Origin of the sequence: Agrococcus jejuensis, assembly GCF_900099705.1 — a bacterium.
Taxonomy (GTDB): Bacteria; Actinomycetota; Actinomycetes; order Actinomycetales; family Microbacteriaceae; genus Agrococcus; species Agrococcus jejuensis.
Window position 1 is genome coordinate 1,686,953 of the sequence record NZ_LT629695.1, and the last position, 54,938, is coordinate 1,741,890.

The window sequence follows — 54,938 nt, forward strand, 5'->3', positions numbered from 1 at the left end:
CGGCCTGCTCGTGGGCTTCTCGAACCAGTAGGTTCGGGTCGCGCACCGGCGGTGTCCGTGTGCACGTCCGACGCATGGTAATGTTGTCGATCGTGCGCGCGGGGCTATAGCTCAGGCGGTTAGAGCGCTTCGCTGATAACGAAGAGGTCCATGGTTCGAGTCCATGTAGCCCCACCACGCGCCACACTGGGGCCTTAGCTCAGTTGGTAGAGCGCCTGCTTTGCAAGCAGGATGTCGGGAGTTCGATTCTCCCAGGCTCCACCCCCGAACCCCGTCCGATGAGGACGGGGTTCTTCGCGTCTGTGGGTGCTCGCCCGTTCCTGATTGCGCGGATGCGGCGCGAGCGGCCAGGATCGGAACGTCGGCGTCGCCTCTGCCTCCGGCACGAGGGGATCGCATGGCCGAGCACGACGCGCACGACCCGTACCTGCCGCCCATCGCGCATCCGCTGCGGGCCATCGGCACGCACACGTTCGACTTCGACCGGCAGGTCGCCGTCATGGCGATCGTCAACCGCACGCCCGACTCGTTCTACGACCAGGGCCGCACGTTCGGGCTCGACGCCGCGGTGAGGGCGTCGATCGACGCCGTCGCCGCAGGCGCCGACTGGGTCGACATCGGCGGGGTGCCGTTCGCGCCCGGGGAGGCGCTGCCCGTCGCCGACGAGATCGACCGGATCGTGCCCGTCGTGCGCGAGCTGCGCGCCGCATCCGACGTCGTCATCTCGGTCGACACGTTCCACGCGGCCGTCGCAGCAGCGGCGATCGAGGCCGGCGCCGACGTCGTGAACGACACGACCGCGCTGCACGACCCCGACATGGCGCGAGTCGTCGCCGACTCCGACGCGACGCTCGTCATCACGCACTCGCTCGCCGCATCCGGCGACGGACCCCGCACGCAGTTCGCGCAGCCCACCTACCTCGACGTCGAGGTCGACGTCGCGGTGCTGCTGCGCGATCGCGTCTCGGTCGCACGCGAGCGGGGCGTGCGCGAGGACCGCATCGTGCTCGACCCCGGCTTCGACCTCAACAAGAACACCGCCGACTCGCTGCGCCTCGCCCGCCGCCTGCCGGTCGTCTGCGACCTCGGCTTCCCCGTGCTCGCGGCCATGTCGAACAAGGACTTCATCGGCGAGGTGCTCGAGGCGCCGAAGCCCGAGCGCGTCGACGGCTCGCTCGCCGCCGCCGTCTTCGCCATCACGCGCGGCGCCCGCATCGTGCGCGTGCACGAGACCGCCCGCACCCGCGACGCCGTGCGCATGGCCGAGGCGCTCATGGGATGGCGGCAGCCGGCCGACCCCGTCCACAACATGTCGGCGTTCAACGTCTGAGTCCGCGCGAAGTGCTTCTGAGAAGGGAGGCACGTGCGCATTGCACATGCCTCGCCGCTCAGCGACACCTCGCGCGGAGGTCGCGAAGCCGAGAGGGTGGAGGCATGACGGGCATCGACCGCATCCTCCCGACCGTCGCGAGCGACCTCGACGACGACGCGCTCGCCGACGACCTCGCCGACGTGCCCGACCGATGGACGCGGATCACGATGATCGCCTCGCTCGACGGGGCGACGGCGCACGACGGTCGATCGGGCGGGCTCGGCGACGACTCGGACGTGCGCGTGCTCGCCGCCGCGCGTCGCGTGGCAGACGTCGTGCTCGTCGGCGCGGGCACGGCGCGGTCGGAGGGCTACGAGCAGCTCGAGCTCGACGCGGCGTCGGTCGCGTGGCGGCTCGAGCGGGAGCTGCCCGCGCATCCTGTGCTCGCTCTCGTCTCGGGCAGCCTCGATCTCGACCCGGCGCATCCGATGCTGCGGGATGCGCCGCGGCGACCGCTGGTGCTGACGACGGATGCGGCGGCGCTCGGTGCCGATGCTGCGCTGACCGCCGTCGCCGACGTCGTCGGCGCAGGGGAGGAGCACGTCGAGCCGCACCGCGCGCGCATCGTGCTGCACGACCGCGATCTGCTGCGCATCCAGTGCGAGGGCGGGCCGTCGTGGGCGACGGCGATGCTCGCCGCCGACCTCGTCGACGAGACGTGCCTCACGCTCGCGTCGCGCATCGAGGGCGGGCCGAGCCACCGCATCGGGGCGTCGGATGCGACGATCGCGCACCCGATGCGGCTGCACGCGTTGCTGCGCGCGGGCGACACGCTCATGGTGCGGTCGGTGCGGGAGCGGTAGGGGTCTGCGTCTTCCGGGGGCACCTTTCGAGGCTCACTTCGTTCGCACCGCAAGGAGCGGTCCTGGGGACGCGAACGTCCTCCTTCCAGCTGGTCGAGGAGGCCCCGAGCGTCAGCGAGGTGCCGTCACGAGACCACGTGACGTGTCCGCTCGGCGCGACCATGCACGTGACTGGGCGGGAGCGGCGGTCGCGTGGTCTCGTGACGCGTGCTCGCCCTTCGGGCTCGCGCGCTCCTCGACCAGCTGGGGAGGGTCGGGGCTTGCCGTGCGGGACCGGGCAGGCCATCCGGGACCAAAACCGGCCTCGAACGCGTTGTCCACCGTGTGACGCGAGCGACGAGCCCGCGTAGCATCGCCCACGACCGCGAAGGAGACCGACATGACCGACACCGGCACCGTCACCCAGATCCCCGGCACCGAGACCGCCGTGCTCGCAGGCGGCTGCTTCTGGGGCATGCAGGACCTCATCCGCAAGCGCCCCGGCGTGCTGCAGACCCGCGTCGGGTACACCGGCGGCGACAACGCGAACGCGACGTACCGCAACCACCCCGGCCACGCCGAGGCGATCGAGATCGTCTTCGACCCGACGAAGACCTCGTTCCGCGAGCAGCTCGAGCTGTTCTTCCAGATCCACGACCCCACCACGATCAACCGGCAGGGCAACGACATCGGCACGAGCTACCGCTCGGCGATCTTCCCCACGAGCCCCGAGCAGGAGCGCGAGGCCCGCGACACCATCGCCGACGTCGACGCCTCCGGCCACTGGCCCGGCAAGGTCGTCACGACGCTCGAGCCGCTCGGCGCCTTCTGGGAGGCCGAGCCCGAGCATCAGGACTACCTCGAGCGCATCCCCAACGGCTACACGTGCCACTTCGCACGACCCGACTGGGTGCTGCCGCGCCGCGGGGCGGATGCGACGGCGTAGTCGACGTTGACATGGCGAAGGGCCGCACCCGAGGGGGTGCGGCCCTTCGCCTCTCTCGTGGGCACCTTTCGAGGCTCGCTGCGCTCGCACCTCAAGGAGCGGGCATTGGGAGGAGCGGACCAGGGGAGGAGCGGGCGTTGGGGAGCGATCCCTGAAGACGGAGAGACCTACTCGGCCGGCGCGTCCTCGCCCGGCACCTTCGGGCGCGGCGCCAGCACCGGCGCGTGCCCCGTGACGCCCTCGCGGGCCTGGGCGGCGGCGAGGATGCGCGGCTTCGCGGCGAACCATCCCACGATGAGCAACGGGATGAGCACGACGAGCGACAGCAGCACCCAGCGGCCCGTGTCCGAGAAGCCCATCGTCACGAGCACGAACAGCAGGAACGCGAGCGTCAGGTAGCCCGTGTACGGCGCACCCCACAGGCGGAAGTGCGGCCGCTGCACCTTGCCAGCCTTCGCCCAACGCACGAACTGGATGTGGCAGAGCATGATCGTGGCCCAGCCGCCGATGATGCCGAGCGCCGACACCTCGAGCACGATCTCGAACGCCTCCGACGGGAACAGCGCGTTGAGGCCGACGCCGAGCAGCGTGATGACGGCGGTGAGCATGATGCCGCCGTAGGGCACGCCGTGCGACGACATGCGCCCCGTGAACGCGGGCGCGGATCCGTTGACCGCCATCGAGCGCAGGATGCGGCCGGTGGAGTACAGGCCGGCGTTGAGGCTCGACAGCGCGGCGGTGAGCACGACGAAGTTCATGATCGCGGCGCTCGTCTGCCCGAGCTGCGGGTCGCCGATGTGCGAGAAGAACGTCACGAAGGGGCTCACGCCCGCCTCGTACGACGTGAACGGCAGCAGCAGCGACAGCAGCAGCACCGAGCCGACGTAGAAGATCGCGATGCGGAAGATCACCGTGTTCACCGCGCGCGGCATGACCTTGTGCGGCTCCTTCGTCTCGCCGGCCGCGGTGCCGACGAGCTCGATCGCGGCGTACGCGAACACGACGCCCGCGATGGCGAGCACGGGGGCGACGACGCCGCTGGGGAACATGCCGCCGTTGTCGCCGATGACCGAGAAGCCCGTGACGCCCACGTCGGTGCGGCCGCCGAAGACGATGAAGCCGATGCCGATGATGAGGAACAGCACGAGCGCCGCGACCTTGATGAGCGCGAACCAGAACTCCATCTCGCCGAACACCTTCACCGAGACGAGGTTGAGGGCGAGCACGACGACGAGGGCGATGAGCGCGGGGATCCACTGCGGCGCATCCTCGAGCCACTGCACGCCGAACAGGGTGCCGAAGGTCTTGATGTAGAGCGCGGCGGCCGTGACGTCGACGATCGACGTGAACGCCCAGTTGAGGAAGTACATCCACCCGGCGCCGTACGCCATGCGCTCGCCGTAGAACTCGCGCGCGTACGACACGAACGAGCCCGACGACGGCCGGTGCAGCACGAGCTCGCCGAGGGCGCGGAGGATGAGGAAGGCGAAGACGCCGCACACGAGGTAGACGAGCATGAGGCTCGGACCCGACGAGGCGAGCCGCCCGCCCGCGCCCATGAAGAGGCCCGTGCCGATCGCGCCGCCGATGGCGATCATCTGGATCTGCCGCGGCTTGAGGGTCTTGTGATACCCCGCCTGCTCCGCGTCGTACTCCTGCGCCGCCGACATCTCGTCGCCGACGCGCTCGAGGTAGGTCTCGGCATCCTGCGGCGTGGGCCGCTCATCTCGCTGGGTCATGGTTCCTCCAACCCTGTGCACACGGGAGCGGACCCGACCCAGGTCGGGCGGTCCACCATGTGGATCACGGACGGTGCACCGCGTCGTGCCGGGGGATGAGCGTACGCCGGTCAGCGCATCCATAGGTAGTTCCGAGGATCCGTCACGGATTCGTGCGCCGCGGCGACGGGATGCGGAGCGTGATCAGTCGTCGTCGCGCGCATCCGTCGCGCGCGCGATGAGCACGGGCTCCTCGTCGAGGCACAGGTCGATGACCGAGCGCAGCAGGCCACCGGTCGTCGTCGCCTGCAGCAGGCGGAACTGGTCGTAGGCGCCCAGCGGAGCCATGGCGGCGAGCTGCCAGCACGACTCGAGGGGGTCGTCGGAGACCTCGCCGTTCGGATCCCACCGCGACTCCCCGAGCGTCGACGCGAGCGTCGCGACGCGCCGCACCACGCGCTCCGCCTCCCTGCGCATCGGCTCGAGCGCGTCGTCCCACTCGAGCGCGGGGATCGGCGTCACGTCGGCGATCGGATGCGGATCGTCGTCGAGCCAGCGCTCGACCGTCACGCGCTCGCCGCCCAGCGCGAGCACGTGCAGGTCGTCGCCGCCCACCTCGATCCGCACGATGCGGGCGAGCGTGCCGAACGAGGAGCGCTGGTCGCCACCGCCCGCCTCGTGCCCGCGCTCGATGAGCACGACGCCGAACACGGCCTCCTCGGCGTCGAGCAGGCGGCCCATCATCGTGAGGTAGCGCGGCTCGAAGATCCGCAGTGCGAGTGGCGTGTGCGGGAACAGCGGGCTGCCGAGCGGGAACATGCCGACGGCGTCCATGCAACCAGTCAATCAGCGCCTCGAGCCCGCGGCTAGGCTGTGCGGATGCGCATCCGAGCCGCGGCGTACTGCGTCATCACGAGAGGCGCAGGGGCCGACGAGGAGCTGCTGCTGTCGCACTGGCGCGACGGCAGCCGCCACGGATGGACCCTGCCCGGCGGCGGCATCGACCCCGGCGAGCATCCCGAGCACGCGGCCGTGCGCGAGGTCTTCGAGGAGACCGGCTACCACGCGCGACTCACGGGCCTGCTCGGCGTCGACTCCATCGTCATCCCCGCGAAGGAGCGCCTGCGCGGCGAGGGCGAGCCGCTGCATGGCCTGCGCGTCGTCTACTCGGCCGAGATCACGGGCGGCGAGCTCACGATCGAGGTCGACGGCTCGTCGGACGACGCCGGCTGGCACCGCCTCGCCGACGTGCCCGACCTGCGCCGCGTGAGCCTCGTCGACGTCGCCCTCGGCATGCGCGACGGATGGGCGCCGACGACCGCATGATCGAGCGTCGCCGCGGCATCGTCGACCGCATCCTCGGGGTCGTGCGCGCCGACCCCGAGCTGCCGCACACCGAGATGCTCATGGTCGTCGACCGCGAGATGGCGCTGCGCGTGCTCGACCTCGCCGTGCGGGTCGCGGAGGCGATGCTCACGACGGGCGCATCGGCGAACGACGTGACGCTCGCGTGCACCCGCATCGCCGCCGCGTACGGCGTGCGCCCGCTGCACGTCGACGTGACGTACAACTCGATCACGATCTCGTGGCAGCGCACCGTCGACCGCGAGCCCACCACGCTGCTGCGCGTCGTGCGCGCGCCCGCGCCCGACCACGCGAAGCTGCAGCGTCTGCAGGCGCTGCTCGTCGACATCGAGGCGGGCATGTCGCTCGCCGACGCGACCGCGGCGTTCGACCGCATCCGCCGCACCGCCTTCACCTACCGACCCGCGGTCGTGGTCGCGGCGCAGGGATTCGTGACGGTCGGCGTGTGCATCTTCATGGGCGCGAGCCCGCTGCTGTCGGCCATCGCGTTCGTCGCCGCCGTGCTCGCCGCCGTCACGCAGCGCACGATGTGGCGCATGCGCATCCCGTACTTCTTCGCGCAGGTCGTGGGCGCCCTCGTCATCACGGCGGCCGCGGCGGGCACGGCGGCGCTCGGCGACATGGGCGTCGACCCGTTCGTCGACATGCGCCCGTCGCTCATCGTCGCCGCCGCGATCGTGCTCATGCTCTCGGGCATGTCGGTCGTGGCCGCGGCGCAGGATGCGATCGACGGGTTCACGCTCACAGCCCAGGGACGCGTGATGGAGATCGTGCTCATGACGGTCGGCGCCGCCGCCGGCGTGCTCGGCGGCCTGCACCTCGCGCAGCTCGCGGGCATCGCGATCCCCGTCGCCACCGCGTTCCCGCTCGGCTCCGTGCCCGAGCAGCTCGGCGGCTCCGTCGTCATCGCCGTCGCCGTCGCCGCGCTCTTCGGATCGACGGCGCGCACGATCGCGCTCAGCGCCGCGCTCGGCGCGCTCGCCTGGTTCGGATGGTCGATCGGCTTCTCGAGCGGGCTCGGCGGACCCGTGTCGAGCGCGATCGGCGCGCTCGTGACGTCGTTCGCCGGCATCCTCGTCGCCCACCGCCTGCACGTGCCGTCGATCGCCGTCACGACCGCAGCGATCGTGCCGCTCGTGCCCGGCTACGCCGTCTTCTCGGGCCTGCTCGCGCTCGTCGACGCCGAGTCGACCGCCGGCCTCGTCGCCGGCGTCGTGCAGCTCGCCGGCGCGGCCGCCGTCGGCCTCGCGCTCGCCGCCGGCGCATCCCTCGGCCTGCTGCTCGGCGCCCCCGTGCGCGACACGGTCGAGTCGGTCGTGCGCGCCCGGGCACGTCCCCGCTGAGGAGTCGAGGGACCCCTCGACTTCGCCCCCGCACGGCGATGGTTGCTACCGTGGGAAGGTTGGCCGCGCGCGGCCAGCATCCGGAGCACGACACGCAACCGACTTGGATACGCAACCGAACATGACAGCAGACACGCACTCCGACGCGCCCGGCGCGTCGACGACCGCGGCGCACGGCGCCGCATCCGACGGCTCGGCCGTCGCGAAGGCCGAGGCCGCAGTGCCCGAGCCCATCACGCAGCACCCGGCCCTCGAGCCGGTCCCCGGCAAGAACCCCAACGCGCGGAGGTCGCCGCTCGACCTCGTGGTCTTCTGGATCGCCGCAGCAGTCGCCATCGGCTTCGTGCTGTGGGGCACCCTCGCGACCGGATCCCTCACGTCGGCAGCGCAGGCCGGCTTCGACTGGGTCATCCACGGCACCGGCTGGCTCTTCGCCCTCGCGGGCACGGCCTTCGTGGTGTTCGTCATCTGCATCGCCGCGGGCCGCTACGGCAACATCACGCTCGGCGACGACGACACGAAGCCCGAGTTCTCGACGATGTCGTGGATCGCCATGATGTTCTCGGCCGGCATGGGCATCGGCCTCGTCTTCTACGGCGTCACCGAGCCCGTCAGCCACCTCGTCACGCCCCCGCCGGGTACCGAGGGCGGCGACCAGGCAGAGGCCGTGCGCACCGCCATGGCCACGACGATGTTCCACTGGACCCTGCACCCGTGGGCCATCTACGCCGTCGTCGGCCTCGCGCTCGCCTACGGCGTCTTCCGCAAGCGCCGCTCGCTGCTCATCTCGTCGGCGTTCACGTCGCTGCTGGGCAAGAAGCGCGTCGAGGGCCCCATCGGCAAGGCGATCGACATCTTCGCGATCTTCGCGACCCTGTTCGGCTCGGCCACGTCGCTCGGCCTCGGCGCCCTGCAGATCTCGACGGGCCTCGAGCTCGTCGCCGGCGTCGGCCCGCTCGGAAACGCCGCGTTGGTCGGCATCATCGCCGTGCTCACGCTCCTGTTCGTGCTCTCGGCCGTCTCGGGCGTCGCCCGCGGCATCAAGTGGCTGTCGAACATCAACATGGTGCTCGCCGGCGTGCTCGCGCTGTTCGTGTTCGTCGTCGGCCCGACGGTGTTCATCCTCAACCTGCTGCCCACGACCATCGCGGGCTACGCCGAGCAGCTCGCCATGATGGCGGGTCGCACGGAGGCCGCTGGCGGCGCCGCGTTCGCCGACTGGCTCGGCGGCTGGACGATCTTCTACTGGGCGTGGTGGGTCAGCTGGACCCCCTTCGTCGGCATGTTCATCGCGCGCATCTCGCGCGGTCGGACCATCCGTCAGTTCGTCGTCGGCGTGCTCGTCGCGCCGTCGCTCGTGTCGATGGTGTGGTTCGCGATCTTCGGCGGCCTCGGCATCCAGCAGACGCTCGACGGCATCGACGTGCTCGGCGCCGGCGGCCAGGAGGCGACGCTGTTCTCAGCGCTCGGCGAGCTGCCGTTCGGGCAGATCACGTCGATCCTCGTCATGGTGCTCGTCGCGATCTTCTTCGTGTCGGGTGCCGACGCCGCATCGATCGTCATGGGCACGCTCTCGCACCGCGGGTCGCTGACCCCGTCGAAGTGGACCGTGATCTTCTGGGGCGTCGCCACCGGCGCCGTCGCGGCGGTCATGCTGTCGCTCGGCGGCGAGGATGCGCTCAGCGGGCTGCAGCAGATCACGATCATCGCGGCGCTGCCGTTCATCGTGATCATGATCGGCCTGTGCGTCGCGCTCACGCGCGACCTCAGCCAGGACCCGGTCGTCGTGCGGCGCCAGTACGCGATCGCTGCCGTCGAGCACGCGGTCGTCGCGGGCGTCACCTCGCACGGCGACGACTTCCAGCTGGCGGTCGAGCAGACCGAGCCCGGCGAGGGCGTCGGCGAGCTCGTCGACACCCCCGAGCCCGACCTCGACCCGGCCGACGACACGTCGCTCGAGATCGAGGAGCGGCGGGCACTGGATGCGCAGCAGCGCCTCGAGCGCGAGGAGGCGGCACGCGCCGCCGAGTCGTCGGAGGAGCAGGAGTCGGAGTCGGTCACCCGCTGACCGGCTCCGGCCCGCGCCGGATCCAGAGACACGAAGGCCCCCACCTCGCGGTGGGGGCCTTCGTCGCGCTGAGGGCGCGTCAGCTGGGGTCGACCTCGTCGGAGTCGGGGATCCACAGGTCGTCGTCGGCGCGCAGCGTCTGCCATGCGGCGTACGCGGCACCCGCGATCGCCACGGTGCCGACGCCGATGAGCACCCACTGCAGGGCGGAGGGGCCGCTCTTCTTCGCCGGGGCGACCTCGGGCAGGCGCAGGCGCTGCACGTTCGAGATCGCGTCCTTGACGCGCTGGTCCTTGGCGATCTGCGCGTACGCGGCGAACGAGCCGAGGCCCGTCGCGACGGCCGGCAGCACCTTGTCGTTCCAGCCGTGCGTCACGCCCGAGACCGCGTCGCGGCCCTTCGAGACGCCACGCTGGGCGTAGCGGCGAGCCTCGGGCACGAGCGTCTCGTTGCCGTAGGCCTTCGCCTGGTCGGCGGCCTGGTGCGCGAGGAGGCCGGCGCGCTCGCCGACGTCGCGCTGCACCGACCACAGCTTCTCTGCCTGCTTGCGCAGCTTCTTGATCTCCTTCTCGCGCTTGCGAGTGAGCGTCAGCGACATGATTGCCTCCCGGGTCGTGTCTGCTCAGCATCCTGGCATGGACTCCTGACGGGCGCATGGGGGGATCCCATGGGTTTCGCTGACGTCGAACGGGTGCTAGTCGCGAGCCGTCGCATGGGAGGATCGGGGACATGGCGCTCCACACCGCAGTCGCGACGATCACCACCTCGCTCGGCGACATCAAGGTCAACCTGCTCGGCAACCACGCACCGAAGACGGTCGCGAACTTCGAGGGGCTCGCGACGGGCTCCAAGGAGTGGAAGCACCCCGGCACGGGCGCGACCTCGACGTCGCCGCTCTACGACGGCACGATCTTCCACCGCATCATCCCCGACTTCATGATCCAGGGCGGCGACCCGCTCGGTCAGGGCATCGGCGGCCCCGGCTACCAGTTCGACGACGAGATCCACCCCGAGCTCACGTTCGACGCCCCCTACGTGCTCGCGATGGCGAACGCCGGCATCCAGATGGGTCGCGGCACGAACGGCTCGCAGTTCTTCATCACGACGGTGCCCACGCCGTGGCTGCGCGGCAAGCACTCGATCTTCGGCCTCGTCGAGGATGCCGACAGCCGCGCCGTCGTCGACGCCATCCAGGCGGTCGCGACCGACGGCCGCGACAAGCCGCTCGAGGACGTCGTCATCACGGGCGTCACGGTCACGCCCGTCTGACGGTGATCCACCAGCCTCGCCTCGACGCCGGGAGCCTCGCATGAGCGCTCCCGGCGTCGAGGCGTGCTACCGGCACCCGAGCCGCGAGAGCTGGACGCTGTGCCAGCGCTGCGGCCGCACCATCTGCGGGCAGTGCCAGATCCAGGCGCCCGTGGGCGTGCAGTGCCCCGAGTGCGTGCGCGAGGCGAAGGTGACGTCGATGGCGTCGCACCGCGAGCAGCGCCGCCTCTCGTACGGCGGACCGGTCAAGCGCGGCGTGCGCCGCTGGCTCGCCATGCCGTCGCCCGTCACGACGGCGATCATGGCCCTCACGACCGTCACGGGCCTCGCGCAGGTGCTCTTCGGCCAGGCCGTCACGTACGCGCTCGGCTTCTACGCGCCGCTCGCGCTCTCGGAGCCGTGGCGCTTCGTGACCGCGGTGCTCGTGCACGGCGGCATCCTGCACTTCGTCTTCAACATGCTCGTGCTCTTCATGATGGGCCCGAACATCGAGCGGCGCATCGGCGCGCTGCCCTACCTCGCGTCGTACCTCGTGATGGCGGCCGGCGGCAGCGTCGCGGTATCGCTCCTGTCGCCCGGCACCCTCGTCATCGGCGCGAGCGGCGCGATCTTCGGACTCTTCGGCATCTACATCGGCCTGCAGCGCATGCTCGGCGGCCGCTTCGACCCGCAGATCCTCATCATCGTCGGCATCAACCTGCTCATCGGCTTCGTGCTGTCGGGCGTCTCGTGGCAGGCCCACGTCGGCGGCCTGCTCGCCGGCCTCGCCCTCGGGTTCTGGATGGGCGCGAACCTGCGCGGCGCCGAGACGAAGCGAGCGATCTGGATGCCCATCGGCGTCGTCGGCGGCGCCGTCGTGGTGCTGTGCGTCGCGGTGGGGTTCCTGGTCTGATCCCTCGCTGAGGCGCGACGCGGCCCAGCAGCTGGTCGAGGAGCGCGCGAGCGCAGCGAGCACGCGTCACGAGACCACGCGACCGGCGCTCCCGCCCGACCAAGCGCATGGTCGCGTCGAGCGCGCACGTCACGTGGTCTCGTGACGGCTCCTCGCTGCGCTCGGGGCCTCCTCGACCAGCTGATGGGTGGGCATCCTCGATGCGGGAGAGGACCCATCCGAGACGCCTCGCGCGACGAACACCCTCGACGGGATCGACGCGAACGAGAGTTCTCCACAGAGTTCTCCACACCTGTGCACAACTGACAGGCGTGTGATTCGACTCGTTCGAACGTTCGCTATGCGTGCGCGACCGCGTGAGGGACGCGGACGACGAAGGCCCGCACCGAGACGGTGCGGGCCTTCGATCCGAAGCGGGGAGCCTGGACGGCTAGCGCCACTTCGTGGTCATGATGAAGCCGACGAACATGATGCCGAAGCCGATGGCGATGTTCCACGCGCCGATCGACCCGATGGGCAGCGTCGAGCCCGAGATGTAGAAGACGACGACCCACAGCAGGCCGACGACGATGAAGCCGAGCATCACCGGCACGTACCACGACGGATTGCGCGACTCCTCGTGGTCGCGGGACTCGCGCGACTTGGCGATGCTGTTCCTGGCCATAGACCGCGAGTCTACCTCAGCCTCCCCCGTAGACTGCTCGGGTGCCGTCGACTCCTCGCCCTCGTCGTCGCACGACCGTCGGCGGCGTGCTCGGAGAGCTGCTCGTCACCGTCGGCGTGCTCGTGCTGGGCTTCGTCGGCTGGCAGGTGTGGCTGAGCGACGACATCATGGGCGGCCAGCAGCAGCAGGCGGCGCAGACGTACGCGCAGTCGCTCACGACCACCCCTGGCGCCGAGCCCGCGGCCGAGCTGCGCACCGACGCCCCGCCCGTCGCTGCGGCGCCCGGCGACCGCGAGTCGTTCGCCGTCGTCTACATCCCGCGCTTCGGGCCGGACTTCGTGCGCACCGTCGGCCAGGGCACCAGCAGGTTCGTGCTCGACTCGCTCGACCTCGGCCTCGCGCACTACGACACGTCGGCGATGCCCGGCGACGTCGGCAACTTCGCGATCGCGGGTCACCGCAACGGCCAGGGCGGCCCGTTCACGCGCCTCGACGAGCTCGTGGTCGGCGACCGCATCTACGTGCAGATGCAGGACGTCTGGTACGTCTACGAGTACCGCGACAGCGAGTACGTGCTGCCGACGGCCGTCGACGTCGTCGCCCCCGTGCCGAACCAGCCGGGCGTCGCCCCCACCGACCGCATCATGACGATGACGACGTGCCACCCCGAGTGGTCGGCCGCGTCGCGACTCATCACCTACTCCGTGTTCGTCGGCTGGTCCGAGACCATGCCCGCCGAGCTCGCAGCCATCCAGGAAGGTGCCTGATGTACGGCGCGCTGTGGCGGATCATCCCGGGCCCGTGGCCCGTGAAGGCCCTCGTGATGCTGGCGCTCGTCGCCGGCATCGCCTACGCGCTCATCTGGCACGTGTACCCGTGGGTCATGCAGACGTTCTTCCCGACGCCGGATGCGACCGTCGAATGACCCGCATCCTCGTCGTCGACAACTTCGACAGCTTCGTCTACACGCTCGCCGGCTACCTCTCGGAGCTCGGCGCCGACGTGCACGTCGTGCGCAACGACGTCGTCGACCCGGCGACGATCGTCGACTGGGATGCCGTGCTGCTGTCGCCCGGCCCCGGCACCCCCGCCGATGCGGGCGCATCCATCGACTTCGTGCACGCGGCCATCGAGCACGGCGTGCCGCTGCTGGGCGTCTGCCTCGGCCACCAGGCGATCGCCGAGGCGCTCGGCGGCGTCGTGACGCACGCGGAGCAGCTCATGCACGGCAAGACGTCGCAGGTCGTGCACGACGACGCCTCCGTGTTCGTGGGCGTGCCCTCGCCGTTCACGGCGACGCGCTACCACTCGCTCGCCGTCGTCGACGGCACGGTGCCCGACGACCTCGTCGTCACGGCCCGCACCGAGCAGGCCGACGGCCGCGGCGTCATCATGGCGCTCGAGCACCGCGAGCAGCCGGTGTGGGGCGTGCAGTTCCACCCGGAGTCGGTGCTCACCGAGGGCGGCTACCGCATGCTGGGGAACTGGCTCGAGCGCGCGGGCCTCGCCGGCGCTGCCGAGCGTGCTGCGTCGAAGGCGCCGCTCGTCACGTTCGGCGACTGACCGCCCGATCACGCGTCGTGATCGGCGACGTCGGCACGGTCGAAGTCGCCGATCGGTGGCGGAGGATGGATGCGGTCGCGTGCGCTGCGGCATGCGGGCGCGCGGTGCGGCGGGGATCAGCCGTTGCCGTCGCCGCCGTCGCCACCCTCGGGCGGCGTGCTCTCGCTCGGCGGCGTCGAGGGCGGCGGCTGGCCGTTGCAGTACGTGAGCGTGATCGTGCCGCCCTGCGGCTGCGAGCCGGGCGTCAGGCTCTGCTGCACGACGGTGCCGCCCATGCAGCTCGTCACGAACATCTGCCGCACCTGGTAGCCGACCTCGGGCGCCTGCATCGCCGCGATCGCCTGCGCGATCGGCTGGCCCACGACGTCGGGGATCTCGACCTGACCGCTCGACACGATGAGCTGGATCGAGTCGCCCTGCGACACGTTCGTGCCGGCAGCGGGCTCGGTGCCGAGCACCGTCCCTTCGGGCAGCGTCGCATTGTCGCGCGTCACGATCGACTCGGCGACGACGAGGCCGTCGCCCTCGAGCGTCTGCGTGGCCTGGATGACCGTGTTGCCCTGCACGTTCACGAGCGCGAACGGCGGAGGACCGCTCGAGATGAACAGCGTCACGGGCGAGTTCGGGGAGACGGTCGTGCCCTCGGGCGGATCGGTGCGCAGCGCGTCGCCGGCGTTCGACTCCTCGTCGACGACCGTGCGCACGCTCGCCGTGAGCCCCGCCTCCTCGATCGCGGCCGAGGCCTCCTCCTGCGTCATGCCCGCGACCGACGGCACGGTCGCCGACAGGCCGGCGATCGGCAGGTTCGGGCCCTGGCTCGCAGCCCAGAAGACGATGGCGATCACGAGCACGCCGATGAGGGCGATGCCGCCCCACAGCCATGCGACCGGCGGGCGCGACTGCGGCGCGGGCCGGTAGTCGTCGACGTCGAGCACCTGGAACATCGTCGTGGCGGCGCCGCCCTGCACGCCCGTCGTGAAGATGGCGGCCTCGTCGTCGTCGACGTCGACGACCTCGCCCGTGAGCGCGGCCTCGAGCGCGTCGCGGAACTCCTCGGCCGACTGGAACCGCTCCTCCTTGCGCTTCGTGAGCGCCTTGAGCACGACGGAGTCCATCGCCGGCGAGATGCCCTCGCGCAGCGTCGACGGCGCGACGGGCTGCTCGGACACGTGCTGGTACGCGACGGCCACGGCGGTGTCGCCGCGGAACGGCGGACGGCCCGTGAGCATCTCGAAGAGCATGACGCCCGTGGAGTACAGGTCGGTGCGTGCATCGACGACCTCGCCGCGCGCCTGCTCGGGCGAGAAGTACTGCGCGGTGCCGAGGATCATGCCCGTCTGGGCCACCGACGTCGACGTCTCGCTCACGGCTCGGGCGATGCCGAAGTCCATGACCTTGATCTGGCCGCCGGGCGTCACCATGACGTTGCCGGGCTTCATGTCGCGGTGCACGACGCCCGCGCGGTGCGAGTAGTCGAGGGCCGTCAGGATGCCCTTCGTGATGCGCACCGCCTCGGACTCCGTCAGCGGCGCCTCGGCGATGATGTCCTTCACCATGCGGCCGTCGACGTACTCCATGACGATGTACGGCACGGAGTGCGAGCGCCCGTGGGCGTCCTTCGTGACCTGCTCGCCGGCGTCGAAGACGCGCACGACCGTCGGATGCGACATGCGCGCGGCCGACTGCGCCTCCTGTCGGAAGCGCACGCGGAAGTCCTCGTCGTCGCCGAGCTCGGGCTTCAGCAGCTTGATGGCGACGAGGCGGTCGAGGCGCCGGTCGCGGCCCCGGTGCACCTCGGCCATGCCGCCGCGGCCGATGAGCTCGCCGATCTCGTAGCGGTCTCCGAGGACGTCGAGGGAGGCGATGACGTCGGTCATGCGCACCCCCTTCCGGACCGCACGAGTCTAGCGGTCGGAAGGGGGTGCGAACCTGTGTCGACGGTGACGTGCGTCAGGGCGTCGGCACCGGGATCGACGGAGTGGGGTCGGTCGGCGGCTCGGTCGACGGCGGCGTGGTCTCCTCGGGCGCCGTCACGGTGAACGTGACCGGCTGCGACGCCGGGCTCGTGAGCGTCTCGCGACCGTCGGACGAGCAGACGACGACGTACGACACCGACGTCTGGCCCTCGGCGAGCGGGTCGACCGTCGCCTGCGCGTTCTGCGTCGCGAGCTGCAGCGGCGCGCCGTTCGGTCCCGTGATCGTCGCGGTGTAGCTCGCAGAGTAGCCGGCGGGGCACGATGCGACCGTCCAGGTCACCGTCGCGGATCCGCCGGGCTCGAGGTCGCCCTCCGCGCCCTGCAGCGTCGGCGTCGCCGGCGCACCGAGCGTCGGCAGCGGTGCGTAGATCGTGCCGGTGATCGTCGTGCCCTCCACGACCTCGCCCGTCGGGTTCACCTGGTAGACCGTGCCGGCGTCGTCCTCGGTCGGGGCCGCCTCGCCCACCTGCACGTCGGCGACCAGGCCCTGGCCCTCGATCGCGTCACGGAACTCCTCCTCGGTCATGCCGACGTAGTCGGCCTCCGAGATCGCGATGGGCTCGGCCGTCTCCGACGGCGTGGCCGACGGAGGCGTCGACTCCTCGGGCTCGTCGCCCCCCATGCCGAGCATCGCCCACACGAGCGCCACGAGACCCGCGACGAGCAGGATCGCACCGATCACGATGACGGGGATGAGCCACGGGCGGCGCTTCCGCTCCGCATCCTGGCGCGTGTCGTCGTCGACGGCCACGGGGAACGCCGCCGTCGCCGGCGCGGACTGCGTGCCGATGACGCGCGTCGTCGCCTGCGTGGGCGCATCGATCGTCGCGAACGAGTCGGTGGATGCGATGCCCGGCACGATCGCCGCGGCGCCCGCGATGTCGCCGCGGCGCAGCATCGTGGCCGCACGCGACAGGTGCGCGGCCGACGTCGGACGGTCGGCCGGCTTCTTCGCGATGCACGACAGCACGAGGTTGCGCACGGGCTCCGGCACGGTGCCGGGCAGCTCGGGCGGCGCGTCGTTGATGTGCGCCATCGCGATCGCCACCTGCGACTCGCCCGTGAACGGACGACGACCCGCGAGGGCCTCGTACGCGACGATGCCGAGCGAGTAGATGTCGGTCGCGGGCGCAGCGGGCTGGCCGCTCGCCTGCTCGGGCGACAGGTACTGCACCGTGCCCATCACCTGACCCGTGGCCGTGAGCGGCACCTGGTCGGCGATGCGAGCGATGCCGAAGTCGGTGATCTTCACGCGCCCCTCGGGCGTGATGAGCAGGTTGCCCGGCTTGATGTCGCGGTGCACGAGGCCGGCCTGGTGGGCGGCGTGCAGCGCCGCCGACGTCTGCGCGACGATGTCGAGCACCTTGTCGGCGGGCAGCGTGCGATCGCGGTCGAGGATGGCGCTCAGCGGCTCGCCGGGGACGAGCTCCATCACGAGGAAGGCGCTGCCCTCCTCCTCGCCGTAGTCGAACACGTTCGCGATGCCCTCGTGGTTCACGAGCGCCGCGTGCCGTGCCTCCGCGCGGAATCGCTCGAGGAACCCGGGGTCCCCCATGTACTCGTCCTTGAGGATCTTCAACGCCACCGTGCGGCCGATGACGAGGTCGCTGGCCTGCCAGACCTCGCCCATGCCGCCGATGGCGATCCTCGACGTGAGCTGGTATCGCCCACCGAAGGTGAGTCCGCTCGTTGGTCTCATGAGTTCAGCACCGCCTCGATGATCGCTCTGCCGATGGGTGCGGCCACCTCGTTCGAGGTGTCTGCCGCGATGTTCTGCTCAGGGACGACGACGACGGCGACGGCGACCTGCTGGCCGTCCGCCCCCTCCGCGAAGCCCGTGAACCAGAGGTTGAAGGGTCGATCGCCCGACTCGTCGTTCTCGGCCGTGCCGGTCTTGCCACCGACCGTCACGCCCGGGATCGCCGCGTTCGAGGCGAGTCCCTGCTCGACGCCCTGCACCATCAGATCCTGCATGGTCTGGGCCGTGGACTCGCTGACCGCTTGCCCCATCGACTGGGGGGCGGGCTCGGCGATGACGTCGAGCGACTCGGTGTCGATGACCTCGTCGACGAGCTGCGGCTGCATGAGCTCCCCGTCGTTCGCGATCGCCGCGGTCGTCATCGCCACCTGCAGCGGCGTCACGCGCACGTCGTACTGGCCGAACGACGACAGCTGCAGCTCGGACGGCTCCATGTCCTCCGGGTACGTCGACGCCGTGACCGACTGCGGGATCTGCAGCGCCTGGCCGTATCCGAAGGCGGCCGCCTGCTCGGCGATCGCATCCTCGCCCAGCTGCTCGCCGAGCTCGGCGAACGGGATGTTGCACGAGTAGATGAGCGCGTTCGTGAGCGACACCTGGTCGCCCTCGCCGCCGCGGCACTCCTGGCGGGTCGAGTTGTAGATGGGCGTCGAGGTGCCCGTGAGGTTCAGCTCGGCAGGGTTGCCGAACGTCGAGTCGGGCGTGTAGTCGCCGGACTCGATCGCCGCCGCCGTCACGACGAGCTTGAAGACGGAGCCGGGGAAGTAGAGATCGCCGCCGATCGCGCGGTTCTGCAACGGCTGCGTCGGGTCGGCGATCATCTGCTGGTACGCAGCGATGACCGATTGCGTGTCGTGGCTCGCGAAGACGTTCGGGTCGTACGTGGGGGTCGTGGTGAGCGCGAGGATGTCGCCCGTCGCCGGGTCGATCGCGACCGCGGCGCCCGTCGCGCCGCTCACGCCCGCGAGCGCATCCGTCGCGGCCTGCTGCGCCACGGGGTCGATCGTGAGCTCCACCGACGAGCCCGACGGGTCCTGGCCCGTGATGAGCTGCTCGACCTGCTGGAAGAACTGGCTCGACGCCTGTCCCGTCAGCTCGTCGTTCATCGCGCCCTCGATGCCGCTGTTGCCCTGGTCGAGCGAGTAGTAGCCCGTGACAGGAGCGTAGAGCGCCCCCTGCGGATACTGCCGCTGCCACTCGTACTGGTCGCCCGACTCGACGCTCTGCGCGACCGGCACGCCATCGACGAGGATCGCGCCGCGCTCGGCGGCGAAGGACGCGAGGATCGTGCGCGAGTTGCGCGGGTCGTCGCGCAGCGCATCCGCCTGCGCCCACTGGATGATCGACGAGGAGCCGAACAGCGCCACGAACATGCACACGAGCAGCAGGCTCACTCTCGAGAGCTCGCGGTTCACGAGGTCACCACCCTTCGTTGCAGTCGTACGGTGTCGGACAGTCGCAGCAGCAGCGCCACGATGATCCAGTTCGCGACGAGCGACGAGCCGCCCGCCGCCATGAACGGCGTCGTGAGTCCCGTGAGCGGGATGACGCGGGTCACGCCGCCGACGACGATGAAGACCTGCAGCGCGATCACGAACGCGAGGCCCACGGCCAGCAGCTTCGTGAAGTCGTCGGAGCCGAGGTAGCCGATGCGGATGCCGCGCGAGACGAGCACCAGGAACAGGGCGAGGACGGCGAACATGCCGACCATGCCGAGCTCCTCGCCGATCGACGCCATGATGAAGTCCGACTCGGCGTGCGGCACGAGGTCGGGGCGGCCGAGGCCGAGGCCCGTGCCGATGAGCCCGCCGGCCGCCATGCCGAAGATGCCGGTCACGAGCTGGTACGAGCTGCCGGAGGGGCGCGCGAAGACGTCCTGGTCGAACGCGCGCAGCCAGCCCTCGACGCGCGACTCGACGCGGCCGATGCCGAGGCCCTCGAGCGACGCGGGGTCGAGGCGCAGCAGCACGAACGCCACGACGATGCCGACGCCTGCGGCGAGGATGCTCGACACGAGCCAGCCCAGCCCGCCATCGGCGCGCCAGCGCTGCACCGCCATGGCGGCGAACGCGCCGAGGATGCCGAGCACCGACAGCACGATCACGCCGATGCCGACGCGCTGCATCCACTCGGCCTCGCCGCGCGTGAGCAGCCACAGCAGGCCGCCGGCGAGCACGACGAGCAGGAGGCCGATGACGATCCACGAGCGTCGCCCCGTCGCGACGTAGAGCATGACGGTGAAGAGGCCGAAGTAGAGCAGGCCCGTGCCGAGGTCGCCCTGCACGACGAGCACCATCATGCACATCGCCCAGACGACGGCGATGGGGCCGAGGTCGCGCAGGCGCGGCAGCTGCAGGCCCAGCACCTTGCGGCCCGCGATCGAGAGCGAGTCGCGCGCCGTCACGAGGTAGCCGGCGAAGAACACCGCCAGCGCGATCTTCGCGATCTCGCCGGGCTGGAACGAGAAGCCGCCCACCGAGATCCACACCTGCGCGCCATTGATGGTGGCGCCGATGCCGGGGAGCATCGGCAGCAGCAGCAGCACGAACGCGATCGCCATGGCCGTGAAGCGGTAGCGCAGCAGCACGCGGTGGTTGCGGATGACGAGCAGCACGACGATCGCCGCCGTCATCGCGATGGCCGCCCACACGATCTGGCGGATGCCCGCGGCCTCCCAGCCGAGGTCGCCGCGCGCGATGTCGATGCGGTAGATCATCGCGATGCCGATGCCGTTGAGCGCCGTCGCGATGGGCAGCAGGAACGGGTCGGCGTCGCGCGCCACGAACCGCAGCACGACGTGCAGCACGAGCGTCATCGCCGCGAGCCCGCCGAACAGGTACAGCAGCGTGAGGTCGACGGCCTCGAGCGCGCCGATCTGCACGAGCACCATCGCGGCGCCCGCGATCGCCCACGCGATGACGAGCAGGAACAGCTCGAGCGCCCGCATCTTCTGCGGGTTGCGGATGCGCACGCGGATCGCCTCGGTGGCGTCGCGGATCTGGATCATGCCGGTCTGGAGCGCGTTCGTCATGGCGACGACACCTCCAGTCGATCCACGATCTGGTTCGCGGCGTCGAGGCTGTCGGCGTTGATCGTCTGCTCGATGCGCTGCTGCTCGAACTCCGTCAGCTCCGACAGCTCGATGTCGGTGACCTGCACCTCCGACGACAGCACGATGGGCCCGACGTCGCTCTGCACGCCCTGGTAGATCGTGACGTAGCCCGCGTCGTTCGCGCCGACGAAGTAGTGCGTCTGCGTCCACGCGTAGAAGCCGAGCGCGCCCGCGACGACGGCGATGACCGCGAGGGCGACGCCCACCGTCCACGTGATGCGGCGGCGCAGCTTCCACCTGCGGTGCTCGGCGAGCAGCTCGGCGAGGTACTCCTCGCTCTCGGGCTCGAAGTGCTCGTACGCCGGCTGCTGCCTCGCCTGCACGGGATGCAGCAGCAGCTGCGTGAGGCTCATCGGCGTGGCCTCGGGCTCGGCGGCGTCGTAGTCGATCTCGCTCGCGGCGCTGCCGACCGTCTGCGGCTCGACGCTCGAGTCGGGCGACTCGTCGACGTCGACGATCACGACGGTCACGTTGTCGGGGGCGCCGTGGCTCAGCGCCTCCTGCACGAGGCGGTCGGCCGTGGCACCCGCATCCCGCCGCTGCCCCAGCAGCTGCGCGAGGCGCGACTCGCCCACGACGCCCGAGAGGCCGTCGGAGCACACGAGCCAGCGGTCGCCGGGCAGGGCGTCCTCGATGAGGCCGTCGACCTCGGGGTGCGTCTCGATGTTGCCGAGCACGCGCATGACGACGTTGCGCCGCGGATGCGTCTCGGCCTCCTCGCGCGTGATGCGGCCCGCCTCGACGAGCTTCTGCACGAACGTGTGGTCGGTCGTGATCTGCGTGAGCGCACCGACGCGGTAGCGGTAGATGCGCGAGTCGCCGATGTGCGCGATCGCCATGCGGTCGCCGACGCGCACGATGCCCGACACCGTCGTGCCCATGCCGACGAGCTCGGGGTGCTCGCGCATGGTCGACTGCAGCTTCTCGCCGGCCGACTGGATCATGCCCTTGAGGTCGTCGAGCGCCTCCTCGGGGCTCGCGTGCTCGTGGTCGGCGTCGCGGAGCCTGCGGATCGTCAGCGCCGACGCGACGTCGCCGCCCGCGTGGCCGCCCATGCCGTCGGCGACGACGAACAGGTGCGCGCCCGCGTAGCCGGAGTCCTGGTTGTCGCTCCGGACCCTGCCGACGTGGCTGCGTGCTGCCGCGAGGGCCACGTCACCGCCTCAGCTCGAACGTGGTGGTGCCGATGCGCAGCTCCACGCCCGAGGCTGCGACCGCGGATCCCTGCACGCGACGCCCGGCGACGAACGTGCCGTTCGTCGAGCCGAGGTCCTCGATGCGCCACTCGTCGCCGCGCAGCACGAGGCGGGCGTGGTTCGACGACGTGTAGTCGTCCTTGACCTGCAGGCCCGAGCCGCTCGAGCGGCCGATCGTGAGGCCCGTGGCGGGGAGGTCCATCTCGAGCCCGGCGCGAGGGCCGCCCGTGACGACGAGGCGGCTGGCCGGTCGGGCTGCGGCGGTCGGGGCGCTCGCGCTGCGCGAGCCGCGGCCCATGTTCGTGACCGTCGTCGCGGCGTCGGGCGAGGCGACGGGCGCGGATGCGCGCGCGGGCGTCGTGGGTGCGGGGCTCGGGCTCGGCGTCGGTGCCGGCGTGCCCTGCTGCAGTCGCGTGATGCGCGACCCGAACAGGTCGCTGCGCAGCGAGTACACGACGATGAAGATGAAGACCCACAGCAGCACGAGGAAGGCCACGCGCAGCAGCAGCAGCGTCAGTGCGGTCATCGGTCGCCCCTCGACTCGGCGAGCACGCGGTACACGAGCCTCGTCGATCCGATGTCGATGATCGAGTCGGGCTCGAGCAGCGACTTCTTCAGCGTGCGCCCGTTCAGCAGCGTGCCGTTCGTGGAGCCGAGATCCGAGATCTGCGCCCGCGAGCCGTCCCACACGATCTCGGCGTGCGCGCGCGAGGCGCCCGCATCGTCGACCGTGATGTCGGCATCCGAGCCGCGCCCGATGATCGTGCGGCCCTTGCGCAGCGAGACGCGATTGCCCTTGATGTCGACGACCGCGCGCCACGCGACCTCGCCCTTCGCGAGCTCCGCATCCACGGCGAGGATGCCCGTCGACAGCGCGTCGTCGCGCTCGAGCGTCAGGTCGATGCCGCCGGCGAACGAGTACTGGTTCTCGGCCGCGTGCTTCTGGATCGCCGAGGTCAGCTCGTCGGTGAGCGACTCGCCCAGGCGCTGCATGCGCGCGTGGTCCTCGGGCGACAGGCGCACGGTGAGGCGATTGGGCACGAGGATGCGGTCGCGCGAGACGACGGACGCGTTGGTGTCGAGCTCGCGCTTGAGCGCAGCCGCGATCTCCAACGGCTCGACGCCGCTGCGGAACGTCTTGGCGAACGCGCCGTTGACGACCCGCTCGAGCCCACGCTCGAAGCTGTCGAGGAATCCCACCGTCTTGTCGTGCCTCTCGTCTCGTGCGCCCCTCAGGGTACGGGATGAACGTAGCGACCGCGTCGCAGGGCCCGTTGGACCTGATAGAGTCGCGTGGTTGGTCTGCAGCGATGCGGCCACACGCGCGAGTGGCGGAATTGGCAGACGCGCTGGCTTCAGGTGCCAGTGCCCGCAAGGGCGTGGGGGTTCAAGTCCCCCCTCGCGCACGGTGCTCCTCGGAGCAGGACGAAGGCCCCGGATCCCATGGATTCGGGGCCTTCGTCGTGCGTGGGGGACGGGTTCGGCTCGCGCTACGGCTCGCGGCGGCGGTCGAGCAGCGCGCTCACGATGAGCAGCACGACGCCGATGCCCGCGACCGGCAGGCCCAGCACGACGAGCGCGCCGGCGCCGATGTTGGCGTCGGGCGTGGGAGCGACGAGGTTCCAGAGCCAGCCGACGATGGCGGCGAGCGCGCCGGTGGCGGCGACGATGGTGGCGATGCTGCGGAGCACGGTCTTGCCTCTCTCTTGCTGTGCCCATCCGACACCGTGCCGCCCGGGCATGGTCAAGGGCCACGGCTCGGGGCTTGACTCGGCCCCGAGGGCACGGTGCCTGATGGATGCATCGGGTCGGGGCTCGCTCGGCCGGGAGGGACATCCATGGACGACGACCTGCTGCTCGTCGAGGACCTGCTGCTCGTGCTGCTCGACGACGACGGCGGCCACATCCACGGCGAGGGGATGCTGTACGCGATCCTCGGCGGCGCCGTGATCGTCGAGCTCGCCCAGCGCGGGCTCGTGCGCACCGACTCCGGGCAGACCGTCGAGGTCGTCGCCGGCGCGACGCCGCCCGCCGACCCGCTGCTGCGCGCGGCGTTCGACACCATCGCGACCAAGCGGCGCCTCGTGCTCACCCGCATCGCCGAGATCGGGCCCTCGCTGCGCGAGGACGTGCTCGATCGGCTCGAGGCGCGCGGCCTCGTCGAGCGCTCGCGCGAGCGGGTGCTGGGGTTCATCCCGGTGACGCGACTGCGCACGCTCGACACGACGCATGAGGATGCGGTCGTCGCACGGCTGCGCGCCGTGCTCGTGGACGGCGAGCAGCCCGATGCGCGCACCGCGGCGCTCGCGGCGCTGCTGTGGGCGAGCGACCAGCTGCCCGCGCTGCACGCGCGCATCCCGTGGACGAACGACGTCGCCTCGCGTGCGCTCGCGCTGCAGCAGGGCGACTGGGGTGCGTCGGCCGTCGACGTGTACGTCGCGAGCGTGCTCGCGGCGACCGTCGCGGTGTCGACGGCGGTCGCGACCGCGGCGGCGACGGGGAAGGCGCCTTCGTAGGTCGGTCGCCTCGCGAGGGACATCGGGGATCGGCGCACTCGCGGTGACTCCGGTCTCGTGACGCGGGCTCGCTGCGCTCGCGCGCTCCTCGACCAGCTGGTGGGGAGCCGTCGCATCGTGCCGCGTGCGAGGCTCGTGGCGTGACGATCGCGCTGCGACCCATGGACCCGCACGACTGGGGCGCGGTCGAGCGCATCTACGCCGACGGCATCGCCTCGGGGCTCGCGACGTTCGAGGCGACGACCCCCGAGCGCGACGTGTTCTTCGCGTCGCGCGTCGACGGGCTCAGCAGCGTCGCCGTCGACGCGTCGGGGTCGATCGTGGGCTGGGTCGCTGCCTCGCAGGTGTCCGCCCGCGCCGTCTACCGCGGCGTCGTCGAGCACTCCGTCTACGTCGCGCACGGCCAGCACGGCCGAGGCATCGGCGGGATGCTGCTGCGGCGGCTGATCGCCGACGCCGACGCGCTCGGCATCTGGACGATCCAGTCGGCCATCTTCCCCGAGAACGTCGGCAGCATCCGCCTGCACGAGCGCGAGGGGTTCCGCGTCGTCGGCACGCGCGAGCGCATCGCGCGGATGCCCGACGGGGCGTGGCGGGACACGGTGCTGCTGGAGCGGCGGGGCGAGCTGGGCTGAGGCTTCGGAGGGCTCCCTTCGAGGCTCGCTTCGCTCGCACCTCACGGAGCGGGCTTCGGGGCGGACACCCCACCCAGCTGGTCGAGGAGCGCGCGAGCGCAGCGAGCACGCGTCACGAGACCACGCGACCCGCGCGCCCGACGCAACCGTGCGCGTGGCTGGGCAGGAGCGGCGGTCGCGTGGTCTCGTGACGCGGGCTCGCCCAGGGGCTCGCGCGCTCCTCGACCAGCTGGTGCGGGAGGGTCGAGCGCTCGCGGCGCGAGGGAGGCCCTCCCGGTACCCGTCTCGGGCCGCACTCCCGCATCCGCACCCGCTGGCGTGGGATGGACGCATCCATCGAACGAGGGAGCACACGATGCACCAGAGGACACTCGGACACGGCGTCACCGGCGACGGCCTCACGGTCGGCGCCATCGGATTCGGCGCCATGGGCATGTCGATGAGCTACGGCCCGAACCCCGGCGACCGCGACGACATGATCGGCGTCATCCGCCACGCGGTCGACCGCGGCGTCACCCTCATCGACACCGCAGAGGTCTACGGACCGTACGACAACGAGCGGCTCGTCGGCGAGGCGATCGCGCCCATCCGCGACCGCGTCACCGTGGCGACGAAGTTCGGCTGGCAGATCGTCGATGGCCGCATGGTGTCGACGAACTCGCGCCCGCGGCAGATCAAGCAGGTCGCCGAGCAGTCGCTGCAGCGCCTCGGCATCGACGTGATCGACCTCTTCTACCAGCACCGCGTCGACCCCGGCGTGCCCATCGAGGACGTCGCCGGCACCGTCGCCGAGCTCGTCGCCGAGGGCAAGGTGCGCCACTTCGGCATGTCGGAGGCCGGCGCCGCCACGATCCGCCGCGCGCACGCCGTGTTCCCCGTGACGGCGCTGCAGAGCGAGTACTCGCTGTGGACGCGCGACCCCGAGGCCGAGATCCTGCCGACGCTCGCGGAGCTCGGCATCGGCTTCGTGCCGTTCAGCCCGCTCGGCAAGGGATTCCTGACCGGCACCATCGGCGCCGATGCCACGTTCACGCACGGCGAGTTCCGCGCGACGACGCCGCGCTTCACGCCCGAGAGCCTCGCCGCCAACCAGGCGCTCGTCGACCACGTGCGCACGCTCGCCGCCGCCCGCGGCGCGACGCCCGGCCAGGTCGCCCTCGCGTGGCTGCTCGCGCAGCAGCCGTGGATCGTGCCGATCCCCGGCACGCGCCGCCGCGAGCGGGTCGACGAGAACGTGGATGCCGCATCCATCGCCCTCTCGGCCGCCGACGTCGCCGACCTCGACGCGCTCGTCGAGCGCATCCCCGTGACCGGCGCCCGCTACGACGAGGCCGGCCTCAAGCGGGTGGGCCTGTGAGCACCGAGCGCGTGCCGCAGCGGCCGACGGCGACGGGTGCGCCCGAGATGTTCGTCGGGCACGTGCAGGTCGACATGCTCTCCAGCGGCGAGGAGCCCTCGCGTGCGCGCCTCGCATCGGTGCGGTTCGCACCCGGTGCGCACACCGCCTGGCACTGCCACGCGGTGGGGCAGACGCTGCACGTGACCTCGGGCGTCGGCTACGTGCAGTCGCGCGGCGGCGAGCTGATCGAGCTGCGCGCGGGCGACACCGTGCGCACGCCGCCCGGCGAATGGCATTGGCACGGCGCGACCGCCGACCACGCCATGACGCACCTCACCCTCACCGAGGCGCCCGACCCTGCGAGCGACGAGCCCGAGGCGACGTGGGGCGAGCACCTCGCCCACGGCGAGTACCCGGGCTGACGCGGGGATGCAGCAGCGGGGCGAGCCTTCGGGCTCGCCCCGCCTCGTCGTGCGTGGGGATGGTCGGCCGCGGCCGACCGCATCCACCTCAGCCCTGCGCGACCGCGAGGGCCGGCTCGGCGTCGTGCGTCGCGACCCACGACGCGAGCACCTGCAGCGCATCTGCCGACGGCGTGCCCGCCGGCGCCGTGTAGACGTTGAGCGCGAGGCCCGGCTCGCTCGGCAGCTCCATCGACTCGTAGTCGAGGTCGAGGTCGCCGACGATCGGGTGGTGCAGGCGCTTGCGGCCCGAGCGGTGCAGGTGCACGTCGCGCGACGCCCACCGCTCGCGGAACGTCTCGCTGCACGTCGACAGCTCGCCCACGAGGCGGATGAGGTCGGGATCGTGCGGCGTGCGCCCCGCCTCCATGCGCAGCATCGCCGCGGCGTTGTTCGCCATGAGGTCGTAGTCGCGCCAGAACTCGCGCGCCGCCGGGTTCAGGTAGATGAACCGCGTCGTGTTCACGGGGCGGTGCGGATCGTCGAACACGGGCGCGTAGAGCGCGCGGCCCATGGCGTTCGCGGCGATGATGTCGTGCCTGCCGTTGCGCACCCACGCGGGGCCGGCGATGGCGTCGAGCACCTGCAGCACCGCGGGTCGCACGGTCGTCGCGACCGGCGCGGGCGCCTTCCGCGACGGGGCGACGGACCTGGCGAGGTCGTGCAGGTAGAGGCGCTCGGCCTCGTCGAGGCGCAGCGTGCGCGACAGGGCGTCGAGCACCGACTCGGATGCTCCGCCGAGGCTGCCGCGTTCGAGCCGCACGTAGTAGTCGACCGAGACGCCCGTGAGCATCGCGACCTCCTCGCGACGCAGCCCCGCGACGCGGCGATTGCCGCCGTACGCCGGCAGGCCGGCCTGCTCGGGGGTGATGCGTGCGCGCCGGGTCGTGAGGAACTCCCGGATCTCCTTGCGCATGTCTCCCATGGAGGTCACGGTACGCCCGGCGCGGGTCGCGAGGGAGGGCCTGCCGGTACCCGCCGCCGTTGACGCGACGTGACGCTGAGCGGGACGCCGAGGGAGCATTCCCCTCGGTGACCCGCTCAGCGTCACATCCGAACGGGGTCAGTCGACGATCGCCTCGACCTCGAGCTCGATGCGCACGTCGGGCTGGAAGAGGATGTCGACGCCGATGAGCGACGCCGGCGGCATCGGGCTCGGCAGGCCCAGCTCGTCGGCGACGTCGGCGACGCCCGCGAGGAACGCATCCATGTGCTCGGGCTGCCAGCGGGCGGCGAAGAAGCGCAGGCGCACGACGTCGTCGAACGTCGCGCCGGCGCCGGCGAGGCCGCGGTGGGCATTGCGCAGCACCTCGGCGACCTGGCCGCGCAGGTCGCCGCCCGAGCGGGCGCGACCCTCGCCGTCGCGGTCGATCTGGCCGGCGACGTGCACGTGCCGGGATCCGGTGCCGATCGCGACGTGGTGGTACGGGACGGGCTGGAATAGGCCCTCGGGGCTCAGCAGCTCGACGCTCATGGGATGCCTTCCTGTCTTCGGTCGGGTGAGGTATCCCATCGAACCTTGGTACCCCACAGGCACCGCAACGAGACTAGGTGTCGTGCACGACACCACGACCGAGCCCACGACCATCACCGGCGCGCACCGCGAGCTGCTCGACCAGCTGCTCGACCGCTGGTCGCTCGAGGTGCTCGATCGGCTCTGCGAGCACGGCGCCCTGCGCTTCAACGGGCTGCGCCGCGAGATCCCGGCCATCACGCAGAAGTCGCTCACGGCGACGCTGCGCAGGCTCGAGCGCAACGGCATGGTCGAGCGCGTCGTGGTGAGCGACCGACCCGTCGCCGTCGAGTACCGCATCGCGCCCGTCGGGCAGGGGCTGCAGGACCTCATCGACGCGCTGCTGCAGTGGTCGACGCGGCACATGGCCGACGTCGAGGCCGCACGCGAGCGCTACGACGACGCGGAGGCCGCGCGCGAGTAGCGCGGGGCGCCCCTGGCGCGTGCTCGCTGCGCTCGCGCGCTCCTCGACCAGCTGGTCGGGAACGTCAGTGCGTGAGCACCGGTGCGTCGGCCTCGACCTCGTCCGTCGCCGCGCCGCCGCGCACGAACGCGGCGAGCACGACGGCGGCGAGCGACAGGCACGCGCCCACGAGGAAGGCGGTGTGCACGCCCGCGCTCGTCGCGGCGGCCGCATGCGCCACGCCCTCCGCTGCGGCGGCCGAGGCGCCGACGGCCATGAGCGTCACGAACAGCGCCGTGCCGGCCGCGCCCGCGACCTGCTGCAGCGTCGACATGATCGCCGAGCCGTGCGAGTACAGGCGGCGCGGCAGCGAGCCGAGCGCCGAGGTGAGCAGCGGCGTGAACATGAACGCGAGGCCCGCGTTGAGCACGAGGTGCATCGCGATGATCGTCGGCACCGTCGAGTCGGCGTCGAGCGTCGTCATCCACCACAGCGCGGCGCTCGTCACGATCGCGGCGGGCAGCACGAGCGGACGCGGACCGAAGCGATCGAACAGGTTGCCGACGATGGGCGCGAGCACGCCCATGAGCACGCCGCCGGGCAGCAGCATGAGGCCCGTCGCGAGCGTGTCGAGGCCGAGCACGTTCTGCAGGTAGAGCGGCAGCAGGATGAGCGTGCCGAGCAGCACCGCGAAGACGACGACGACGAGCAGCACGGCGAGCGTGAACGAGCGGGTGCGGAACACCGAGAGGTTCAGCAGCACGCGGTCGGTGCCGCCGAGGGCCAGCTGGCGCCACACGAAGGCGGCGAGGGCGGCGACGCCGATGCCGATGGGCACCCACAGCGGCACGCCCGAGTGTCCCTCGGCCGACTCGCCGATCGATGCGAGGCCGTAGACGAGGCCGCCGAAGCCGACCGCTGCGAGCGGAATGGACACGACGTCGAGGTGGCTGGGCTGCGTCTCGGTGAGGTTCTTGACGAACACGGAGCCGAGGATGAGCGACAGCACCGCGATGGGCAGCACGAAGATGAAGAGCCAGCGCCACTCGAACGTCGACAGGATGAGGCCCGACACCGTGGGGCCGACCGCGGGCGCGACGGCGATGACCACCGAGACGACGCCCATGAAGCGGCCGCGGCGCTCGGGCGGGATGACCGACAGCACGGTCGTGAACAGCAGCGGCATCATGATCGCCGTGCCCGCGGCCTGCACGACGCGGCCGACGAGCAGCATCCCGAATCCGGGCGCGAGCGCCGCGACGAGCGTGCCGGCCGTGAAGAGCCCCATCGCCACGAAGAAGAGGGAGCGCAGCGGGAAGCGCTGCAGCAGGAAGCCGGTCGTGGGGATGACGACGGCCATCGTGAGCAGGAAGCCGGTCGTGAGCCACTGCGCCGTGCTGGTCGTGATGCCGAGGTCGACGGTGAGCTGCGGGATCGCGACGCCCATGATCGTCTCGTTGAGGATGACGACGAAGGCGCTCGCGACCAGCAGGGCGAGCACGGGGCCGGGGCGCGGCGGCACCCGCTCGATGGTGGGGGTGGATGCGGTGGCGGTGGTCATCTCGTCCTCGTCTGCGCTGCGTCTCGTCTGGTGGTGCACCGAGCTCCGTCGATCTGCGCATCCGCGCCATGCTGGCAGTGACTGCCACATTGGCGCGCACTACCGTAGCATGGCCGCATGACCAGCGAGCAGCCAGCGGGCGTCGGCCTGCGCGAACGGCGCCGGTCGCAGACGCGCGCCGAGATCGCCGAGGCCGCGATCGACCTCTTCGAGCGGCAGGGCGTCGCCGCGACGACCGTCGAGGACATCGCCGCCGCCGCCGGCATCTCGCCGCGCACCTTCTACCGCCTCTGCGGCACGAAGGAGCAGGCGGTGCTCGACGACGAGGAGATCGCCGGCGCCATGTCCGACGCGGTCGCGATGCTCGACGCGTCCGCGCCGCTGCGCCCGCAGCTCGTCGCCTTCTGGCGCGAGCAGATGGCCGACCTCGAGGCTGACGTCGACGGCCACCGGCGCCACCTGCGCATCCGCCGCCTCATCGGCGACGAGCCGACGCTGCTCGCCGCCGCGCTGCGCCAGGAGCACGAGCGCGACGAGCGCTTCGTCGCGTCGCTCGTGGATGCGACGGGCCGCGCCGAGCTGCACGTGCGCGCGCTCGTCGAGTGGCAGTCGGTGCTCATCCGCCTCGCGATCGAGGAGTGGGTGCGCGCCTCGGCCGACGGCGCCGACGTGCGCCTGCAGTCGGTCTACGACCGCGCGCTCGCGGCGCTCGTGGGGTGCGAGTCGGTCTGACGGCCGCTGCTCAGAGCGGGTCGAGCACTGCGGGTGCCGTCATGCCCGCGACGACGTGGAACTCCCACTCGCGGAGCAGCTCCAGCTGGTCGCCGCCGTCGTACGCGGCCTGCAGGGCTCGCAGCAGGCGCGTGTGGTTCTGCACGATCCGCTCGTCGCGTCCCCAGATCTCGATCTCGCCAGCGAGCAGCACGAGACGAATCTGGTCGACGATCGTCTCGTAGCGCTCGACGAGTCGGGGGAGGCCGGCGAGACGCACGACGGCTCGGTGGAAGCCGATGTCCGCCGCGGCCGCCTTCGTGATGTCGCCGGCCGATCCGCGGAGCTCCTCGATCGCCGCGTCGAGGCTGTCGAGCGGCGGTCGCTCCCGCAGGATCGTGCGCACGGCGAGGATCTCGTCGGCGGCTCGGAGCGCGGCGAGCTCGCGGATGTCCTCGGGCGCGAAGGTCGGGATGCGATACGAGCGGTTCGCCGTCTTCTCCACCAGGCCAGACTGCTCGAGCAGTCGGAGCGCCTCGCGCACGGGGGAGCGGCTGATGCCCATCTGCTCGGCGAGGACGGAGTCCTTCAGCCGTTCGCCGGGTCGGAGGTGTCCCGCGAGGATCGAGCGCCGGATCTGCCGTCGCGCCTCCTCGACGAGCGACCCCACCTGGATGCGCTCGAGGGGCGGCGCCGTGGTCGTGGACTCGCTCATGCCGTGATGCTACTTGATCAGGATTCTGCATTCTGTCGACAGAACGCACTTCTTGCGCTAGCGTCGCCGACAGCGCCGACGGACGCACCACCCGACGTCGCAGACTGCTAGCGAGCAAAGGAGCTCACAGTGACCACCACGGCATCCGACGCGTCATCGACGCCCGATCCCACGACCGCGCCGCCGACCACGACCGAGACCGTCCAACCGACGCGTCGCACCGCGACGCGCGCCGCCGTCGCCGCCGGCATCGGCACCGCGATCGAGTGGTACGAGTACGGCCTGTACGGCATCGTCGCCGGACTCGTCATCGCCCCGCTGTTCTTCCCCGAGGCCGAGGGCGCCGTGGGGATCCTCGCGACCTTCGCGACCTTCGCGGTCGGCTTCGTCGCCCGTCCGTTCGGCGGCATCATCCTGGGCGCCGCGAGCGACCGCTTCGGTCGCCGACCCGTGCTCGTCTTCTCGCTGCTGCTCGTCGGCATCGCGACGACGGGCATCGGACTGCTGCCTCCCTACGCGGCGATCGGCATCTGGGCGCCGCTGCTGCTCGTGCTGCTGCGCCTCGCGCAGGGATTCGGCGCCGGCGCCGAGCTCGCGGGGGCCATCACGATCATCAACGAGTCCGCCACGCGCAAGCACAAGGCGTCGTACTCGGCGCTCGCGATGGCCGGCGGCGGCATCGGCGGCATCACCGCCTCGCTGCTCTTCACGCTCATCAGCGCGACCGTGACCGGTGACGCCTTCGTGGAGTGGGGCTGGCGCATCCCGTTCCTGCTCGCCGCGGTCTTCACCGTCGTCGGGCTCGTGCTGCGCTCGAAGATGCACGAGTCGCCGGAGTTCGAGAAGGTCCAGGCCGAGCGCGAGGTCGGCGAGGTGTCGCAGGCGCGTCGCAACCCGTTCGCCGCGATGGCCGAGGCCTTCCGGGCCAGCCCGCGCAACTGGCTCGCCGGCTTCCTCGTGCCGTCGAGCCTCAACACCACCGGGTTCGTCGTCACGGCGTTCGGCGTCAGCTACCTCGCCGGGCAGCTCGGCCTCGAGCGCAGCCAGACGCTCGTCGTCTCGCTGTCCGTCACGGTCTGCATGGTCATCGCGCTCGTCTTCTTCGGACGCCTCGGCGACCGCATCGGCTCGAAGCGCGTCATGTGGATCGGCATCGTCGGCGGCACGCTGTTCGCCTTCCCCTACGTCGCCGTGCTCACGACGGCGCAGATCGTGCCCATCGGCATCGCGAGCGTCATCATGGTCTGCCTCGGCTGGAGCGCCGCATCCGCAGCGCACACCGTCGTCATGCCCGCCCTGTTCAAGGCGGAGTACCGATCGTCGGGGCTCTTCTCGTCCCGCGAGCTGCAGGGCGCGCTCGTCGCAGGTCCGGCGCCGCTCATCGCCTCCGCGCTCGTCGCCGCATCCGGCGGGTCGCCGTGGCTCGTCGGCGTGCTGCTCGTCGTCACCCACGTCATGACGCTCGTCGGACTCGTGCTCGCACGACCCTTCCTCACCAAGGACGAGCTCGACACCACGCCCGCGCTGCAGGGCTTCCAGCCGCGCGACTGACCCCCGAACCCTAGGAGCATCACCATGCCATTCCACGGACTCCGCGACCGCGTGCGCGACGACGTCGTCGTCGCCACGTGCGCCATGATCCCCTCGCCCACCGTCATCGAGGCGCTCAGCGGCACCGGCTTCCACGCCGTGCTCATCGACGCCGAGCACTCGCCCATCGCCATCGACACCCTCGAGCACCTCGTGCGCGCCGCCGACGTCGCTCCGATCCCCGCGATCGTGCGCGTGCCGGAGGTCGGCTCGTACATCGCCCGAGCCCTCGACCTCGGCGCGGCCGGCCTCATCGTGCCGCGCATCGAGACGGTCGAGGAGGCGCGCGAGGTCGTCGATCGCGCTCGCTACGCCCCGGAGGGTCGCCGTGGCACCGGACCTGGTCGCGGCTCGGCCTACGGTGCCGCGATGGTCGACCACGTCGCCCGCGCGAACGGCGAGATCCTCGTCGGCATCCAGATCGAGACGGCCCTCGGCCTCGCGAACGCCGACGACATCCTCGCCGTGCCCGGCATCGACGTCGTCGTCATCGGGCCCTTCGACCTCGCGACCTCGCTCGGCGTCGCGATGGGGTCGCCCGAGCACCAGGCGGCGATCGGCACCATCCGCGACACCGCGAAGCGCCACGGCGTGGCCTACGGTGCCTTCACGATCGCCGACGCCGAGGTCGCCCCGTACCTCGCCGACGGCGCCACCCTGCTCATGGTCGGCGCCGACATCATGTCGGTCGTCGCCGGAGCCCGTGCATCGTGGGCGGGCGTCGAGCAGCAGCTCGCGACCCGCGGCGCTCGCGAGGAGGTGGCTGCACGATGAAGATCGTCGCCACCAACACGATGATCCCGCTGCGCGACGAGGTGCTCGCCGCATTCGGCCCCGACGTCGAGTTCGTCGAGATCGACGGCACGACCGAGGAGGGACTGCTCGCCGGCACGGCGGACGCGGACGCCTTGCTCGTGCTCGGCGAGCACATCACGCGCCCGGTCATCGAGCGGCTGACGCGCTGTCGCTCGATCGTGCGCTTCGGCATCGGGTACGACACGCTCGACGTCGAGGCCGCGACCGAGCACGGCATCTGGGTGTCGAACGTGCCCGACGCGAACTACCGCGAGGTCGCCGTGCACGCGATCGCGCTCGCCCTGGCGGTGCAGCGGCGATTGCCCGCGCTCGACGCCGGCATGCGCGCCGACGGATGGGCATCGTCGTTCGCACCCGGCGTGCACCGACCCGACGATCAGGTCTTCGGCCTCTGGGGCATCGGGCGCATCGGTCGTCGCGTCGCCGCCATGGCGAAGGCCATCGGGTACCGCGTCATCGCGCACGACCCCGTGCTCACGCCCGAGGTCGCCGACGAGCTGGGCGTCGAGCTCGTCGACCGCGACGCCCTGCTCGCCCGGTCGAACATCCTGTCGCTGCACGTGCCGCTGCTCGACTCGACGCGCAACATGCTCGACCGCGACGCCATCGCGGCGCTCCAGCTGGGCTCGATCGTCGTGAACGTGTCGCGCGGCGGGCTCATCGACGAGCACGCGCTCGCCGAGGCGCTCCAGTCGGGGCACCTCTTCGGCGCCGGCATCGACGCGTTCCTGCACGAGCCCACCGAGGCGGGCAACCCGCTGCTGGCCTGCGAGAACGCCATCCTCACGCCGCACGCAGCGCACTGGAGCGAGGAGTCGCTCGCCGAGACGAAGCGGAAGGTGGTCGAGGAGGCGGCCCGCATCCTGCGCGGCGAGCAGCCCCGCAGCGCCGTCAACCGCATCGAGCAGGACCGCGCGGCCTAGCCGCGCCCCGTGTCTGCGGCGCCGGGCCGACGCTCCCGGCGCCGCAGCGCATCCGCATCCACCGATCGCGTCGATGGCGACGCAGACGGAGCAGCCATGCCTCACCCTCGACTCGCTCGGCGCGTGCCGCGGCCCGCCGACCTCGCGCCGTTCCTGCGGATGCGGTCGGCCTCCGGCTCCCTCGCCGAGCGTCGCGTCGCGACCGCGCACACCATCGCCGACCTTCGGCGACTCGCACGCGTGCGCACGCCCGCCGGCCCCTTCCACTACGTCGACGGTGGCGCCGAGGAGGAGGTGAGCATGCGCCGCGCGCGGCAGGCGTTCGCCGACATCGTCTTCCATCCGGGCATCCTTCGCGACGTGCACGACGTCGACACGACGACGTCGGTGCTCGGCGGCACGAGCGCCCTGCCCTTCGGCTTCGGTCCCACGGGCGGCACACGCATGATGCACGCCGCCGGCGAGCAGGCCGTGGCCCGCGTCGCCGCGCGGACGGGCATCCCGTACGCGCTCTCCACGGTCGGCACGACCACGATCGCCGACTTCGCAGCAGCGTCCGGCTCGGGACGGCGCTGGTTCCAGATGTATCTGCTCGCCGACCGCGACCGGTCGCTCCACATGCTCGCCGAGGCCGAGCGGCGCGGCTTCGACGCGCTGATCGTCACGGTCGACGTGCCGACGGGCGGCAACCGACTCCGCGACCTGCGGTACGGCATGTCCTACCCGCCGCAGCTCACGCCGCGCACCTTCCTCGATGCGTCGTGGCGCGTCGGCTGGTGGTTCGACCTGCTCACGACCGAGCCCTACCGCTTCACCTACGAGGAGCAGGCCGATGCGGGCTCGGGCATCACGACGCTGACGGGGTTCTATGACGACCGCGTGACCTTCGACGACCTCGCCTGGATGCGCGAGGCGTGGTCGGGGCCGATCGTCATCAAGGGCATCCAGACCTTCGACGATGCCTCCCGTGCCGCCGACGCGGGCGCCGACGGCATCGTGCTCTCGAACCACGGCGGTCGTCAGCTCGATCGCACGGCGCCGCCGCTGCACCTGCTGCCCACGGTCGCAGCGCGGCACGGAGCGTCGATGGAGGTCATGCTCGACACCGGCGTGCGCACGGGTGCCGACGTCGTGGCCGCGATCGCAGCCGGCGCGTCCTTCGTGCTCGTGGGACGCGCCTACCTCTATGGGCTCATGGCCGGCGGCGAGGCGGGCGTCGAGCGAGCCGCTCACATCCTGCGCACCGAGGTCGAGCGCACGATGCGACTGCTCGGCGTGCGCTCGATCGCGGAGCTCGGTCCTGAGCACGTGACGCTGCTCACGCGCACGCAGCCCGTGGCCGTCGAGATCGTCGCGGAGTGACGCTGAGCGGATCGCCGAGGGAGGATCGCCCTCGGCGATCCGCTCAGCGTCACCTCGGGTCAGCCCACCGGGCGGTCGCGCAGCGTCCCCTCCTCCACGGTCCAGCGGCGCGTGACGCCGACGTCGGCGAGGAAGCGCTCGTCGTGGCTCACCACCACGAGCGCGCCCTCGAAGCCGGCGAGCGCCTCGACGAGGTGGCCGATGGCGTCGACGTCGAGGTCGTTCGTCGGCTCGTCGAGCAGCAGCAGTCGCGGTGCGGGATCCGCGAGCAGCAGCCGGGCGAGCGCCAGGCGCAGGCGCTCGCCGCCCGAGAGCCCCGCCGCGAGGCGGGCGCCGTCGTCGCCGCGGAACAGGAACCGGGCCAGCATCGCCCGCGCGGCGTGCGGCGTCGCATCCGGATTCGCCTGCCGCAGCACCTCGACGAGCGTCGCGGACGCGTCGACGTCGGTGCGCTGCGCGAGCACGCCGACCTCGGGGATGCGGTGCAGCACGGGCGCGACGGGCGCGCGATCGGGCGACGCCGGCCACGCCTGGATGGCGCGCAGCAGCGTCGTCTTGCCCGAGCCGTTGCGCCCCGCGAGCGCGATGCGCTCGGGGCCGCGCACGACGATGCGCCCGTCGGCGCCGCCGAGCTCGAGCACCGTCGTGCCATTCGGCACGCGCGTCTCGGGCATCGGCACGCGGATCGAGCGGTCGTCGCGCACCGACTCCTCGGCCGAGGCGATCGCGGCGAGCGCGGTCGCCTCGCGACTCTGATGCAGTCGCCTGCTGGCCGCGGTCGACGCCTCCGACTGGTTCTTCAGCGCGTTGACCATGATGCGCGGGATGCCGCCCGCCGCCTGCTTGCGGCGACCGGCCGCCTCCGCCTGCTGTCGCCGCTCGTGCGCCTCGATGCGGTCGGCGCGCTCGCGGCGGTGGTGCGCCTCCGCATCCTGCAGGCGCCTGCGGGCGGCGACTTGCTCGGCGGCGATCGCCTGCTCGTACGTCGACCACGGGCCGTCGAACGTGCGCAGCTCGCGCCCGTGGACCTCGGCGATGCGGTCGACGTGCTCGAGCAGCGCACGGTCGTGGCTCGCGACGACGAGCGTGCCCGGCCAGTCGCGGATCGCCGCGACGAGGTCGGCGCGCGCGTCGGCGTCGAGGTTGTTCGACGGCTCGTCGAGCAGCGCGATCGGCGCTCCCGACAGGCGGATGCCGGCGAGGCCGACGCGGATCGCCTCGCCGCCCGACAGGCTGCGCATCGGGCGGTCGAGCAGCGACTCGTCACCCTCGACGCCGGCCGCGGCGAGCGCGGCGAGCGCCTCGGCATCCACGCCCCAGCGGTCGCCGACGGCGTCGAAGCGAGCGGGGTCGACGTCGCCGCGCTCGATCGCGGCGATGGCCGCGCGCACGGTGGCGATGCCGAGCGCATCCGCGACGGAGCCGGGATGCGACGGCAGCGACTGCGGCAGCGTTGCCGCCGCGCCGGAGCGGGTGATGGTGCCGATCGTGGGATCGAGGTCGCCGGCGATGAGCCGGAGCAGCGTCGTCTTGCCGGTGCCGTTGCGGCCGACGAGGCCGGTGGCGCCTGGGCCGAACGTGCCGGAGACGTCGTCGAGCGCGACGGTGCCGTCAGGCCAGACGACGGAGACGTGGGTGAGCTGGATGGTCGAAGACACGGTGTCCTCCTGGGCGCGGGATGGCGCGCTGAGGACCGATGCGGTGCGTGGGCCGCTCTCAGCGCGCGATGGTCGCGGCGCGGAGGATCTCCGTCATGCTCTCGTCTTCGTCTCGTGCTGCGTCCGCGCTCTCACCGCGGACCGATCGGGTGGCGACGATACCCGTTGGGCGCGGTCGGCGCCAGGGTGCGGGCGCGCCGACTGGTCACGTTCGGCAGATGACTGGTCGCAGTTGCACCACGCTGGTCGCAATCTCGGTGCAATGGTGACCAGTCCCCGTGCATCTCTGACCAGTCGGGGTGCAACTGTGACCAGTCACCGCCATGAGTGACCAGTCGGGTGCAGGCGGATGCGCGCGACGGGCGCGCCGGTCAGGTGAGCAGCGACATGCCCGTGCGGGCGGGGGCGACGTCCTCGAAGCCGTGCGCCTCGTAGAGGCGGCGGCCGGGAGGGTCGGCCGTGAGCGTCACGTAGGCGCCGGGCTCGGCGCGCTCGCGGATCTCGGCGAGCAGCGACCGCAGCACGGCCTTGCCGATGCCGCGTCCCTGGTGCTCGGGCAGCGTCGCCATGTCGGCGACGAGGAAGTACCAGCCGCCGTCGCCGATCACACGGCCCATCGCCACGGCCTCGCCTGCGCCGCCATCCGCATCCGCGTCGAGTCGGATCGTGCGCCACGTCCACGTGCCCGCGATCGCACCTTCGGCCTGGCCCTCGCTCTTCGGCGACAGCCCCGACACGGCGCGGAGCCGCCGGTACTCGTCGACGGTGGGCGGCTCGAGCAGCATGCGGTAGCCGGGGGCGAGGGATGCGTCGGTCACGCCGCCACGGTAGCGGCGACCGCTGACGGCCCGCCCGCCGGGCGTGCGTCACGTCGACGCGGCGAGGCACCCCTGCGACACTCGGTGCATGCGACCGTACGACGAGCTCGTCGCCGAGGCGCTCGCCGCCGACGTCGACGGCTGGGGCTTCGGCTTCCTCGACGGCCGGGCGACCGAGGAGCGACCGCCGTGGGGCTACGCGCGCCTGCTCGCCGACGAGCTCGGCCGCGTCGACTCGGCGCTCGACCTCGACACCGGCGGGGGCGAGGTCGTCGACGAGGCGGCAGTGCTGCCGCGCCGCATGTCGGCGACCGAGGGATGGGCTCCCAACCTCGCACGCGCTCGCGACCGGCTCGGGCCGCGCGGCGTCGAGGTGGTGCACGCCGAGCCCGGCCGCCCCCTGCCGTTCGCCGACGCATCCTTCGCGCTCGTCTCGTCGCGGCATCCCGTCGCACCCGACTGGGCCGAGATCCGCCGCGTGCTCGAGCCGGGTGGCACCTACCTCGGCCAGCACGTCGGTCGCGAGTCCGCGTTCGAGCTCATCGAGCGCTTCGTCACGCCCACGCCCGCGCAGCGTGCAGGCCGTGATCCGCATCGCGAGGCCGACGATGCTCGTGCCGCAGGCCTCGAGGTCGGCGACCTGCTCACCGCTCGGCTGCGCATGACGTTCACCGACGTCGGCGCCGTCGTGTGGATCCTGCGGAAGTGCGTCTGGTGGGTGCCCGGCTTCGACGTCGTGCGCGACGGCGCGGCGCTGCGCGCCATCGACGCCGACCTGCGCTCCGGCCGCACGCTCGTCGCGCACTCGACCCGGCATCTCGTGCGCGCGACCCGGCCTGCCTGACCGCCTACCGCATCCCGCCGCATCCGCGCCAGCGCCGCGATCCTGCGCCGCGGCCACAGGCGCCACGGCTAGCGTGGACGCATTCCACGAGGGGGATGCGATGGGTCTGTTCAGCCGAGCACCGCAGGGTCCGGTCGAGGTCGTGCCGCGCGCCGCGCGTGCGCCGTGGTCGCTCTGGGGCGACTCGTTCGGCCGACTCGCGACGCGGGCGCTGCAGCTCATCCTCGTGGTGATCGTCGTCGCCGGTCTCGTGTTCGCGATGACGCAGCTGACGCTCGTGATCATCCCGGTGATCCTCGCGCTCATCCTCGCGTCGGCGTTCGCGCCCGCGATGGGCTGGCTGCGGCGCAAGGGCGTGCCGTCGATCGTCGCGACCATCCTCGCCCTGCTCGCGATCGTCGTCGTGCTCGGCGGCGTCGTCACGCTGATCGTCAACGCGGTGCGCAACCAGTTCGGCGAGCTGCGCGACCAGGCCGTCGCCGGCTTCGACCAGGTCGTCGACTGGGTCTCGACGCTGCCGTTCGCGCCGACCGAGGAGCAGATCACCGAGTTCCGCGACACCGTCATCGACTTCGTCACGAGCGCCCAGTTCGGCTCGGGCGCGCTCGCGGGCGTGAGCGCCGCCGCGAACTTCCTCACGGGCCTCGTGCTCATGATCGTCGTGCTGTTCTTCTTCCTGAAGGACGGCCCGCGCATCTGGGAGTTCCTGCTGCGCCCCTTCGAGGGTCAGTCGTACGCGCGTGCGCAGCGCATCGGCGACAAGACGGTCGGCACGCTCGGCGGCTACGTGCGCGGCACGGCGACCGTGGCCGCGGTCGACGCCATCGGCATCGGCCTCGCGCTCGCGATCCTGCAGGTGCCGCTCGCGCTGCCGCTCGCGGTGCTCGTGTTCCTGCTCGCGTTCATCCCGCTCGTCGGCGCGACGCTCGCGGGCGCGCTCGCCACGCTCGTCGCGCTCGTCGCCAACGACCTCGTCACGGCGCTCATCGTGCTCGGTGCCGTCATCCTCGTGAACCAGCTCGAGGGCAACTTCCTGCAGCCGGTCGTCATGGGTCGCTCGCTGAAGCTGCATGCGCTCGTCATCCTCATCGCCCTCACCGTGGGCACGGTGCTCGGCGGCATCGTCGGCGCGGTGCTCTCGGTGCCGATCGCCGCCGTCGCGTGGGGCATCATCCAGGTCTGGGACGGCCCGGACACCCCGGCGCGCATGTTCCGGCAGAAGCGGCCAGAGGTCGCCTGAGGCGTCGTACGCGGTGGCGCTCGCAGCCGCCCGGATGCTTCCCCACAGGTGGCGCAGAGGCAGACGGCGGGCATCCAGATGGTTCGGTCCGCGAACCATCCGGCGCGCGACCGCATGATGCATGCGCACCGGCACGTGTCAACGGCTGGTGCCTGTCGGTGGCTCGCGATTGGCTATGGATCGGCGCCAGCGCTGCACTCGTCGACACCGTCCGAGCCGCGGTCGCCGGTCGCCGGCACGACGCATCGCATCGGTCCGATGCGCGTGCGAGAGGGAGGGGATGCGAGATGACGATGACGGCTCCTGAGCGAGGTCCGATCCATCGCGCCGACCCCGACGCCGCCCTTCTGCTCCAGCAGGTTCGACTCTCGACCCATCGACTGCTCGGCGCGACGATGCGACTGGGCGACGTGGAGCTGCTGCACCCCGCCGCGAGCGGCCTCGGCACCCGTCGTCACGTCATCGCGCGCCTCGTGCGGCACGCGCGCCGCATCATGGCCGCACCCGACGACCCGACGCGCGGCCTCGCGAGCGACTCGCTGCTCAAGGCTCCCGCGGCCGAGCTCATCGATGCGCTCTCGACGACGCTCGCCATGGTCGTGCGCCGGCTCGACGACCAGCCGAGCGCGCGCATCCCCGCCGACGACGGCGACGAGCTGTGCGCCCGCGACCACCTCGCGTGGCTCGAGCTCACGCACGTCGACCTCGGCGTCGGCTTCGAGATGCACGACATCCCCGAGGCGGCGCTGCCCGCGATCGCAGCGCACCTCGAGCGGTGGACGACGCCGGACGCGACCGCGACGGTCGCCGGCAACAGCCCGTTCGCCCTGCTCTTCGCACGCGACGTGCAGCCCCCGCGCCGCTGACGCTCGTCGACCGCCGCCTGCCCCGAGGTGGCTGTCGACGTGTCGCGCCGTGGGATGATCGGAGCATGGCGAGACGGCAGGCACGCGCGCTGCGCGGCGTCGTCGTCGCATCCCTCGCCACCTTCGCCGCGCTGCTCTCGCACGTGAGCGCGGGCGGCGCGATGCCCGGCCCCGTCGGCATCGTCGTGCCGCTGACGCTCGCGATCTTCGCGAGCGTGCTGCTGTCGGGCGCCGTCCACTCGCTGTGGCGGCTCGTGCCGTCGGTCGCCGCGAGCCAGCTGCTGTTCCACGCGCTGTTCGTGCTCGGCACGCCCACGGCATCTCTCGGCGTCTCCGGCCACGCGCACCACGCGAGCGACGCCGACCTGTCGGCTGCGCTCGCCGCCTCGTCGGGCGGCGCCGCCATGACGCACGCGATGCACGCCGACGCCACGATGTGGCTGCACCACGCGATCGCCGCCGCCGCGACCATCGCGCTCATCGCCCGCGGCGAGCGCGCCCTCGCACGCCTCGCGGCGTTCGCGTTCTTCGTGCTGCGACGCCTCGTCGTGGTCCTCGTGCCCGTGCGGCCCACCGCGCCCGTCGCCCTCGCGGCCACGTGGGCGGCGCCGCGCGCCTGGTCGCTCTCGCGCCGGCAGGCGCCCTCCCTCCTCCGCGGACCTCCGGCGGCGCTCGCCTCGTAGCGCTGCAGGGTCGACCACGCGTCGACCCCGGAGCCGACCGCGTTCGCGGCCGGCCCGCCCTCGCTGCGTCGTGCCGCCACGCGGTCGACGCTCCGTGTCCCACAGGAGGAGACACCACCATGCGTGCACGCACGCGCGACGCTCGACGTCGCACCATCCACCCCGCCCTCGCGGCCGCCATCGGCGCCGCGCTCGCGATCGCCGCACCCCTCGCGGGCGCGACGACCGCATCCGCCCACTCCGCGCTCGTCTCGAGCGACCCCGCCCCCGGTGCGGCGCTCGAGGCGCCACCGACGCAGGTCACGCTCACGTTCAACGAGGACGTGCTCGAGATGGGTGCCGCCGTGTTCATCGTGGATGCGGCGGGCGTCGACCACGCGGGCGAGCCCGTGGTCGCCGGCCCCGTCGTGACCGTGCCGATCGAGGGCACGCTGCCCGGCGGTGCCATCGAGGCGCGCTGGCGCGTCGTCTCGGCCGACGGCCACCCGATCAGCGACGTGCTGCCGTTCACGGTCGCGGGGGAGGCGCCGGCGTCCGCCGCGCCGACCGAGAGCGCCGTGCCGGTCGCGGAGCCGGAGGCGACGTCCGACGCGGATGCGGATGCCGAGGCCGAGGCTGCCGCAGAGGCCGAGCTCGCCGAGCAGGGCGTGCCCCGCACGCTGCTCGTCGGCGTCGCCGGCGCGGCCGCGGCGCTCGTCGTCGCGGCGATCGTGCTCGGCGTGCGGCGGTCGCGGCGCGCGGCGTCCGCGGCGCCCGCGGCGTCCGACCAGGGCTGACGCACTCCCCGGCCCCCCCGGGCCCACCGCCGCCGCGCGCTCGCGCCACGGCCATCCACGCATCCCGCGGTCGATCGACCGCGCACGCAGAGAAGGAACCACCATGCGAACCATCGCACCGCGCCGCGCAGGCGCCCTGTCCATCGCCCTCGCCGCCGCCCTCGCGCTCGTGGGCTGCAGCGCATCCGAGCCCGCCGCATCCGAGGCGCCCGCCACCATGGCCGAGTCGGTCGTCGCCAGCGACGTCTGGATCAAGGCCGCCGACGACGGCATGACCGCCGCGTTCGGCACGCTGACGAACGAGGGCGACACCGCCGTGCGCGTCGTCGCCGTGTCGTCGGAGGCCGCCACCGCCATGGAGCTGCACGAGACCGTCGAGGACGACTCGGGTCAGATGATCATGCGCGAGGTCGACGGCTTCGACGTCGAGCCCGGCGGATCCCTCGCGCTCGAGCCCGGCGGCAACCACCTCATGGTCATGGGCCTCACCGGCCCGATCGTCGCGGGCGACGACGTGGTCGTGACCCTCACCTTCGACGACGGCTCGACGCTCGACCTCACGGCGACCGCGCGCGACTACTCGGGCGCGAACGAGTCGTACGAGGGCGACGACATGGGCGACATGGACCACGGCGACGGCGACATGTCGGGCATGGAGCACTGATGCGGCGCCGCGATCGGGCCGGGGCCGACGCCCCGGCCGACGACGCGCGGCGCGGCCTGAGCCGGCGACAGCTCCTCCTCGGAGGGGCCGTCGCCGGCGCGGGCGCCGCCGCCGCGATCGGGGCGGATGCGGTGGCGCGCGTCGCGACCGCCGCTCCGGCCGCGCCCGCCGAGCTGCTGCACGGCGACGCCGTCGTGCCGTTCCACGGCGCGCACCAGGCTGCGTTCACGATCCCGCCGCAGGCGCACGCGACGATGGTCGCGCTCGACCTGCTGCCCGAGACCGACGCCGAGGGGCTGCGGCGGCTGCTGCGCATCCTCTCCGACGACGCGTCACGGCTCACGCAGGGCGAGGCGGCGCTCGCCGACTCCGAGCCCGAGCTCGCGCTCGTGCCCGCGCGGCTCACGGCGACGATCGGGCTCGGGCCTGCGGCCGTCGCGCTCGCGGGCGCCGCGGTGCCGACGTGGCTCGCGCCGCTGCCGGCGTTCGCGATCGACGCGCTCGAGGATGCGTGGTCGGGCGGCGACCTGCTGCTGGAGGTCGCGGGCGACGACCCGCTCACGGTCGCGCACGCGCAGCGGATGCTGCTCAAGGGCACGCGGTCGTTCGCGCGCATCCGCTGGGTGCAGTCGGGCTTCCGCCGCAGTCACGGCGCCGAGGCGCAGGGCACGACGATGCGCAACCTGTTCGGGCAGGTCGACGGCACCGTGAACCCGCAGCCGGGCGACGCGGACTTCGATGGCCTCGTGTTCATCCGCGACGGATGGCTCGCGGGCGGCACGTCGCTCGTGGTGCGACGCATCCGCATGGACCTCGACACGTGGGATCGGCTCGACCGGCCGGGCCGCGAGCAGTCGGTCGGTCGCACGCTCGCCAACGGGGCTCCGCTCACCGGCACGCGCGAGCACGACGAGCCCGACTTCGCCGCGCTCACCCCCATCGGGTTCCCCGTCATCCCCGAGTTCTCGCACATGCGGCGGGCGCGCAGCGACGACCCGTCGCAGCGCTTCCACCGCCGCGCGTTCAACTACGACGAGCGGCCCGCCGGGGCGAGCGTGTCGGAGTCGGGAATGCTGTTCACCGCCGCGCAGGCCGACCCGCTCGCGCAGTTCGTGCCCATCCAGCAGCGCCTGTCGGACCTCGACCTGCTCAACGAGTGGACGACGCCCATCGGGTCGGCGGTCTTCGCGATCCCGCCCGGTTGCGAGGAGGGCGGCTTCGTGGGGGAGACGCTGTTCGGGTAGGCCCACCCGCTCCCCATCAGCTGGTCGAGGAGCGCGCGAGCCGCCAGGCGAGCCCGCGTCACGAGACCACGCGACCGCGGCTCCTGCTCGGCCACGCGCGTGGTCGCGCCGAGCGGGCACGTCACGTGGTCTCGTGACGGCTCCTCGCCTGCGGCTCGGGGCCTCCTCGACCAGCTGGTGAGGGTTGTCTCGGCTAGCCGCGGAAGGCGGCCTGCCCCGTCAGCGCCTGCCCGATCACCAGCGTGTGCACCTCATCCGTGCCCTCGTACGTGCGCACGCTCTCGAGGTTCGCCGCGTGGCGCATGGGCGAGAGGTCGAGCGTGATGCCGTTGCCGCCGAGGATCGCGCGCGCCTCGCGGGCGATGCGGATGGCGGCGCGGCACGACGCGAGCTTGCCCATCGAGATCTGGTGCGGCTCGAGCGTGCCCGCATCCTTGCGGCGCCCGAGGTGCAGGGCGAGCAGCTGGCACTGCTGCAGCTCGAGGGCCATCTCGGCGAGGCGGGCCTGCGTCAGCTGCATGCCCGACAGCGGGCGGCCGAAGACCTGCCGCTCGCCCGCGTAGGCGAGCGCGACCTCGAGCGAGTCGCGCGCGGCGCCGAGCGCACCCCACGCGATGCCGAAGCGCGCCTCGTTCAGGCACTCGAACGGTGCGCGGAGCCCGCGGGCGTTCGGCAGGCGCATCCGCTCGGGCACGCGCACGCCGTCGAGGGCGATGTCGCACTGGATGCTGGCGCGCATCGACAGCTTCTGCGCGATGGGCGTCGCGGTGAAGCCGGCGCTCGCGGTGTCGACGAGGAAGCCGCGGATGCCGTCGTCGGTCTGCGCCCAGATCACGGCGACGTCGGCGATCGATGCGAGGCCGATCCAGCGCTTGGCGCCGTCGAGGATCCAGTCGTCGCCGTCGCGGCGCGCGAACGTCTGCATGGCGCCGGGGTCGCTGCCCGCGTTCGGCTCGGTGAGGCCGAAGCAGCCGATCGCCTCGCCGCGCGCCATGCGCGGCAGCCACTCGGCCTGCTGCTCGGCGCTGCCGTGCTTCGCGATCGCGCTCATCGCGAGCGAGCCCTGCACCGACACGAACGTGCGGATGCCGCTGTCGCCCGCCTCGAGCTCCTGCATGGCGATGCCGTACTCGACGGCCGAGCGGCCCGCGCATCCGTGCCCGTGCAGGTGCATGCCGAGCAGCCCCTCGGCGGCGAGCGCCGGCACGATCTCGGTGGGAAAGCGCGCGGCGTCGAACCAGTCGGCGATGTGCGGGCGGATCTCGCGGTCGACGAGTGCGCGCACGCGAGCGCGCGTGGCGCGCTCCTCGTCGCTGAGCAGGGCCTCGATGTCGAGCAGGTCGGTGGTCACGGTGCTCCAGTCGTCGGATCGTGTGGAGGATTTCGGCCACTCTTGATGTGAGAAGTGGCCGAGAACCTCAATTGCTTGAGAGCCAGGCGCGCAGCTCGGCGTCGTGCTGGCCGAGCAGGGGTGGCGGGATGGGGGAGGTGCGGGCGTCGCCGTCGATGCGGATGGGCGACGCGAGCGTCGTGCCGCGGCCGGCGGCGCCGTGCAGCTCGCGCGTGGGGTCGAGGCCGACCTCGCGGGCGAGCGCGAGCCCCTCGGAGACGGTGCGCACGCGCCCGGCGACGAGGCCGGCGGCGAGCATCCGCTGCTCCCACTCGGCGCCCGGCGCGGCGGCGAGCGCCCGCTCGAGCAGCGGCACGAGCTCGGCACGGTGCGCGACGCGCTCGGTGTTCGTCGCGAAGCGCGCTTCCGTCGCGAGGTCGGGCACGCCGAGCACGGCGCTCAGCCTCGCGAACTGCGCGTCGTTGACCGCCGCGACCGCGAGCGGCCCATCGGCGGCCTCGAGCAGCTGGTACGGCGCGATCGACGGATGCCCGCTGCCTGCCCGCATGGGCTCGGCAACGGGTGCGGTGGGGGTCGACTCGTGCGTCGGCGCCCCGAGCACCGCCTGCAGCTGGTTCACGAGCGCGGCCTGCGCGCTCGACAGCAGCGCCACCTCGACGACGCCGCCGACGCCCGTGCGCTCGCGCCGCAGGAGCGCGGCGAGGATGCCGGCGACCGCATCCTTCGCGGTGAGCACGTCGACGAGCGCGACGCCGGCCTTCGTGGGCGGCCCGTCGGCCTCGCCGGTGATGTGCATGAGCCCGCTCATCGCCTGCATGACGAAGTCGTAGCCGGGCCGCTCGGCGCCGCCCGGCGCGGTGCCGTAGCCGCTGATCGAGCACCACACGAGGCGCGGATGCGCGGCGAGCAGCGCGTCGCGGTCGAGGCCGAGCCGCGCGGTCGTGCCGGGCTTGAAGTTCTCGACCACGACGTCGGCACGGGCGACGAGCTCGGCGGCGAGCGCCTGGTCGGCGGGGTCGGCGAGGTCGAGCTGCATCGACTCCTTGCCGCGATTCGCGCTGTCGAAGTACGTCGACCCCGTCGCCGAGCGCGGCGGCGCCCACGCGCGGGTGTCGTCGCCGGCGCCCGTGCGCTCGACCTTCACGACGCGCGCGCCGAGATCGGCGAGCGTCTGCCCCACGAGCGGACCCGCGAGCACGCGCGAGAGGTCGGCGACGAGCATGCCCGCCAGCGGTGCCTCGGTCATGCCACTCCTTCGTCGACCTCTGGAAGCCCAGCATGCCGGATCGTTCCGTCACCAGGCAATGCCCGGGTATCGTGCCAGGCACGGCGCCGCCCACGACCGCGGCGCGAGAGGAGCGCGAGCATGGCCTACCGATCCGTCGACCCCGCCACCGGCGAGGTGCTCGCCGACCACGCCGAGGCCACCGAGGCCGAGATCGAGGCTGCCGTCGCAGCGGCGGCCGAGCGCCACGCATCCATGCCCCCGCTCGACGAGCGCATCGCCGCCATGCGGTCGATCGCCGCCGCGTTCCGCGACCAGGAGGTCGAGCTCGCGACGACGATCGCGCGCGAGATGGGCAAGCCGCTGCCGCAGGGCATCGGCGAGGTGCGGCTCGTCGCGTCGATCTGGGACTGGTACGCCGACCGCCCCGAGCTGCTCGCCGACCGCGACCTGCACACCGACTGGCGCGGCCGCGCCGCCCGCGTCGAGCTGCGCCCCACGGGCCCGATCGTCGGCGTCATGCCGTGGAACTTCCCGTACTACCAGGTGGCCCGCCTCGCGGCGCCGAACCTGCTGCTCGGCAACCCCGTCATCATCAAGCACGCGGGCTCGTGCACGGGGGCGGCGCTCGCGATGCAGGCGATGGCGGATGCGTCGGGCCTGCCCGCCGGCGCGTACCAGACGGTGCTCGCGTCGAACGCGCAGATCGCGACGATGATCGCCGACCCGCGCATCCAGGGCGTCTCGCTCACCGGCTCGGAGCGGGCCGGTGCTGCCGTGGCGGAGGTCGCGGGTCGCTCGCTCACGCGCTGCGTGCTCGAGCTCGGCGGGTCCGACCCGTTCATCGTGCTGTCGACGCACGACCTCGACGCCCTCGTCGAGACGGCGATCGCGGCCCGCACGCGCAACTGCGGGCAGGCGTGCACCTCGGCGAAGCGGTTCATCGTGCACGAGTCGCTGCACGACGCGTTCGTCGAGCGCCTCGCCGCAGGCATGCGCGCGCTGCGCATCGGCTCGCCGCTCGACGACGGCGTCGACCTCGGCCCCATGTCGAGCGAGGCCGCGGCCGCCGACCTCGTGACGCAGGTCGCCTCGGCGGTCGCCGAGGGCGCGACGCTCGTGACCGGCGGCATCCGCATCCCGGGCGCCGGCGCGTTCGTCGAGCCCGGCATCCTCACGGGCGTCACGCCCGCGATGCGCGTGTGGCACGAGGAGCTGTTCGGCCCCGTCGCGATGGTCGTGCCGGTGGCGGATGCCGAGGAGGCCGTGCGCGTGGCGAACGACTCGCCGTTCGGGCTGGGCGCGAACGTGTTCGACGACGCCGACCCCGCGCGTGCGGAGTGGGTCGCCGAGCGGCTCGAGGCGGGCATGGTGTCGATCGGCGCGTTCGGCGTCTCGCGCCCCGAGCTGCCGTTCGGCGGCGTGAAGCGCTCGGGCTTCGGCCGCGAGCTCGGCCCCGACGCCGTGCTGGAGTTCGCGAACCGGCGGCTGGTGACGCAGCCCGCGTGACGTCGAAGCGGCCTCTCGCCAGGAGGAGGGGTCACGTGTTGCCACGTTGCGCGGCGTGTCGCGGCAGCAGGTGACCCCTCTTCGCACGGACGTGACCACTCAGCGGCAGGAAGTGACCCATCGGTGGGGTGCGGCGGCAATCCGCGAGGGTGGCGCGCGACGCATGCACAGATGGCGCCAGGATGCGGGGCGCGCGGGCGCTGCGGTAGCGTCGCTCGCGAGCGCGGCAGGGGAAGAACCGGGTCGCCATGCAAGGAACGACACCGGCTCCGAGAGGTCGCAGCACGCATGATCCACGGCTCCCGCGACGCGAGCGCGCTCGCTGACGCACGCGCCATCCTGTTCGACCTCGACGGCGTGCTCACGCCGACGGCCGAGGTGCACATGCGCGCGTGGGCGAGGCTCTTCGGCCCGGTGCTCGAGGCGCACGACAAGCAGCCGTACACCGACGACGACTACTTCGCCCACATCGACGGCAAGCCCCGCTACGACGGCGTGCGCAGCATGCTCGCCGCCCGCGGCATCGAGCTGCCAGAGGGTGCGCCGAGCGACAGCGCCGACGCCGACACGGTGCACGGGCTCGGCAACCGCAAGGACGTGGCGTTCAACGCCGAGATCGACGAGCACGGCGTGCAGCCGTACCCGGGCTCGCTCGCGTTCCTCGACGCCGCCGAGGCCGCCGGCCTCGCCGTCGCCGTCGTCACGAGCAGCCGCAACGGCCAGCGCGTGCTCGCCGCCGCCGGGCTCCGCGACCGCTTCGAGGTCGTCGTCGACGGCATCCACGCCGCCGCGCACGGCCTCGCGGGCAAGCCGTCGCCCGCCACCTACGTCGAAGGCGCCCAGCTGCTCGGCCTGACCCCCGCCGACTGCGTCGTCGTGGAGGACGCCCACTCGGGCGTCGCCGCCGGCCACGCGGGCGGCTTCCTGCTCACGGTCGGCGTCGACCGCGGCGCAGGCGCGGACTCCCTGCTCGCGCACGGCGCCGACCTCGTGGTCGACGACCTCGCCGAGCTCATCGACTCGCTCCCCGGAGGTGCCGCATGAGGCGCGACGCAGCTGACCCGCTCGACCGGCAGCGGTTCCCCATCGACGAGTGGGCGCTCGTCGAGACCGAGCTCGACGCCCGAGGCCAGGGCACTGCCGAGACGCTCTTCGCCGTCGGCAACGGCTACCTCGGCCTGCGCGGCAACGTCGACGAGGCGCGCCACGGCCACGTGTTCGGCACGTACGTGAACGGCTTCCACGAGACGTGGCCCATCCGGCACGCCGAGGAGGCGTTCGGCTTCGCACGCGTCGGCCAGACGATCATCGACGCGCCCGACGCGAAGATCATCCGCCTCTACGTCGACGACGAGCCGTTCGTGCTCGCCGACGCCGACCTCACGGCGTACTCGCGTCGTCTCGACTTCCAGCGCGGCGTGCTCGAGCGCGAGTGCGAGTGGCGCATGCCCAGCGGCAAGCGCATCCACATCCGCACCTCGCGGCTCGTGTCGTTCACCGAGCGACACCTCGCGCTGCTCGAGTACGAGGTGACGCCGCTCGACGACGCGTCGATCATCATCTCCAGCCAGCTCATGAACCGGCAGGACCTGCGCGACGACCTGCACGCGAAGCCCGAGCAGGAGGGGTTCGACCCCCGCAAGGCGGAGATCGTCGAGGGCCGCGTGCTCGAGCCGAAGGCGCAGCACGACCGCGAGCCCCGGGCGATCCTCGGCTACCGCGCCGTCAACTCGGGCATGACGATCGCCGTGGGCATCGAGCACGCCATCGAGTCCGTCGACGAGGTCTCGTGCGTCAGCCACGTCGAGGAGGACCTCGCGAAGCACGTCTTCCGCATCGAGGCGAAGGCGGGCAACCGCATCCGCCTCACGAAGTGGGCGAGCTACCACACGGCCCGGCACGTGCCCGTGCGCGAGCTCGTCGACCGCACGAAGCGCACGCTCGACCGCGCGAAGCGCCTCGGCGTGGATGCCGTCAAGACGGCCCAGCGCGAGTGGCTCGACGAGTTCTGGGCCCGCTCCGACGTCGAGGTCGAGGGCCAGGCGGCCGTGCAGCAGGCGGTGCGCTGGAACCTCTTCGCGCTCGCGCAGGCATCCGCCCGCACCGACGGCGGCGGCATCGCCGCGAAGGGCGTCTCGGGATCGGGCTACGGCGGCCACTACTTCTGGGACACCGAGGTGTACGTGATGCCCTTCCTCACGTACACCTCGCCCGGCGTCGCCCGCAACGCGCTGCGCTTCCGCGAGGGCATGCTCGACGCAGCCCGCGATCGCGCGGCCGAGATGAACCAGCTCGGCGCCCTGTACCCGTGGCGCACGATCAACGGCCAGGAGTCGAGCGCCTACTACGCGGCGTCGACGGCGCAGTACCACATCGATGCCGACATCGTGCATGCGCTCATGCAGTACGTCGAGGCCACGGGCGACGCCGAGCTGCTCGCGCGCGGCGCGATCGACATCCTCGTCGAGACGGCCCGCATGTGGGAGGACCTCGGGTTCTGGCGCACGAACGGCAGCCCCGTGTTCCACATCCATGGCGTCACGGGCCCCGACGAGTACACGACCGTCGTGAACGACAACCTGTACACGAACGTCATGGCACGGGCGAACCTGCGCGCGGCGGCCCGCGCGGTCGAGCGGCTGCGCGAGGAGGACCCGGCGGCGCACGAGCGCATGGTCTCGCGCGTCGGCGTGACGCCGCAGGAGGTCGCGGAGTGGATCCGCGTCGCCGACGGCATGCACATCCCGTTCGACGACGAGCTGCGCGTGCACCCGCAGGATGCGCAGTTCCTCGAGCGCGAGGTGTGGGACCTGGCGAACACCCCGGCCGAGCACCGCCCGCTGCTGCTGCACTTCCACCCGCTGGTGATCTACCGCTTCCAGGTGCTGAAGCAGGCCGATGTCGTGCTGGCGCTGCTGCTGCAGGGGCAGCACTTCACGCCCGAGGAGAAGCGCCGCGACTTCGAGTACTACGACGCGCTGACGACGGGCGACTCGACGCTGTCGGCCGTCGTGCAGTCGATCATCGCCGCCGAGGTCGGCTACCGCGAGCTCGCGCTCGAGTACCACCTCGACGCGCTGTACGTCGACCTGGCGAATCTGCACGGCAACACCCCCGACGGCGTGCACGTGGCGTCGACGGGCGGCATCTGGCTCGCGTACGCGGCCGGCTTCGGCGGCATGCGCGACCACGACGGCGAGATCTCGTTCGACCCGCGCCTGCCAGAGGGCTGGGATGGCGTGACGTTCCGCATGACGCTGCGCGGCACCCGCATCCGCGTGCGCGTGCAGCAGGATGCGCTGACCGTGACGGTCGAGGACGGGTCGGATGCGGTCGTCTGGGTGCGCGGTGAGCGCGTGCACGCGCGCGCCGGCTCGCCCGTGACGGTCGAGCTCGACGGCCAGGGGCCGCTCGTCGACGAGGACGCCCCGTCGACCGACGACCTCGAGGGCTTCCGCCGCGCCGACGGCACGCTCATCACGGCGTCGCTGCCGACCTTCGCGCACGACGACGGCAGCTGACGAGTTGAGGGTCTCGGCCCGATGTGACCTCACATCGGGCCGATAACCTCAACGCTGTCAGCGGAGGTGCCGGGCGCCAGGGTCGACGGCGCGGGGCCGGCGCAGCAGCCACGACAGCGTCGCGACCGCCACGAGCACGGCGGCGACGAGCCCTGCGGAGGCGGCGAGCAGCAGCCGCTGACCCGTGGCGTCGCCCGACGCGAGCATCGCCGCGATGCCGGCGACGAGCCCGGCGACGATCGCGCCGCCGACGAGCGCGAGCTCGACGATGCGATGCGGCGCGCGTCGCATGGGCGGCGCCGGCGGCCGCCACAGCGTGCCGACCGCGGTGAGGCACACGACGAGCAGCAGCGAGCCGACGACGTCGCTCGGCCGATGCCAGCCGTCGTGCACGAGCCGCACGGCGACGAGCGACAGCACGACGGATGCGACGGGCGCGGCCACGAGGCGCAGCGCGGCCGGCAGCACGACGAGCAGCCCGGCGGCGACGCCCGCGAACGCGATCATGTGGCCGCTCGGGAACGAGTTGCCCTGCTCGGCCAGGAGCGTCGGGCGGGAGAGCACGAGGTGCTTGAGCAGCTGGCCGACGCCGGTGCTGGCGGCGACGATGCCGACGGCGACGATCGCGAGGTCGCCGCGGCGCCGCACGAGGCCGACGACCACGAGGCCAGCGCAGGCGGCGGCGAGGCTCGTGACGCCGACGACGCCCAGCAGCGACGAGTCGGTCGCGAACGTCGACGCGTCGAGCACGGCGCCTTCGGCGAGACGGCCGTGCTCGGTCCACACCGCGACGGCGAAGACGACGCCGAACGCGACGGCTGCGAGTGCTGCGACGGCGATGCGCTCCACGCGGGCGCTCGCGCGGGGCAGCGCGGGCAGCGGGATGCCCCACCACCGCGTCGCGCGCGCTCGCTCGGCGACCACCTGCACCATCCCGTCCTGCTCGGCCACGAAGACCATCGGGCAGGCTAGCGCGTGCCGCGCCGGCCTCCGTCGTCGTTCGACGCGGGTCGCGTCGGGAGATGGCTTCGCGCGGCGCGCTCGCGCGTCAGCCCCGCGACGCCGACGCCGGCACGCGCATCCCCGAGCAGCACGCGAGCGCTCGCGGGGCCGCGGTCGAGTCGCGCACCACGAGGTGCGTGGGATGCCGCGGTGCGCCGTCGCCGATCGCGGGGGCGTCGTCGTCGAGGGCCGCGACGGCCAGCCTCGCCATCTCCTCGATCGGCAGGTGCACCGTCGTGAGCGCCGGCGCCGCGAAGCGCGCCTCGTAGGTGTCGTCGAACCCGACGACCGACACGTCCTCGGGCACGCGCAGGCCCGCATCCCGCAGCGCCCGCATCGCGCCGACCGCGATCATGTCGGAGGCGCACAGCACCGCCGTCGGCACCTCGAGAGCGAGGATGCGACGCATGCCCTCGTCGCCCGCCGTGCGCGAGAAGGGCACGAGCTCGCACGGACCGGGCTCGACGCCGCGCTCGCGATGCGACGCCTCCCACGCGCCGAGGCGCGCGTGGAAGCCGTCGCGCCCGCCCAGGTAGGCGATGCGGGCGTGGCCGAGGTCGACGAGGTGCCGCATCGCCGCGTCGGCGCCGCTGCGCATGTCGGCGCGCACGACGGCGGCGCCCGGCACGCCCGCGCCGGCGGACAGCTGCACGACGCGCGCCTGCAGGCGGCCCGCCTCCTGCTCGTCGTCGCCGAGCAGCGCCGTCGTCACGATGATGCCGCGCACGTGGCGGTCGTCGAGCGCGCGCATGAGCGGCAGCGTGCGAGACGAGTCTCCGAGCGTGCTCATGACGATGACGCCGAGGCCGCGCGCGTCGGCCTCCTCCTGCACCGTCGCGGCGATGCTCGAGTAGTACGGGTTCGTGATGTCGTGCACCACGAGCCCGAGCATCGTGCTGCGGCCCGTCGTGAGCGCACGCGCAGCGGCGTTCGGCGTGTAGCCGAGCTCGGCGATCGCGGCGCGCAC

The 54,938-nt window shown here is 72.3% G+C and carries 54 protein-coding genes and 3 tRNA genes (2 of these 57 running past the window's edge); 35 read left to right on the forward strand and 22 right to left on the reverse strand.

Annotation, left to right across the window (positions count from 1 at the left end):
* The 6 genes from BLQ67_RS07980 to msrA form a co-directional block, all read left to right on the forward strand.
* A protein-coding gene (locus tag BLQ67_RS07980) for a DUF3566 domain-containing protein (RefSeq protein ID WP_092504023.1) crosses the window boundary here: on the forward strand, positions 1 to 31 show its 3' end. 371 nt of this gene lie to the left of the window's left edge; 31 of the gene's 402 nt are visible here — the last part of the coding sequence; the start codon falls outside the window, past its left edge; its stop codon occupies positions 29 to 31.
* A 69-nt stretch (positions 32 to 100) separates the two neighbouring features.
* Positions 101 to 177 (forward strand) — tRNA-Ile (locus BLQ67_RS07985).
* A gap of 11 nt (positions 178 to 188) precedes the next feature.
* Positions 189 to 261, forward strand: a tRNA-Ala gene (locus BLQ67_RS07990).
* Between the two features lie 136 nt (positions 262 to 397).
* Positions 398 to 1,330, forward strand: a complete 933-nt coding sequence (folP, locus tag BLQ67_RS07995; RefSeq protein WP_092504025.1) for a dihydropteroate synthase — start codon at positions 398 to 400, stop codon at positions 1,328 to 1,330.
* Between the two features lie 104 nt (positions 1,331 to 1,434).
* Positions 1,435 to 2,175, forward strand: a complete 741-nt coding sequence (locus BLQ67_RS08000; protein WP_157674728.1) for a dihydrofolate reductase family protein — start codon at positions 1,435 to 1,437, stop codon at positions 2,173 to 2,175.
* A gap of 379 nt (positions 2,176 to 2,554) precedes the next feature.
* On the forward strand, positions 2,555 to 3,100 hold the full coding sequence (gene msrA / locus BLQ67_RS08005) for a peptide-methionine (S)-S-oxide reductase MsrA (protein WP_092504029.1): 546 nt from the start codon (positions 2,555 to 2,557) through the stop codon (positions 3,098 to 3,100).
* A 167-nt stretch (positions 3,101 to 3,267) separates the two neighbouring features.
* Here the strand turns inward: msrA and BLQ67_RS08010 are convergent, their stop codons facing one another.
* Positions 3,268 to 4,770 (reverse strand): amino acid permease, encoded by a 1,503-nt coding sequence (locus BLQ67_RS08010; RefSeq protein ID WP_231945229.1) that lies wholly within the window; start codon positions 4,768 to 4,770, stop codon positions 3,268 to 3,270.
* Between the two features lie 252 nt (positions 4,771 to 5,022).
* Positions 5,023 to 5,652 (reverse strand): LON peptidase substrate-binding domain-containing protein, encoded by a 630-nt coding sequence (locus BLQ67_RS08015; protein ID WP_092504033.1) that lies wholly within the window; start codon positions 5,650 to 5,652, stop codon positions 5,023 to 5,025.
* Positions 5,653 to 5,697: 45 nt separating this feature from the next.
* Between BLQ67_RS08015 and BLQ67_RS08020 the strand changes: the two genes are divergently transcribed.
* The 3 genes from BLQ67_RS08020 to BLQ67_RS08030 all read left to right on the forward strand — a co-directional run bounded on the left by BLQ67_RS08020 (position 5,698) and on the right by BLQ67_RS08030 (position 9,594).
* A complete protein-coding gene (locus tag BLQ67_RS08020; RefSeq protein WP_092504035.1) occupies positions 5,698 to 6,144 on the forward strand; it encodes an NUDIX hydrolase in 447 nt (148 codons plus the stop codon).
* On the forward strand, positions 6,123 to 7,526 hold the full coding sequence (locus BLQ67_RS08025) for a threonine/serine exporter family protein (protein ID WP_231945207.1): 1,404 nt from the start codon (positions 6,123 to 6,125) through the stop codon (positions 7,524 to 7,526). The genes BLQ67_RS08020 and BLQ67_RS08025 overlap by 22 nt, the downstream gene beginning before the upstream one ends.
* A 121-nt stretch (positions 7,527 to 7,647) precedes the next feature.
* On the forward strand, positions 7,648 to 9,594 hold the full coding sequence (locus tag BLQ67_RS08030; RefSeq protein WP_092504037.1) for a BCCT family transporter: 1,947 nt from the start codon (positions 7,648 to 7,650) through the stop codon (positions 9,592 to 9,594).
* A 79-nt stretch (positions 9,595 to 9,673) separates the two neighbouring features.
* Here the strand turns inward: BLQ67_RS08030 and BLQ67_RS08035 are convergent, their stop codons facing one another.
* Positions 9,674 to 10,192, reverse strand: coding sequence for a hypothetical protein (locus BLQ67_RS08035; protein WP_092504039.1), 519 nt, complete (start codon positions 10,190 to 10,192; stop codon positions 9,674 to 9,676).
* 131 nt (positions 10,193 to 10,323) lie between these two features.
* Between BLQ67_RS08035 and BLQ67_RS08040 the strand changes: the two genes are divergently transcribed.
* Positions 10,324 to 10,863 (forward strand): peptidylprolyl isomerase, encoded by a 540-nt coding sequence (locus BLQ67_RS08040; RefSeq protein ID WP_092504041.1) that lies wholly within the window; start codon positions 10,324 to 10,326, stop codon positions 10,861 to 10,863.
* A gap of 40 nt (positions 10,864 to 10,903) precedes the next feature.
* Positions 10,904 to 11,755, forward strand: a complete 852-nt coding sequence (locus BLQ67_RS08045; protein WP_092504043.1) for a rhomboid family intramembrane serine protease — start codon at positions 10,904 to 10,906, stop codon at positions 11,753 to 11,755.
* 430 nt (positions 11,756 to 12,185) lie between these two features.
* Here BLQ67_RS08045 and BLQ67_RS08050 read toward each other — a convergent pair whose 3' ends face one another.
* A complete protein-coding gene (locus tag BLQ67_RS08050) occupies positions 12,186 to 12,419 on the reverse strand; it encodes a cell division protein CrgA (RefSeq protein ID WP_092504045.1) in 234 nt (77 codons plus the stop codon).
* Positions 12,420 to 12,460: 41 nt separating this feature from the next.
* Here BLQ67_RS08050 and BLQ67_RS08055 point away from each other — a divergent pair, with 41 nt between their 5' ends.
* The 3 genes from BLQ67_RS08055 to BLQ67_RS08060 are packed head-to-tail and all read left to right on the forward strand — an operon-like array spanning position 12,461 to position 13,982.
* Positions 12,461 to 13,186, forward strand: coding sequence for a class E sortase (locus BLQ67_RS08055; RefSeq protein WP_157674729.1), 726 nt, complete (start codon positions 12,461 to 12,463; stop codon positions 13,184 to 13,186).
* Positions 13,186 to 13,344 (forward strand): hypothetical protein, encoded by a 159-nt coding sequence (locus BLQ67_RS16590; protein ID WP_172802275.1) that lies wholly within the window; start codon positions 13,186 to 13,188, stop codon positions 13,342 to 13,344. The genes BLQ67_RS08055 and BLQ67_RS16590 overlap by 1 nt, the downstream gene beginning before the upstream one ends.
* Entirely contained in the window at positions 13,341 to 13,982 is a 642-nt protein-coding gene (locus BLQ67_RS08060) for an anthranilate synthase component II (protein WP_092504049.1), read from the forward strand. Before BLQ67_RS16590 ends, BLQ67_RS08060 begins: the two co-directional genes overlap by 4 nt.
* A gap of 116 nt (positions 13,983 to 14,098) precedes the next feature.
* Here BLQ67_RS08060 and pknB read toward each other — a convergent pair whose 3' ends face one another.
* The 7 genes from pknB to BLQ67_RS16370 all read right to left on the reverse strand — a co-directional run bounded on the left by pknB (position 14,099) and on the right by BLQ67_RS16370 (position 23,225).
* A complete protein-coding gene (pknB, locus tag BLQ67_RS08065; RefSeq protein ID WP_157674730.1) occupies positions 14,099 to 15,859 on the reverse strand; it encodes a Stk1 family PASTA domain-containing Ser/Thr kinase in 1,761 nt (586 codons plus the stop codon).
* A gap of 73 nt (positions 15,860 to 15,932) precedes the next feature.
* Positions 15,933 to 17,657, reverse strand: coding sequence for a protein kinase domain-containing protein (locus tag BLQ67_RS08070; protein ID WP_092504051.1), 1,725 nt, complete (start codon positions 17,655 to 17,657; stop codon positions 15,933 to 15,935).
* The gene (locus BLQ67_RS08075) at positions 17,654 to 19,132 is read right to left on the reverse strand and encodes a peptidoglycan D,D-transpeptidase FtsI family protein (protein ID WP_092504053.1); all 1,479 of its coding nucleotides are present in this window, start codon (positions 19,130 to 19,132) and stop codon (positions 17,654 to 17,656) included. Before BLQ67_RS08075 ends, BLQ67_RS08070 begins: the two co-directional genes overlap by 4 nt.
* Entirely contained in the window at positions 19,129 to 20,748 is a 1,620-nt protein-coding gene (locus BLQ67_RS08080; protein WP_231944994.1) for an FtsW/RodA/SpoVE family cell cycle protein, read from the reverse strand. The genes BLQ67_RS08075 and BLQ67_RS08080 overlap by 4 nt, the downstream gene beginning before the upstream one ends.
* Positions 20,745 to 21,983 (reverse strand): PP2C family protein-serine/threonine phosphatase, encoded by a 1,239-nt coding sequence (locus BLQ67_RS08085; RefSeq protein ID WP_092504055.1) that lies wholly within the window; start codon positions 21,981 to 21,983, stop codon positions 20,745 to 20,747. Before BLQ67_RS08085 ends, BLQ67_RS08080 begins: the two co-directional genes overlap by 4 nt.
* 1 nt (position 21,984) lies before the next feature.
* Positions 21,985 to 22,551 (reverse strand): FHA domain-containing protein FhaB/FipA, encoded by a 567-nt coding sequence (locus tag BLQ67_RS08090; protein ID WP_092504057.1) that lies wholly within the window; start codon positions 22,549 to 22,551, stop codon positions 21,985 to 21,987.
* The gene (locus BLQ67_RS16370; RefSeq protein ID WP_172802276.1) at positions 22,548 to 23,225 is read right to left on the reverse strand and encodes an FhaA domain-containing protein; all 678 of its coding nucleotides are present in this window, start codon (positions 23,223 to 23,225) and stop codon (positions 22,548 to 22,550) included. The genes BLQ67_RS08090 and BLQ67_RS16370 overlap by 4 nt, the downstream gene beginning before the upstream one ends.
* Before the next feature lie 122 nt (positions 23,226 to 23,347).
* Between BLQ67_RS16370 and BLQ67_RS08100 the strand changes: the two genes are divergently transcribed.
* A tRNA-Leu gene (locus BLQ67_RS08100) sits at positions 23,348 to 23,431 on the forward strand.
* 84 nt (positions 23,432 to 23,515) lie between these two features.
* Here BLQ67_RS08100 and BLQ67_RS08105 read toward each other — a convergent pair.
* Positions 23,516 to 23,716 (reverse strand): hypothetical protein, encoded by a 201-nt coding sequence (locus tag BLQ67_RS08105; protein WP_092504061.1) that lies wholly within the window; start codon positions 23,714 to 23,716, stop codon positions 23,516 to 23,518.
* 147 nt (positions 23,717 to 23,863) lie between these two features.
* On the opposite strand from BLQ67_RS08105, the gene BLQ67_RS08110 reads away from it, so the two are divergent.
* From BLQ67_RS08110 to BLQ67_RS08125, 4 genes are all read left to right on the forward strand, one after another.
* The gene (locus tag BLQ67_RS08110; protein WP_092504063.1) at positions 23,864 to 24,541 is read left to right on the forward strand and encodes a GOLPH3/VPS74 family protein; all 678 of its coding nucleotides are present in this window, start codon (positions 23,864 to 23,866) and stop codon (positions 24,539 to 24,541) included.
* A 140-nt stretch (positions 24,542 to 24,681) separates the two neighbouring features.
* Positions 24,682 to 25,176, forward strand: a complete 495-nt coding sequence (locus BLQ67_RS08115) for a GNAT family N-acetyltransferase (RefSeq protein WP_331711967.1) — start codon at positions 24,682 to 24,684, stop codon at positions 25,174 to 25,176.
* 355 nt (positions 25,177 to 25,531) lie between these two features.
* Entirely contained in the window at positions 25,532 to 26,533 is a 1,002-nt protein-coding gene (locus BLQ67_RS08120; RefSeq protein ID WP_092504065.1) for an aldo/keto reductase, read from the forward strand.
* Complete coding sequence (locus BLQ67_RS08125) at positions 26,530 to 26,937, forward strand: (R)-mandelonitrile lyase (RefSeq protein WP_231944995.1); 408 nt, start codon at positions 26,530 to 26,532, stop codon at positions 26,935 to 26,937. Before BLQ67_RS08120 ends, BLQ67_RS08125 begins: the two co-directional genes overlap by 4 nt.
* A gap of 88 nt (positions 26,938 to 27,025) precedes the next feature.
* On the opposite strand, the gene BLQ67_RS08130 is transcribed toward BLQ67_RS08125, so the two are convergent.
* Entirely contained in the window at positions 27,026 to 27,901 is an 876-nt protein-coding gene (locus BLQ67_RS08130) for a helix-turn-helix transcriptional regulator (RefSeq protein WP_092504067.1), read from the reverse strand.
* 138 nt (positions 27,902 to 28,039) lie between these two features.
* Positions 28,040 to 28,450 carry a RidA family protein gene (locus BLQ67_RS08135; RefSeq protein ID WP_092504069.1) on the reverse strand — a complete coding sequence of 137 codons (411 nt, stop codon included), beginning with the start codon at positions 28,448 to 28,450 and terminating at the stop codon, positions 28,040 to 28,042.
* Positions 28,451 to 28,532: 82 nt separating this feature from the next.
* Between BLQ67_RS08135 and BLQ67_RS08140 the strand changes: the two genes are divergently transcribed.
* Positions 28,533 to 28,913, forward strand: a complete 381-nt coding sequence (locus tag BLQ67_RS08140) for a winged helix-turn-helix transcriptional regulator (protein WP_231944996.1) — start codon at positions 28,533 to 28,535, stop codon at positions 28,911 to 28,913.
* A gap of 64 nt (positions 28,914 to 28,977) precedes the next feature.
* Here BLQ67_RS08140 and BLQ67_RS08145 read toward each other — a convergent pair whose 3' ends face one another.
* On the reverse strand, positions 28,978 to 30,453 hold the full coding sequence (locus BLQ67_RS08145; RefSeq protein ID WP_092504073.1) for an MDR family MFS transporter: 1,476 nt from the start codon (positions 30,451 to 30,453) through the stop codon (positions 28,978 to 28,980).
* Positions 30,454 to 30,570: 117 nt separating this feature from the next.
* Between BLQ67_RS08145 and BLQ67_RS08150 the strand changes: the two genes are divergently transcribed.
* Complete coding sequence (locus BLQ67_RS08150; protein WP_092504075.1) at positions 30,571 to 31,185, forward strand: TetR/AcrR family transcriptional regulator; 615 nt, start codon at positions 30,571 to 30,573, stop codon at positions 31,183 to 31,185.
* Between the two features lie 10 nt (positions 31,186 to 31,195).
* Here BLQ67_RS08150 and BLQ67_RS08155 read toward each other — a convergent pair whose 3' ends face one another.
* The gene (locus BLQ67_RS08155) at positions 31,196 to 31,879 is read right to left on the reverse strand and encodes a GntR family transcriptional regulator (RefSeq protein WP_092504077.1); all 684 of its coding nucleotides are present in this window, start codon (positions 31,877 to 31,879) and stop codon (positions 31,196 to 31,198) included.
* A 129-nt stretch (positions 31,880 to 32,008) separates the two neighbouring features.
* Here BLQ67_RS08155 and BLQ67_RS08160 point away from each other — a divergent pair, with 129 nt between their 5' ends.
* The 4 genes from BLQ67_RS08160 to BLQ67_RS08175 all read left to right on the forward strand — a co-directional run bounded on the left by BLQ67_RS08160 (position 32,009) and on the right by BLQ67_RS08175 (position 36,570).
* A complete protein-coding gene (locus BLQ67_RS08160) occupies positions 32,009 to 33,430 on the forward strand; it encodes an MFS transporter (protein ID WP_092504079.1) in 1,422 nt (473 codons plus the stop codon).
* 24 nt (positions 33,431 to 33,454) lie between these two features.
* Entirely contained in the window at positions 33,455 to 34,243 is a 789-nt protein-coding gene (locus BLQ67_RS08165) for an HpcH/HpaI aldolase family protein (protein ID WP_092504081.1), read from the forward strand.
* Positions 34,240 to 35,208, forward strand: a complete 969-nt coding sequence (locus BLQ67_RS08170; RefSeq protein ID WP_092504083.1) for a C-terminal binding protein — start codon at positions 34,240 to 34,242, stop codon at positions 35,206 to 35,208. Before BLQ67_RS08165 ends, BLQ67_RS08170 begins: the two co-directional genes overlap by 4 nt.
* Positions 35,209 to 35,304: 96 nt before the next feature.
* A complete protein-coding gene (locus tag BLQ67_RS08175; protein WP_092504085.1) occupies positions 35,305 to 36,570 on the forward strand; it encodes an alpha-hydroxy acid oxidase in 1,266 nt (421 codons plus the stop codon).
* A 59-nt stretch (positions 36,571 to 36,629) separates the two neighbouring features.
* On the opposite strand, the gene BLQ67_RS08180 is transcribed toward BLQ67_RS08175, so the two are convergent.
* Both BLQ67_RS08180 and BLQ67_RS08185 read right to left on the reverse strand, forming a co-directional pair.
* Positions 36,630 to 38,228 (reverse strand): ABC-F family ATP-binding cassette domain-containing protein, encoded by a 1,599-nt coding sequence (locus BLQ67_RS08180; protein ID WP_092504087.1) that lies wholly within the window; start codon positions 38,226 to 38,228, stop codon positions 36,630 to 36,632.
* A gap of 371 nt (positions 38,229 to 38,599) precedes the next feature.
* Positions 38,600 to 39,046 (reverse strand): GNAT family N-acetyltransferase, encoded by a 447-nt coding sequence (locus BLQ67_RS08185; RefSeq protein WP_231944997.1) that lies wholly within the window; start codon positions 39,044 to 39,046, stop codon positions 38,600 to 38,602.
* An 88-nt stretch (positions 39,047 to 39,134) separates the two neighbouring features.
* Here BLQ67_RS08185 and BLQ67_RS08190 point away from each other — a divergent pair, with 88 nt between their 5' ends.
* From BLQ67_RS08190 to BLQ67_RS08220, 7 genes are all read left to right on the forward strand, one after another.
* On the forward strand, positions 39,135 to 39,890 hold the full coding sequence (locus BLQ67_RS08190; protein ID WP_092504089.1) for a methyltransferase domain-containing protein: 756 nt from the start codon (positions 39,135 to 39,137) through the stop codon (positions 39,888 to 39,890).
* Positions 39,891 to 39,990: 100 nt separating this feature from the next.
* Positions 39,991 to 41,130 (forward strand): AI-2E family transporter, encoded by a 1,140-nt coding sequence (locus BLQ67_RS08195; protein ID WP_092504091.1) that lies wholly within the window; start codon positions 39,991 to 39,993, stop codon positions 41,128 to 41,130.
* A 410-nt stretch (positions 41,131 to 41,540) separates the two neighbouring features.
* Entirely contained in the window at positions 41,541 to 41,996 is a 456-nt protein-coding gene (locus BLQ67_RS08200) for a hypothetical protein (RefSeq protein ID WP_157674731.1), read from the forward strand.
* 65 nt (positions 41,997 to 42,061) lie between these two features.
* The gene (locus tag BLQ67_RS08205) at positions 42,062 to 42,679 is read left to right on the forward strand and encodes a hypothetical protein (RefSeq protein WP_092504095.1); all 618 of its coding nucleotides are present in this window, start codon (positions 42,062 to 42,064) and stop codon (positions 42,677 to 42,679) included.
* A gap of 119 nt (positions 42,680 to 42,798) precedes the next feature.
* On the forward strand, positions 42,799 to 43,455 hold the full coding sequence (locus BLQ67_RS08210; protein WP_092504096.1) for a copper resistance CopC family protein: 657 nt from the start codon (positions 42,799 to 42,801) through the stop codon (positions 43,453 to 43,455).
* A gap of 103 nt (positions 43,456 to 43,558) precedes the next feature.
* The gene (locus BLQ67_RS08215; protein WP_092504098.1) at positions 43,559 to 44,119 is read left to right on the forward strand and encodes a copper chaperone PCu(A)C; all 561 of its coding nucleotides are present in this window, start codon (positions 43,559 to 43,561) and stop codon (positions 44,117 to 44,119) included.
* On the forward strand, positions 44,119 to 45,363 hold the full coding sequence (locus BLQ67_RS08220; protein WP_092504099.1) for a Dyp-type peroxidase: 1,245 nt from the start codon (positions 44,119 to 44,121) through the stop codon (positions 45,361 to 45,363). Before BLQ67_RS08215 ends, BLQ67_RS08220 begins: the two co-directional genes overlap by 1 nt.
* Positions 45,364 to 45,556: 193 nt before the next feature.
* On the opposite strand, the gene BLQ67_RS08225 is transcribed toward BLQ67_RS08220, so the two are convergent.
* Positions 45,557 to 46,714: an acyl-CoA dehydrogenase family protein gene (locus BLQ67_RS08225; protein ID WP_092504101.1), complete on the reverse strand. Its 1,158-nt coding sequence runs from the start codon at positions 46,712 to 46,714 to the stop codon at positions 45,557 to 45,559.
* A 67-nt stretch (positions 46,715 to 46,781) separates the two neighbouring features.
* Positions 46,782 to 47,960: a CaiB/BaiF CoA transferase family protein gene (locus BLQ67_RS08230; protein ID WP_092504103.1), complete on the reverse strand. Its 1,179-nt coding sequence runs from the start codon at positions 47,958 to 47,960 to the stop codon at positions 46,782 to 46,784.
* 120 nt (positions 47,961 to 48,080) lie between these two features.
* Here BLQ67_RS08230 and BLQ67_RS08235 point away from each other — a divergent pair, with 120 nt between their 5' ends.
* The 3 genes from BLQ67_RS08235 (at position 48,081) to BLQ67_RS08245 (ending at position 52,969) form a co-directional block, all read left to right on the forward strand.
* The gene (locus tag BLQ67_RS08235) at positions 48,081 to 49,448 is read left to right on the forward strand and encodes an aldehyde dehydrogenase family protein (RefSeq protein ID WP_092504105.1); all 1,368 of its coding nucleotides are present in this window, start codon (positions 48,081 to 48,083) and stop codon (positions 49,446 to 49,448) included.
* Between the two features lie 288 nt (positions 49,449 to 49,736).
* The gene (locus tag BLQ67_RS08240; protein ID WP_092504107.1) at positions 49,737 to 50,492 is read left to right on the forward strand and encodes an HAD family hydrolase; all 756 of its coding nucleotides are present in this window, start codon (positions 49,737 to 49,739) and stop codon (positions 50,490 to 50,492) included.
* Positions 50,489 to 52,969, forward strand: a complete 2,481-nt coding sequence (locus BLQ67_RS08245; RefSeq protein WP_092504109.1) for a glycoside hydrolase family 65 protein — start codon at positions 50,489 to 50,491, stop codon at positions 52,967 to 52,969. Before BLQ67_RS08240 ends, BLQ67_RS08245 begins: the two co-directional genes overlap by 4 nt.
* Positions 52,970 to 53,026: 57 nt before the next feature.
* Here the strand turns inward: BLQ67_RS08245 and BLQ67_RS08250 are convergent, their stop codons facing one another.
* Together BLQ67_RS08250 and BLQ67_RS08255 are read right to left on the reverse strand one after the other, a co-directional pair.
* Positions 53,027 to 53,929, reverse strand: coding sequence for a phosphatase PAP2 family protein (locus tag BLQ67_RS08250; protein ID WP_092504111.1), 903 nt, complete (start codon positions 53,927 to 53,929; stop codon positions 53,027 to 53,029).
* 88 nt (positions 53,930 to 54,017) lie between these two features.
* A protein-coding gene (locus BLQ67_RS08255) for a LacI family DNA-binding transcriptional regulator (protein ID WP_172802277.1) crosses the window boundary here: on the reverse strand, positions 54,018 to 54,938 show its 3' portion. It continues 126 nt past the right edge of the window; 921 of the gene's 1,047 nt are visible here — the last part of the coding sequence; the start codon falls outside the window, past its right edge; the stop codon is at positions 54,018 to 54,020.

Excerpts from the sequence above, each read along its gene's own strand:
- folP (WP_092504025.1), top strand. The coding sequence starts at position 398 with ATGGCCGAGCACGACGCGCACGACCCGTACCTGCCGCCCATCGCGCAT.
- BLQ67_RS08000 (WP_157674728.1), top strand. The coding sequence starts at position 1,435 with ATGACGGGCATCGACCGCATCCTCCCGACCGTCGCGAGCGACCTCGAC.
- msrA (WP_092504029.1), top strand. The coding sequence starts at position 2,555 with ATGACCGACACCGGCACCGTCACCCAGATCCCCGGCACCGAGACCGCC.
- BLQ67_RS08010 (WP_231945229.1), bottom strand. The coding sequence starts at position 4,770 with ATGTCGGCGGCGCAGGAGTACGACGCGGAGCAGGCGGGGTATCACAAG.
- BLQ67_RS08015 (WP_092504033.1), bottom strand. The coding sequence starts at position 5,652 with ATGGACGCCGTCGGCATGTTCCCGCTCGGCAGCCCGCTGTTCCCGCAC.
- BLQ67_RS08020 (WP_092504035.1), top strand. The coding sequence starts at position 5,698 with ATGCGCATCCGAGCCGCGGCGTACTGCGTCATCACGAGAGGCGCAGGG.
- BLQ67_RS08025 (WP_231945207.1), top strand. The coding sequence starts at position 6,123 with ATGGGCGCCGACGACCGCATGATCGAGCGTCGCCGCGGCATCGTCGAC.
- BLQ67_RS08030 (WP_092504037.1), top strand. The coding sequence starts at position 7,648 with ATGACAGCAGACACGCACTCCGACGCGCCCGGCGCGTCGACGACCGCG.
- BLQ67_RS08035 (WP_092504039.1), bottom strand. The coding sequence starts at position 10,192 with ATGTCGCTGACGCTCACTCGCAAGCGCGAGAAGGAGATCAAGAAGCTG.
- BLQ67_RS08040 (WP_092504041.1), top strand. The coding sequence starts at position 10,324 with ATGGCGCTCCACACCGCAGTCGCGACGATCACCACCTCGCTCGGCGAC.
- BLQ67_RS08045 (WP_092504043.1), top strand. The coding sequence starts at position 10,904 with ATGAGCGCTCCCGGCGTCGAGGCGTGCTACCGGCACCCGAGCCGCGAG.
- BLQ67_RS08050 (WP_092504045.1), bottom strand. The coding sequence starts at position 12,419 with ATGGCCAGGAACAGCATCGCCAAGTCGCGCGAGTCCCGCGACCACGAG.
- BLQ67_RS16590 (WP_172802275.1), top strand. The coding sequence starts at position 13,186 with ATGTACGGCGCGCTGTGGCGGATCATCCCGGGCCCGTGGCCCGTGAAG.
- BLQ67_RS08060 (WP_092504049.1), top strand. The coding sequence starts at position 13,341 with ATGACCCGCATCCTCGTCGTCGACAACTTCGACAGCTTCGTCTACACG.
- pknB (WP_157674730.1), bottom strand. The coding sequence starts at position 15,859 with ATGACCGACGTCATCGCCTCCCTCGACGTCCTCGGAGACCGCTACGAG.
- BLQ67_RS08070 (WP_092504051.1), bottom strand. The coding sequence starts at position 17,657 with ATGAGACCAACGAGCGGACTCACCTTCGGTGGGCGATACCAGCTCACG.
- BLQ67_RS08080 (WP_231944994.1), bottom strand. The coding sequence starts at position 20,748 with ATGACGAACGCGCTCCAGACCGGCATGATCCAGATCCGCGACGCCACC.
- BLQ67_RS08090 (WP_092504057.1), bottom strand. The coding sequence starts at position 22,551 with ATGACCGCACTGACGCTGCTGCTGCTGCGCGTGGCCTTCCTCGTGCTG.
- BLQ67_RS08110 (WP_092504063.1), top strand. The coding sequence starts at position 23,864 with ATGGACGACGACCTGCTGCTCGTCGAGGACCTGCTGCTCGTGCTGCTC.
- BLQ67_RS08120 (WP_092504065.1), top strand. The coding sequence starts at position 25,532 with ATGCACCAGAGGACACTCGGACACGGCGTCACCGGCGACGGCCTCACG.
- BLQ67_RS08130 (WP_092504067.1), bottom strand. The coding sequence starts at position 27,901 with ATGGGAGACATGCGCAAGGAGATCCGGGAGTTCCTCACGACCCGGCGC.
- BLQ67_RS08135 (WP_092504069.1), bottom strand. The coding sequence starts at position 28,450 with ATGAGCGTCGAGCTGCTGAGCCCCGAGGGCCTATTCCAGCCCGTCCCG.
- BLQ67_RS08145 (WP_092504073.1), bottom strand. The coding sequence starts at position 30,453 with ATGACCACCGCCACCGCATCCACCCCCACCATCGAGCGGGTGCCGCCG.
- BLQ67_RS08150 (WP_092504075.1), top strand. The coding sequence starts at position 30,571 with ATGACCAGCGAGCAGCCAGCGGGCGTCGGCCTGCGCGAACGGCGCCGG.
- BLQ67_RS08155 (WP_092504077.1), bottom strand. The coding sequence starts at position 31,879 with ATGAGCGAGTCCACGACCACGGCGCCGCCCCTCGAGCGCATCCAGGTG.
- BLQ67_RS08165 (WP_092504081.1), top strand. The coding sequence starts at position 33,455 with ATGCCATTCCACGGACTCCGCGACCGCGTGCGCGACGACGTCGTCGTC.
- BLQ67_RS08170 (WP_092504083.1), top strand. The coding sequence starts at position 34,240 with ATGAAGATCGTCGCCACCAACACGATGATCCCGCTGCGCGACGAGGTG.
- BLQ67_RS08175 (WP_092504085.1), top strand. The coding sequence starts at position 35,305 with ATGCCTCACCCTCGACTCGCTCGGCGCGTGCCGCGGCCCGCCGACCTC.
- BLQ67_RS08190 (WP_092504089.1), top strand. The coding sequence starts at position 39,135 with ATGCGACCGTACGACGAGCTCGTCGCCGAGGCGCTCGCCGCCGACGTC.
- BLQ67_RS08195 (WP_092504091.1), top strand. The coding sequence starts at position 39,991 with ATGGGTCTGTTCAGCCGAGCACCGCAGGGTCCGGTCGAGGTCGTGCCG.
- BLQ67_RS08205 (WP_092504095.1), top strand. The coding sequence starts at position 42,062 with ATGGCGAGACGGCAGGCACGCGCGCTGCGCGGCGTCGTCGTCGCATCC.
- BLQ67_RS08210 (WP_092504096.1), top strand. The coding sequence starts at position 42,799 with ATGCGTGCACGCACGCGCGACGCTCGACGTCGCACCATCCACCCCGCC.
- BLQ67_RS08215 (WP_092504098.1), top strand. The coding sequence starts at position 43,559 with ATGCGAACCATCGCACCGCGCCGCGCAGGCGCCCTGTCCATCGCCCTC.
- BLQ67_RS08220 (WP_092504099.1), top strand. The coding sequence starts at position 44,119 with ATGCGGCGCCGCGATCGGGCCGGGGCCGACGCCCCGGCCGACGACGCG.
- BLQ67_RS08230 (WP_092504103.1), bottom strand. The coding sequence starts at position 47,960 with ATGACCGAGGCACCGCTGGCGGGCATGCTCGTCGCCGACCTCTCGCGC.
- BLQ67_RS08235 (WP_092504105.1), top strand. The coding sequence starts at position 48,081 with ATGGCCTACCGATCCGTCGACCCCGCCACCGGCGAGGTGCTCGCCGAC.
- BLQ67_RS08240 (WP_092504107.1), top strand. The coding sequence starts at position 49,737 with ATGATCCACGGCTCCCGCGACGCGAGCGCGCTCGCTGACGCACGCGCC.
- BLQ67_RS08245 (WP_092504109.1), top strand. The coding sequence starts at position 50,489 with ATGAGGCGCGACGCAGCTGACCCGCTCGACCGGCAGCGGTTCCCCATC.
- BLQ67_RS08250 (WP_092504111.1), bottom strand. The coding sequence starts at position 53,929 with ATGGTCTTCGTGGCCGAGCAGGACGGGATGGTGCAGGTGGTCGCCGAG.